This is a genomic window from Streptomyces sp. NPDC029151 (assembly GCF_055564315.1).
Map to the genome: position 1 here is coordinate 57,672 of NZ_JBVHWQ010000005.1, position 56,409 is coordinate 114,080.

Genomic DNA, 56,409 nt, shown 5'->3' on the forward strand with positions numbered 1-56,409 from the left:
GGGTCTGCTGTCGGCGACCAGGGGCCGCTGCGGACGGCTGTCCACGGGTACGGGCCGACGGCGGATACGCCGGCCATCTCGTCGACTGGAGTGCGGCGCAGCGCGGGATAGGTGTCGACGCCGACGGAACCGAGGCTCCACCGCCGGCAGCGGCCGGCCGGCGCCTCGGCTCAGCGGCCCTCCCTCCCACGGCGCCCAGCAGGGCCCACACCTCGTCCGGCACGCAGACCCCCTGCCGGGCCGGCGCCTCCACCTGCCGGTCGTCTTGGAAGTGGTCGGCCTTGCGTACGTAGCGGCGACGGAGGCGACGGCAGCCGGCGAGCCAGGACATGGTCCGTTCGATGGTCCAACGGTGTCGTCCGTGTCCCTGACCTGCGCCGCGGGAACCGGCCGGCCCACTGCGTCGTCGATTACCGACGTGACTGAAGTGACCCCCACTCTGCCCGACGACCACAGAGAACTGATCTCCGACCTCTGCGGAATCGTCAGCGACTACCCCTACGGCAGCCCGTCGGCGACCCTCGGCCTGCTCGCCGACGACGCGGCGGACGCGCTCGACCGCATCAGCACCCCGCAGGGACGCCGGGAACGGACCGGGTACACGATCCTCCTCCACACCACGTGCTGGTATGCCGCCGCGCGCGTCTACAGCAAGTCCCTCTTCGCGTCGTACACGCAAGCCCTGGAAGGGTTGCGGGCCACGCTCGACCCGGCCTCCTGCACCTGTCCGGCCGGAGCCCACCCCACGGACGTCGACGACGAGTACGGCGTCGAGGCCGGGGTGAGCATGCTGTCCGAGGCCGGCCGTGCCGTGTTCGCCGAGGAGTACGGGCTGGAGGACGAGGAGCTGACGGCGTTCGACTGCGAGGCGTTCCTCGCCGGCCTCGCCGACGAGGCCGCCGCCCGCATGCGCGGGGCCCACGAGGAGCTCTTCGGGAGTGTGGACGTCTCCCATCTCGACGCGCGGTTCCTCAAGGACGACGGCAGGATCGACATCGTCGCCCTGCAGGAGGCGATCCGGCGTTCCTGGGAGGACAACACCGGCCCCGTCGCGCTGTGGTCCGCCCGCCGCTGGCTGTCCGGGCAAGTGCGCGACGAGGAACGGATCGGCCTGTTCCTGTCCCTGTGGATGGGCATCGCCCAGACCTACGAAGGCCTGCCCCCCTCCTACGCCCGCGACCTGGTCGCGGCCCTGGACACCATCGACGCGGACGCCTCGTGCGAGCACGCCCAGCACCCCTGGTCCGCGACCACGCACGTGGACTCCCGGTATGAGGCGGTGGTGCATCTGTACGCGCCCGAGGACCACCCGAACACTCCCGTGCCCGTCGAGCTCTCGGCCCGCGAACTGTGGGAATGCCCGGCGCACTACGCCGAGCTGGCACGTGGCGCGCGGGAGGTCGTCCAGCAGTGGCGTCACATGCGCGGCGGCGAGGAGGAGGACTGGTAGGTCCTGGTGTGGGCCGCGCCGCGGTCGCCGGCACTCACCCGCGTCGTCCGCACGAGTCGTGGTGATGCCGGGAGTGACACATCATCCAACGAGCCGTTCTTCCAAGTGTGGTGGCACGTCAGCCTCCAGAATGGGCACTCAGGCGGACTGGCGGGTCAGGCGGGCGGTTCACGTGAAGGTGCGCACGGCGGTCAGGCCGCCGTCGACGGGCAGCGTCACGCCCGTCACGTACGAGGCGCGGTCGCTGAGCAGCCAGGCCGCCGCTTCGGCGAACTCCGCCGGCTCGGCGACCCGGCCGAGCGGGGTGGCGCGTGCGACGGCGGTCGCGAACTGCGGGCCCGCGGCGAAGAACGCCTCGGTGGCCGAGGTGCGCGCGACGCCCGGCGCGATGGCGTTGACCCGGATGCCGAGCGCCGCGTAGTCGGCGGTGGCCGCCTTCACCAGCCCGGTCATGCCGTGCTTGGCGGCCTGCTGCGTGCCGTCGCCGAAGCCGCCGACCAGCGCGCCGACCCCGGTGTTGAGGACGACGGAACCACCCCGGCCGCCCGCGGCCATCGCCCGCAACTGCGCCCGCAGACACAACCAGGTGCCACGCAGGTTGAGCGCGTGGACCTCGTCCCAGGTGTCCTCGTCCCGGTCGGCGAGCGGGGCGGGCACGGGCCCGGCACCGGCGTTGTCGAACGCCGCGTCCAACCGCCCGTACGCCTCGATCGCCGCCGTGACCGGGCGCTGCGCGCCCTCCGCCGTCGTCACGTCCGCCGTCACGGCCACCGCCTCGGCCCCGGCCGCGGTGAGCTCGGCGGCCAATGCCTCGACTTCCGCCCCGGTCCTGGCGGCCAGCACCAGCCGCGCGCCCTCCGCCGCGAACAACCGGGCCGCCGCGGCCCCTATCCCGCGCCCCGCGCCGGTGACCACGGTGACCTTGTCCCGAAGAATTCCCATGCCCGCACCCTGCCTGCAGCGCACGCCGCCCACCATCGGCCGGGCCGACCCAGGATCCCCGGCCCTGGCGGCCGTTACCGTAGGGGCCATGGCCGACACAGTGCTGGGAGCGTTCCTGCGGGCCCGCCGCGCCCGCCTCACCCCCGCCGACGTGGGACTGGCGGCGGGCGGACGGCGCAGGACGCCGGGGCTGCGCCGCGAGGAGGTGGCGGCCAGGGCGGGCATCTCGCCCGACTACTACACGCGGCTGGAGCAGGGCCGCCCCCGCGTGCCGACCCCGGCGGTGCTGGACGCCCTCGCACACGCCCTGCTGCTCGGCGATGCCGAGCGCGCGTACCTGCACACGATCGCCGTCCCCCGCCGGCCCCGCCTGGCCGGGGCGCCCGAACCCGTCACGCCGGCTTCCCGGGCGATGCTCAACGCGCTCACCGGTACCCCCGCCTTCGTCATTGGCCCGCGGTTCGACCTACTGGCCTGGAACCGGCTGGGTAGCGCGCTCATGGCGGGCCTGGCCGAACGCCCACCGCACCAGCGCAACCTGCTGTGGCAGGTCTTCTGCTGCCCGCACGGCGCCGCCACACCGGCCAACCGCGAGCCCGTCGGCTCGATCGGCGCCCAGATGGTGGCGGTCCTACGCGCCGAGCACGCCGTACGGCCCGCGGATCCCGGCCTGGGACGCCTGGTGGCCCGGCTGTCGGCGGCGAGCCCGGACTTCGCCGCGCTGTGGAACATGCACCGCGCGGGCGGGCCGGGCGAGGGCGAGCTGCGCGTGGCACACCCCCACCTCGCCACGGACACGCTCCCCTACACCCTGCTGACGCTCCCGACACCGGGCCACCGGCTCTTCGTCTGCCTGCCACCACCGGGCACCCCCGCCGCCTTCGACGCGCTGGCCGCATCCGCAACCTGACCACCCAGTAGTAGGCCTTGGTCAGGCTCGTATGGGTGTGGGTACGTCTTGGTGGCAGGTGGGCAGGCGCCGGTCGAGGTGGCGAGGAGAGTCCGCAGTCCCGGCACGTGTGTCACCAACCTACGGGGGCGGCACAGCCAAGGCCTTACCATCCCGGTCGTTGGCGGGTGTGGGCCAGCAGCCGGTGGAGGTCGCCTTGATCGGGTGAGGACGACCGACTTCCGCCCACGCAAGGTGGCCACGCACGCCCTGGTCGGAGGTCTCCTGAAGTGACTGGTTCCGGCGTGGGCGACCGAGCCGGCCGCAGTGGGACGTCGACGACGGCTACCAGCGCGACCCCTCCTCGCTGTCCGTCGACGCCGCAGGCGCGGCGGCGGGCACTGCGGGGGAGCAGGAGCCCGCGGTTGTCGGAGCATGGCGTGATCTTGGCCGGGGCCGGCCACAATGGGCTGGCGTGCGCCGCCTTCCTTGGACCCGCCGGACTTGAGGCCCTGGTGGTGGAGGCGAAGGAGTACGTCGGCGGCGGGGTGGTCACTCGCGAAGTCACCCTGCCGGGCTTCCGTCACGATCTGCACTCCACCGCGTACATCTTCATCCAGGCCAATCCGCTGCTCGTGCGCGACGAGCTCGGCTTGGAGTCCCGTTGCGGCCTGCGGTACGTCTACCGCGACCCTGTCATCGCGGTCGTTTGTCCCGACGGGCAGGCGGTCGTCTTCCACCGGGGCGTGGAGGCCACCCCTGCCGGCATCGCTCGCACTTGGTCACCGGGGCCGGCACAGCGCTGGGGCGGGAGATGCCGTCCGGGTGCCGTCGATGGGGGTTCCTGCGCCGGGCGCGGACCGGGTCGGCCGGTGTCGGCGGCGCGATCCGGTCCGCGACAAGGCGCGCGTCAGAACCGTGTCAGGGTCAGCCGGATTCCGGTGGGCGCGGTGTCCTGGATGTAGGAGGCGAAGTCGGCGACGTCGTCGAAGGCGAAGCCGTAGGCCCTGCCGTCCCGGGTCGCCGCGTGGATGGCTTTCGCGTAGTGGTTGGTGAGGTGGGTCCGGTAGAAGGCCGAGGCGTCGGTGACGGGCTGGTCGGGGTTGCTGAGGAGGGTGGAGCGGTTGAAGCCGGCGCCCAGGACGGCGGCGACGGGACCGGTGGTGCCGTCGTTCGGTGCGGCGAGGTTGCCGTCGCAGAAGAGGACGTCGCGGGTGGACGGCTTGCCGAAGGTGACCGGGGCCGGACCGTCGAACGTGAACCTGTCGGCGCGCACCCGGCCCGTGAAGGTGCCCGCGTTGGTGGTGATCTTGAGGTCCTTGCCGGTGTAGGTGCTCCACACCTGGTCGATGTACGAGGCGAAGTAGTCCTTGGCGAACAGGCCCGCGTCCAGGCCGTGTCCGGGAGCGATGACGCGCAGGTCGTCGACGACCAGCGGGGCGAACTCCGCGACCCGCTTGACGGCGCTGAACACCGAAGCCCGGCCGCCGTCGCGCAGGGTGCCCGTGGTCTGGTCCTTGGCTCCGGTCAGCCGGATGCTCATCGGCACGCTGAACATGTCGACCATGGTCGTGTTGCAGAACATACCCGCGGCGTTGTAGGTGAACTCGGCGCAGTCGTGCAGGACGCGGTAGTTGGGGTCGGAGGTCACCCAGCCGGCCGGGTACTGCAGTGCCGGGTTTCCGTTGCCGTCCTTGACGACCTTGAGCTTCAGCTTCTGCCCGAGCGACACGTATATGCGGCCCGACATATAGGGGAGCTTGAGGGTGGCCTCTCCGCTCGCGGGCAGGGAGAGGGCGTAGTCGGTGAAGCCGTCCGCGCCGTTGTCGGACAGGGCTATCGCGGCCAGGGTGCCGTCAGGGGTGACCCGTACCTGCTTCCCGTCCTGGTTGCCGACGATGTAGACGTGCACCGAGGCGTTGTTGAACGAGCCGCTGTCGTTGACGATCGTCAGTGGCAGCGCGCCCGTGGCGGCGGCCCTCGTGCCGTTGTCGGTCGTACCGGCGAGGGCGTAGGGACCGAGGGCTGCGACGGCGGGGGCGGCCACCGCCGCTCCGCCCAGGGCGACAAACAGCTTGCGGCGGGTGAGACTGCGCTGGTGACGTGCTGCCATGTGCCGTACCTTTCGTTGGTACATGTGCCTCTGGGAGGCGAGTGGGGGGTGGGTGGGGTTCGTGGGGTGGGGTGGGCCGTCCGCCCTGCGGGTCAGCCCACGGTCCACTTCTGGTTGGCGGTGCCGCCGCAGGTCCAGATCTGCAGCCGGGTTCCGTCGGCGGCCGAACCGCCGGTGGCGTCCAGGCACTTGTCCGCCCCGACATTGGTCAGGTCGTGGGCGGCGGTGTGGGTCCACTGCTGGGCCTTGCTGCCGTTGCAGGTGTGGAGCTGGACGGGGGTGCCGTCCCCGGTGGAACCGCCGTGCACGTCGAGGCACTTGCCCAGCGCGCGGACGGTGCCGTCACTGCCCAGCGTCCACTTCTGGGCGTCGGCACCGGTGCAGTCGTGCAGTTGGATCGGCGTCCCGTCCGCGGTGGATGCGCCGGCGACGTCGACACACATACCGCCGATGCCCTTGATGGCACCGCTCTTGCCCGTCGATCCGGTCGAGCCGCCCGTGTCGGAAGTCGAGACGCGGACGTAGTCGACGGTCATCGTCTGCGGGAAGGAGGTGGCCGAGTCGGGGCTGCCGGGCCAGTCGCCGCCGACGGCGAGGTTCAGGATGAGGAAGAACGGGTGGTCGTAGACCCACTTCTTGCCGCCGAGGTCGGCCGGCGTGCGCGTCTCGTAGACGTGGCCGTCCACCGACCAGGTGATCGCCGTCGGGCTCCAGTCGACGGCGAAGACGTGGAAGTCGTCGGCGAACGCCTTGCCGTCGGGCAGGGTGTAGGCGGCGCCGAGGCCGCCGGAGCCGGAATAGCCGGGGCCGTGGATGGTGCCGTGGACCACGCCGGGCTCGTGACCGACGTTCTCCATGATGTCGATCTCGCCGCTGTTGGGCCAGCCCGCGCTCCCGAGGTCGTTGCCGAGCATCCAGAAGGCCGGCCAGACTCCCCGGCCGCGCGGGATCTTGATGCGGGACTCGAAGTGGCCGTACGCCTGGCTGAAGGTGCGGGCCGTGTTGAGCCGGGCCGACGAGTACTGGCACGTCCCGTTCCAGCACTGCAGTCCGGAGTCGGTGTTCTTGCGCGCCGTGATCACCAGGTGGCCCTCGCCGTCCAGGGCGGCGTTCCGGTTGCCCGGCGTGTAGTACTGCAGCTCGTGGTTGCCGTTGCCCGAACCACCGGTCTCGAGCGTCCACTTGGCGGGGTCGGGGGCGCTTCCCGCACTGCCGTCGAAGTCGTCGGACCAGGTCACCGTGGTGGGTGCGGCGCTGGCCCGGTTCGCGCCGGAACCGGTCGTGGTGATGAGGACGGCGGTGACGAGAGCGACGGCGACCAGTGAGACCAGTCCGCCGAGCGTCCACCGCCGAGCGCGATGAGCTGCCATGGCTGGGATGACACCTTGTCTTGTGGGGGATTCAGGTGGTTCCGCCCGTACGGCGGGCCGCGGACGAGGAGACGGAGCGTTCCGCTTGAGAGCGCTCTCTCGGCTGCGGTGAGCCGCGGGTGGACTCCGATGGTACGCACGGCGGTTACCTCGTCCAACTTGCCTGTGGCGCGCTCAACGGCCTCTGAACTGCGGTTACTTGGGGGGCGAGTCGAGACTCAAGATCGCTTAAGGAGTGTTTAAGCCTCTCTTAAGCGAAGCGGCTCCGAGTCGGACGCCCATCGGAATGGTCAATTCCGGCGTTGTGGCCGCATTCGCACACAAGGGCCGTACTCGAACCCGCGCATGACATCGCCATTCAGATTCGGACAGAAGACCTGCATGCCGCGTGATCTCGGCGGGATCGCCCCGCCCGGCCCACCCGGCCGGGCAGCGGCGGGGGCGGGCGGTGTCGGCGGGGCGGGCAGTGTCGGTGGACTCCGTCAACTCCGGGGCGGCGAAGATGCCGGGGGGACAGTCGCGTGCAGGCGGTGGTACGCGCGGATCCGCTTCGCGTCGTCGAGGATCGCCCACATCCTGTCGCACCGGCCCCGCCATCCGGCGCGCCTCGTCCATGACGGCCAGGTCGAAGGGCGGGACCGCGTAACCCGTGTACCGGGATTCCTCGATCTTGTTCAGGGAGGGCGCAGATCACCGTCAACCCTGGATCCGGTCCGGTCGGGCCCCTCCCCCACCACCGACATCGCCGCCGCCGGCACGAGCGGGTCGCTGGCCGACAGGACCCGGGCGCCTACCTCCGGGGAGGAGACGATCACCATGTGCTCCTCATGACCGCCCCCGCGCCGACCGGCGCCGTCTGCGCGGCCCGTGCCCCATGAGCGAACCTTCACCCCGTCGGGGGGGGGAGCGTTCGGTTCGGATGCTGGTCCGGTGTGCGGCTGAGCGCTCACCGGACGCGTGTCCTTCCGGTTCCACATCCGTGTGCGAAATCCGTGTGCGGGCCGCCCGGAGCAGCCCTTACCCTCCGGGCATGGATCTTCGTGAAGAACTTCCGAGCGACAGGCAGGCCGTGCGGGACGTTCACCTGCAGGCGTTCGGTGACCATGGCCTTGTCGTGGCCGACCTGGTCGACACCCTGCGGGACACCATGACACCCGAGAACGGTCTCTCGCTGGTCGCCGAGCACGACAGGCAGGTCGTCGGCCATGTCATGTTCACCCGCAGTCTTCTCGACGCGCCTCGCCGACTGGTTGACGTCCAAGTCCTCAGTCCTGTGGCTGTGGTGCCTGAACTCCAGAAGCGGGGTATCGGTTCGGCCCTGGTTCGACACGGACTGGGGGTCCTCGCCGAGAGGGCTGTTCCGCTCGTCTTTCTGGAGGGTGATCCGGGCTATTACTCGCGTTTCGGCTTCGTGCCCGGTGGCGACCTGGGCTTCCGAAAGCCGTCGCTGCGCATCCCGGATGGTGCCTTTCAGGTCATTCGGTTCCCGGCCCATCAGCCATGGATGACGGGGACGCTCGTCTATGCGGAGCCGTTCTGGCGGCATGACGCAGTCGGCTTGCGCGACCCCGACGCCTAGCGCGTGTCTCTTTGATGGTTGGCCAGTTGATCGGATGTGTCCGTCCGATCAGTGATCACCGATGCGATATGGGACCGGATCCGGCCGCTGATACCAGCGGATCCGGACCGCGGACGGCGATGGGCCGACCACCGCCGCGCCCTGGATGCCACCGCGTGGAAGTACCGCACCAACTCGCCCTGGCGGGACTCTCCCGAGGAAGTCGGCTCGTTCCAGACCGCTCACAAGCGGCTGGTCAGACGGGGCCGTCGACGGCACCCGGGAAATGATCCTCGCCGCCGTTCTGGCGTCTGCAGACGCCCACGCCGACATCGACATCGACCGGACGTGCCGGTGGACTCCACGGTCGTCCGGACCCACCAGCACGCTGCCGGAGCCCTCAAAAAAGGGGGGCCCCACCCAGGCGAGCCCGCCGATCACGCGCTCGGACGCTCCCGCGGCGCGCTGAGCACCAAGGTTCACCTGGGGGCAGACTGCCGCGCACGGCCCCTTACTCCCACCGTTACCGCAGGCCAGGCAGGTGATGCACCCGCCTTCGAGACGGTGATGTCCCGCATCCGCGTGCCCCGCCCCGGCTCGGGCAGGCCCCGGACACGGCCTTCGGCCGTTCCGGCCGACCGCGCATACTCCTCACCTGCCATCCTCAGCCACCTGCGGCGCCGGGGCATCCGTGCGGTCATCCTCAGCCGTCCGACCAAGTCGGCCACCGCCAGCGGCGATGCCGAATCGATGGCCGTCCCCCCGCCTTCGACAGCGAGGCACACAAGCAGCGGAACACCGTCGAGCGGTGCATCAAGCGTCTCAAGCAGTGGCGCGGACTGGCCACACGAATCGACAAGCTCGCGATCGCCTACCAGGCGGCACTCCACCTCGCGGGCATCCTCATGTGCACCCGACGCTGACCAAAAGGACAGAACCTAGCGGCGGACAACAGGCTCCGGTGCAAGGCGTGGCCCCCATTCCGGCGGCAACAGAGCCCACGAACCGTGGTCCAACCACTCCCGGAACTGGACGGGCCGGGCCCCAGCGACGTGGTCCAAAGAGAGCGGGACGATCCGGTCGCAAGTAGCTCGTCCGTCCCACCACACCGTGCCGGCCAGCGGGCCGGTCAGCGCCAACAGAGTGGAGAAGCCGCAGCCGTGCTCTTGGATGACGACCGCACCGGCCGTCTTCAGGTCCTCGAACCTGTCGGCCTCGTCGGCCCAGGCACGCCAGGCTGTCCGATACGCGGCGTCGTCCTCGAACGCCTCAGCATGTGGCTCACGCGCCATCAGATCGTCGTCGCTCCCCGCGTGGGAGTCGGGATGCGGAAAGGGAATGGCCAGCAGCTCGCGCCGCCACTCTTCATTGCCGGCCCACCACCAGCCACGCCCGGTCCGCTCGAGCTGGAAGAGCGCCCCGCCCGCGCTTACCTCGCGCAGATACACCCGGTACTCGTCTGGAAAGGACACACCGAGTTCACGCTCGGCCTCGACGATCTCGGCTTCAGTGAGGGGGCTCTGTCATGGGGCGAGCTTAGTTGTTGCGAGCAGGGACGCTGGTGACGCAGGGATGGCCGTGAAAGCAAGATGCTTCGACGGGCATCCGTCGGGTAGCGTGCGGGGCATGTCGAGTCCTGAGTCAGACAAGGTAGGGGCTTTCGGTCACGCCGTCAGCCCCCTGCTCCACTGAGCTCCTAGCCTCGTCGTCGCGCCGCCTTCTGCGGTGAGACGAGTGTGCGCCCGGGGCTGGCCGCGGTGACGAGATGACCTTCTCGTGCCTCGCCTCACCTCGGAGCCACTCGATGCCCCTCCCCCTGTACCTGCTTGCCCTGGCGGTCTTCGCCATGGGCACCTCGGAGTTCATGCTCGCCGGCCTCCTGCCGGACATCGCCTCGGATCTCGACGTCACCGTCGGGACAGCGGGCATGCTCACCTCGGCCTTCGCGATCGGCATGACCGTCGGCGCCCCCCTGGTGGCCGCGCTTGCCCGCAACTGGCTCAGGCGCCCGGCCCTTCTCGGGTTCCTCCTGGCTTTCGCGGCAGCTCACGCCGTGGGCGCCGTCACCACGAGCTTCCCCGTCGTGTTCGCCACCCGAGTCGTCGCCGCGCTCGCCAACGCGGGGTTCCTCGCCGTCGCTCTGACGGCTGCGGCCGGGCTGGTCTCACCCGACAGGAAGGGACGCGCGTTGGCCGTGCTGCTGTCCGGCACGACCGTGGCCATGATCGCCGGTGTCCCCGGTGGGTCGGTGCTCGGCACGGCACTCGGCTGGCGGGCCACCTTCTGGGCCGTCGCCGCTCTCTGCCTGCCTGCCGCTCTCGGCATCCTGAACGGCATCCCCGCAGGACGTGGCGAGAATGAGGCCGCCGGCCGGCCGACGTTGCGGGGGGAGCTCGCCCAGCTCGTCCGGCCGCGGTTGATCCTGGTGATGCTGCTCGGCGCGCTGGTGAACGCGGCGACCTTCGCCAGCCTCACCTTCCTCGCTCCTGTGGTGACCGACATCGCCGGGCTGGGCGAGTTGTGGGTTCCTGCCGCGCTGGTGCTCTTCGGTGCCGGCTCCTTCGTCGGCGTCACCGTCGCCGGACGGCTGTCCGACCGAAGTCCCGGACTGGTCATCGCGGTCGGCGGTCCGTTGCTGCTCGTCGGCTGGCCGGCTCTGGCGGTGCTGGCCGACGAGCCGGTCGCCCTGCTCATCCTGGTGTTCGTGCAGGGCGCGCTGTCGTTCGCGCTGGGCAGCACGCTGATCACGCGGGTCCTCTACGAGGCCGCGGGAGCCCCCACAATGGCCGGCTCGTATGCGACCGCGGCGCTCAACGTGGGTGCCGCCGCCGGCCCCGCCGTCGCTGCGGCCACGCTCGGCACCAGAGCCGGGGTCCTCGGGCCGCTCTGGGCCAGTGGACTTCTCGTCGCGGTCGCGCTGCTCATCGCCTTCCCCCTCCTCACCGTCATCACGGCCGACCGGAGCACCGAGGTGCTGCGGTGACCCACGCGAACACCCCCTTGACCATCGAGGGACGCAGACGGCTCGTGGAGCGCTGCCGCACCCGTCCGATCGCGCACGTCGCCGCCTTGACCGGTGTCTCCCGCGCCTGCCTGTCCAAGTGAAGATCCGCTGCGACACGCACGGCGAACTCGGGCTGCGGGACCGCCCGAGCGTCCCGCGGTCTTCACCGACCCAGATCCCTTCCGGCGTCGTCGAACGGATCGAGCAACTACGGCGGGACAACAAGCGGTCCGCCCGCCGGTTCATCGTCGAGGAGGGCATGTCCTTCTCAACGCACAAAGGCCTGGGAGACCTCCCTCGACCCGGCTACGCCGCCAGGAAGGCCCGCGTCGAGCACCTCTGCGCGATCGCGGACGGCGAGGTCATACGCGAGGACGACGAGCCCGTAGTCGTCGTCCGCCTGGATGAGTTCGGCCCGCTCGACCTGATGCTCCACCCCGGGCGGCAGTGGGCCGAGCGTGGCGACGGCACAAGGACCCCGAGCGAGATTCGAGGCTCCGTCGGCGGACGACCTACAACCGTCCACACGGGGTCCGGCACCTGTTCGCCGCCTACGACCTGGGTAAGGACGAGCCCTACGGCCGCATCAAGCCCGCACCTGACCATAAGAAGGACTCCCGGGTCGGCGATCGGGCCGCAGCCGACAACTCGAGCTCGCCTTCACACCGACCAACAGCTCCCGCCTGAACCGCATCGCGGCCCAGTTCGCCTCCCGGCGCTACTTCGCCCTGGACGGCACCGACCACGCCGGCCGGAACGTTGGCGTGTCCGGCCAGCGCTTCCGGGGCGGCCTACCGGGGTCTGTCCTGGCGTTGCCTCGGGCGTGGGTCAGCAGGACGTCGTCCAGCGACTGGACGCTCCCCGACCGGCAGCCGAGCGGTTGTCGGAGACTTCCTGGCCGGGCCCGAGGCAGAGAGTGACGCTGCCTGTGTAGTTGCGCCCGCTGTAGACCGCGACGTGATCCTTGACTCCGGGGCTGGACTGGGCGTGGTTGGCCCAGGAGGCGTCCATCTGCGACACGTCGCTTTCCCACTCTTCATCGTCGCCGCTGAAGGTGACCCGTTGGCCGGTGAAGTTCGGTCCGGTCCACACGCAGAAGTTCCCAGCAGGGCAGATGGCGGCTGATGTGGCTGAGGCGGGGGCGAGGGCGGTGGCAATTGCTCCGGCGGCAAGCAGCGCAGTGGCCAGAACGGCGGTCGGACGCTTCACAGGAAAGATCCTTCAGTCGATGTCGAGATGAAGAGGAAAGGCTGCTGCGACGGAACGCTCTTACGCCGCCGCTCGGTGACCCGCCCGCCGCCTCGGCGCGGACGACCACCCGCGGGCGACAGATGCCCAGCCTTCCGTTGATTACTACGGCATCGTCAACCGGCTTCCACCCATCATCAGCGTGTCGCGCTGGGCAGTGACCGGAACGAGTGTCGGACCTCTCAGAGGGCTGACGATTCTCATCACGCGGGCGGTTCCATCTGGTGGGGCGGTGGACCAAGGCGATCTCGACGTCGAGATCGCGGACCTGGCGCATCCAGCGGTCGGCGTCGCCGAGGTTCGCCGCGGCGCAGACGGAAGAGGTGGAGACAGTAGGTGGCGTTGCCGGCGCCGGCGGGCCGGCGACCGGTGCCCGAGTACGGCCGGCCAGCCGGACAGGCGGGCGGCCCTCGAGCCCGCCAGTGCTCGCCTTCATCGTCACGGGTGGCAACACCAACGACTGCACCCCGTTCAGCGCCGTGACGGAGGCAATCCGGGTGCTCCGCACCGGCCCTACGGCCCCGGGTGCGGCCCTCGCGCGTCCTGGGTGGCAAGGGCGCTACCGGTCAGGCTCCAGGGCGGTAAGCACCTGGCTGCGTCGGCTCGGGATCAGCCACACCCTTCCCGAGCGAGCCGACCAGGTCCGCAACCGGTCGAAGCGCGGCAGTCGGGGGGCGGCCCCGGCTCCCGATCGCGATACCTACAAGCGGCGCAACGTGGTGGAACGGCGCTTCAACAAGCTGAAGCAGTGACGCGGCATCCCCACTCCGTACGACAAGATCAGCAAGTCCTACCAGGCAGCCTTCACCCTCGCAGCCCCCCGTTCGCTCGACGAGGTCTGCAAGGCTGCGCCGTCCGGCGTCGGACGAGATCCGTGACCTGCCGGCCCCCGCCGATGCCTCTGTGTCGTCAATGCCCGAGCGCTTGGCGCATCCGAGATCAGCGGTCTGCATCCTCAGCGCGGTGTCGGGGCGAAGCAGCTGTAGCACCGATGACTACAGAGGAGGGACCGTGATCGACACGGATGCCTGCCAGGAGCAGAGGCGGCGGACGTGCGTGATGCCGCCTCGGTCGGCCGGTGATCACCGATGACGAGATGGACGCCCCGGCCCGACGGTGGACGGCCGTCCGGGAAGCCTTGTTCCCACACCTGGACGCCCGACCCGACGCCGCTGACCGCGTCGTGCCCGGCCTGTGCGGCGCGCGGACGGGCGCCGGCCGATCTGCTGCTCTGCCTGACCTGCGGCTACGTGGGCTGCAACGACAGCTCTCCCGGAGCCCACGCCACGGCCCACTTCGAGGCCGACGGGCACCCGGTGGTCCGCAGCCTGGCACACGACTGGGCCTGGTGCTACGAGGACGAGGTGTACCTGGATCCGCTGGACGAGCCCGCGCCGCGGTCCGCTCCGCGCGCACCCGAGTCCGTCTGGGACTACCCGCGGCCTCCCGCCATGAGCCAGGACGACCGCGTCGTGGTCGTAGAGTGCGCCGGCCTGGTGCTGGTCGAGAGCCGCAGGACGATCCGGGTGCTGGAGACCAGCCATCCCCCCGTGTTCTACGTCCCCCCCGCAGGACGTCCGTACGGAGCTCCTGTTCCCGGCGGCCGCGGGGCGGACCTGGTGCGAGTGGAAGGGGGCGGCCCGGTACTGGGACGTCGTCGTGGGCGACGACGTGCGCGCTAGCGCCGCCTGGACGTATCCCCGTCCCGAGCCCGCGTACGCGGCCCTCGCCGACTTCTTCGCCTTCTACCCGAGCCGCGTGGACCGCTGCACGGTCGCCGGGGAAGTGGTCACGGCGCAGGAGGGCGACTTCTACGGCGGCTGGATCACCTCGGAGGTGCGGGGGCCGTTCAAGGGGGCGCCGGGCACACAGTTGTGGTGAGGAGTTCGCGGGGCCGCTCGAGCGCCCGCCGGGCCGGCCTCCGCCAGTTCGATCACCAGACGGGCGTCTCCACCGGCGCCGCCCTGCACGCGGCGATCGGCGTCGGCAGGAAGGCCGTCCGGTCCGGGAGGCCGTTTTGCCGGAACGGCAACAGGAGTGGCGTGACCGGGCCACGATGGGTGACGTTGGGGCCATGACCGACGACATCACAGTGGGATCGCCCGCGTCCGACACTTCCCTGCCTGGCGACGGATACGTCGGAGACCCTGCGGTGCGGGCGGAGTGGGACAACCGGTACGCCGACCGACAGCAGTTGTGGAGCGGCCGGCCCAACGGTGCGCTCGTGGCCGAGGTCGCCGGGCTCACGCCCGGGCGGGTGCTCGACGTCGGCTGCGGCGAGGGCGCGGACGCCGTCTGGCTCGCGCGCGGCGGCTGGGACGTGACCGCTCTCGACGTCTCGGGCGTGGCGCTGGAGCGGGCGGCCGGGCACGCGCGGGACGCAGGCGTCGCCATTCGCTGGGTACACGCCGCGCTGACGGAAGCAGCGCTCCCGCCGGCCTCCTTCGACCTCGTCTCCGCGCAGTATCCCGCCCTGCTGCGCACCCCCGACGCCGCAGCCGAGCGAGCGCTGCTCGCGGCCGTCGCGCCCGGCGGCGTGCTGCTGCTCGTACACCACGCGGGGATGGACACCCAGCAGGCGCACGACAGCGGCTTCGACCCGGCGGACTACGTCTGGCCCTCGATGGTCGCCGCCCTGCTCACCGACGACTGGGAGGTGGAGGTGAACGAGCAGCGACCACGCGTGGCACCCGACGGCGGCGCCGGCGCGCACCATACCGACGACCTGGTGCTGCGTGCGCGGCGGCTGCGCTGAGCCCCTCGGCTCGCAGGAGGCCCGGCATCTGGGCGGACTGGATGACCGAGCCACCGAGAACGGGTTGCGGCCTCTCATAGATCAAGGGTGTCTCCTCGCGCCAGTTGGCGAAGGGCCCGTGCAGGCAGGCCAGGCGGCACCGGCTCCACCGGTCAAGGTGGAGGTGGGTGACAGACGATCCGTACCCGGTGCCCGGGCCGCAACCGCGGCGACGACCGCACGGGCGGGAGGCTGTCGAAGGTGTCCAGGCGGTGATGTTCCCCTATACGCCGTGGGACACATGCTGGCTGTGGGACAGCTTCCTCGCCCACCGGTAGACCGACGGTAGCCTGCGCGTCTACACCGCCCTGCGCGCCTGTGAAGGCCGGCTGGACATCGTCGACTACGGCGCCGCGCCACCGCGAAGGCCGCAGTCCTCGCGCACTTCGCCGGCTGGGGCGAAAGTCTGCGCGGCCTCGTCGCCGACGTCGACGGCGCGCTCGTCCCGCGGCGCGCGCCACGCCTTGCCCGACGGGCACCGCTGGGGCCGTGTCCCCGGCATGACCCCGCTCGTCGACGCGGCCCACCCTATGCCCCCTCCGGCGGCGGGGCGTCCACCTGGCAATGCCGGACGGCGCCCAGCTCGCCGAGGCCGTCGCCGCCCGCGCCCGGGCGACCCGGAGGCGGCCCCCGCCGCATACGAGGAGGCACTCTTCCCGTGCAACGAGGCGTCCGCCGCCTAGTCCGCCGTCAGCCCGGAGACGATGGTCGGCGAGAGAGGGCTGGAGCCGGTGATCGAGTTCTTCACGTTCGTGGGGCGGCGGTGCGTGACGGCGGCTCCGCCCCCGGCCGGACGGCGACGGCGGCCTCACATGACCGCGTCGAGGCGGGTGATCTGCTCGGCCACAGCTCCTTCGATCGCGGCGGCGAGGTCCTTCGCCTGCTCGGCGCTCCCCGACGTGCGTTCGCTCGCACACAGCATGCGGACCTGCACGAGGTGGGCCCGCATGCTCTCGGTGAGGAGGCGGTCGAAGTTCTCCCCGGACACGGTCTTCGCCCTGCGCACCGTGTCGAGAGTGACCATGCCGGGCATGTTGTGGCCCTCGTGGGGGCGGGTGTCGGGCACGCCCGAGAGCCTCAGCAGCCGTCGCAGGCCGACGAGTTCGTCCTCGAGTCTCCTTCCCGTATCCTTCGCCCACCCGGCCAGGGCCGGGCGGGCGGCGTGTGCGGGCGCCAAGTCGGTGAGCAACCGGGCCCGTTCGTCCATGGGGATCATCAGCTGGATCCACGCGGTGTCGGTGTCGTTGAAGGCGGCGGGCGCGGGCCGGTCGGTCGCCGGCTGCGGGCTGCAGCCGGCGACCGCCAGGCCCAGGAGCAGGGCGGCCGCCGTCCGCCGGGTCAGAAGGTTCCGGCGGAGTTGCACTTGGCGCTCTGCACGATGCAGTCCTTCACGCGCTGTCCCAGGGCCGCGGTGTCCCAGGCGTTGAAGAAGTCGCCGTGGATGGACGAGGCCATGCCCGATGCCAGGGAGAACCCGTCGGCGCTCCCGCTGGTCGGATAGCTGATGACGAACGAGACCGACGGAATGGCGACCGGGTAGGCGCCGCTGCACTTGCCGTCGTAGGTGAAGGCGACGTGCGACTTGTGGTCCGGGCTGTCGAGGTGCTTGCCGTCCCAGCAGTCCGGGAACACCAGCTGGTACACCAGCTTGGCGGTCGGCGCGCACAGCGGCCAGTTGCCGTCGGTACTGCGGCCGGTCTCGCCGCCCGGTCCGGCGCACCAGAACTGGTTGGGCGAGCCGGCCGGGGTCGCCACCTGCAGCTTGGCGTTGCCCGCGATCATGCGGAAGCCCTGCGGGAACGGCACGGTCGCCGTGGGGTCGGGCAGCCGCGATCCGTAGTAGACGATCATCCCGTCGGGTTCGACCGCCTTGCCGCGCTCGTAGAGCGTGGGGATCCAGTAGGCGGAGAGGTCCTTGGCGGGTGTGCAGCTCGTGCCCGTGTTGCCCAGCAGGCTCTGGGTCGTGGTGAAGGCGTCGGTGCTCTTGTTGCCGAAGAAGCTGTGCATGTGGGACGCGCCCGGCAGACCGGGGGCGACGATCGGGTCGTCCGGCTTGGAGTGGCTGTAGGTGCAGGTGGCGTTGAACTCGGGGACGCGCACCGCGTTGGCGGGCACCGGCGCCGGGGTCATGGCCCGGAACTGGGTCAGCTGGGCCTGCCACTTGGCCTGGTCGACGTCGACCCAGCCGGGCGCGGGCTCGTCGCCACCGCTGACGAACGAGAACCAGTTGATGTTGACGAAGTCGCCGGGCGTGGTGCTGCGCAGCACCGCGAACACGGTCTGGGGTCCGGTCGGGTGGGTGGTGACGTCGGCGCTGCGGGTCGCCCAGGTCTGCCAGCCCCCGGTGGGGTCGACCTGGATCACGGCGAGCAGGGGCCCGGTCAGGGAACCGGTGCGCAGCTCGACGGAACCGCTGCCCGTGGCGGAGGCCAGGCGCGCCGACACCGTCAGACGGCCGGCGGCCCCGAGGTCGACCTGGTCGAACCGCATCCAGTCGCCGTCGGCCAGGTAGGCGGCGTTCTGCCCGCCGCCCATGTCGGCGGTCGTCTCCAGGGCCACGCCGGACTGTGCCGCGTAGGACTCGGCCTGGACGGTGATCGTGGCGGCCCGCGCGGCGGGGGCGCCGAGGGTGATGCCGAGGGCGGCGGCCAGGGCGATCGCCAGGGCACCGACCAACACGGGATGGAGGTGTAAGGAGTATCTGCGCATGTCGCTTCCTCATCGGAGGGGGTGGGGCGTGGTGTGGGTGCGGTCCGGCCCGCGACGCAGGGGTCCGGGCCGGACCTGACAGGAGTGCCGCTGCCGGCTGCGCTACTGGTACACGCGTACGTAGTCGACGAGCATCCGGGACGGGAACGGCGTCGACGCGTCGGTCGGGCCGGGCCAGTCGCCGCCGACCGCGAGGTTGAGGATCATGTAGTGCGGGTGATCGAAGATCCAGGGACCCCGGGTGCGCTCCACCTGGTCCTTGTCCAGGGTCAACACGGTGCGCCCGTCGAGACTGAAGACGATGCCCTTGCTGTTCCAGTCGGCGGCCCAGGTGTGGAAGTCGTCCGAGAGGTCGGCGCCCGACGGCAGCCGGTACGGCGAGCCGATCCCGCCGCCGCCGTTGTAGGCGGGGGCGTGCACGGTCGAGTAGGCCGTCTTCACGTCCTTGCCGAGGACCTCCATGATGTCGACCTCGCCGTTGTACGGCCACGGACGACCGGTGAGGAAGTCGGCGCCCATCATCCAGAACGCGGGCCACAGCCCGTTGCCCCTGGGCACCTTGATGCGGGCCTCGACACGTCCGTAGGTGAACTGGAAGGTGGCACCGGTGTTCATGCGGGCCGAGGTGTACTGGCAGGTGGTGCTGCCGGTCAGCGGGTCCGGCGGGCAGGCCCGGCCGGGGCTGGCCTCCTTCCGGGCCTCCATGACGAGGTGGCCGCCGCCGTCAAGGGCGGCGTTCTGGTGGTCGGTGTAGTACTGCAGTTCGCCGTTCTGCCCGGTGCCGGGGTCGGCCCGCCACTTCGCCGGGTCGGGCTTGCTGCCGGCGGCTCCGTCGAAGTCGTCGCTCCAGACCAGCCGCGGCGGCTGCGCCGGGTCCGGCGGCAGCGGCGGGGCCGGGACGGGGGCGCCTCCGGTGCCGTACACCTGGAACTCCCACAGGGAGTAGCCGTAGGGGGTGGCGCGTTCGGTGCCGTACATCCGTACGTAGCGTCCCGTGCCGGAGACCGCCAGGGTCTGTTTGAAGCCGGTGCCGGACGTGGTCGAGTAGACCGGCGTCCAGTCGGTGCCGTTGGGCGAGACCTGGATCTGGAAGGACTTGGCGTAGGCCGGGTCCCACTGCAGGACGACCTTGGAGATCTGCGCGGTCGCGCCGAGGTCGACGGAGATCCAGCCGGGGTCGGTCCAGCCGGTGGTGGGGCTGGTCGCCCAGCGGGAGGCGGGGTCGCGGTCGAAGGCCCGGGCGGGAGTGCACTCCCAGCAGTTCTGGTCGCTCTGCGAGGAGGAGGCCGCGCCCGTCTTCCCATACGACAGCAGCGTGTCGCCACCACCGCCGCCCGGGTCGCCGCCGGTGCCGCTGGTACCGAAGACCTGGAACTCCCAGAGGGAGAAGCCGTATCCGGTGCCGCGCTGGGTGCCGTACATGCGGACGTAGCGGCCGGTGGCCGTCAGGGTCAGGTTCTGGGTGCCGCCGGTGCCGTCCGTCGTCTCCTGGACGGTGGACCAGGTCTCGGCGTCGTCCGACACCTGGATGCGGAAGGCCTTGCCGTAGGCGGCCTCCCACTGGAGGGTCACGCGGCTGATGCGGGCCGGGGCCCCTAGGTCGACCCTGATCCACTGCGGGTCGGAGAAGGCGCTGGACCAGCGCGTCGCCGGGTTGCCGTCGACGGCTCCGGGCGCGCCGAACGGGTCTTCGGTGCTCGACGCGACGACGGGCCGGCCCTGCGACAGCAGGGTCTCGGCGGCATGGGCCCGGGACGCGGGCAGGCTGACGAGAGTGAGCAGGACGGCCGCGAGGACGGCGGGTAAGCCGATGCGGCGGAGCAGGGGATGCACGGGTGACTCCTCAGTGGGGGAAGGGTGAGGGAGCGCTCCCTGAGGGGTGAGAATGGGTCGGTCCCGATGGACTGTCAAGGCTTTGAGCAACAGGCCTGTAACACCCCTGACGCACAGCGCCGGTTCCGGGGAACGGTTTCTGAGATCCACTCCGGCGGTACGCACGAACCCGTCGACAGGCGGCCGGAAGTGATCAGTTGGAGGCGAGTTCCCCTACCAGGACGCTGGAGAAGCGCCGTTGACAGGCGGATCGGGCCGAGGCCATCCTGAGGGGAAAGCGCTCCCTGGACTCGAGGATCGGGGCACCGGTGATCGGAAGGCGATGAAACGACCCACGCTCGCGGTGGTCGCCGCCCGGGCCGGCGTGTCCAAGTCGAGCGTCTCCCGGGTCATCAACGGGGAGACCACCGTCGCGCCGGAGATCCGGGACGTCGTCATGCAGGCGGTGCGGGAACTCGGGTACGTGCCGAACGCCGCCGCCCGCAACCTGGTCACCCGCCGCACGGACGCCGTGGCCGTGGTCGTCTCCGACCCGCCCAAGGGCGTGGTGTCCGACGACCCGCTGTTCTCGACCGTGGTGCGCACCGTCAGCCGGGAGCTGGAGGCCGTCGGCAAACGCGTGGTGCTGATGCTCGCCGAGTCCGACGAGAGCCGCGCCCGGGTGGAGCGCTACGTGGCGGGGGGCCACGTGGACGGCGTGATGCTCGTGGCACTGCACGGCGCCGATCCCCTGCCGGCCGCGCTCGCCCGCATGGGCCTGCCCGTCGCGTCCTTCAACCGCACCGCCGCGACGGACGTCCCCTACGTGGCGCTGGACAACGCCGGCGGCGCGGAGCTGGCCGTACGGCACCTGCTCGACCGGGGCAGACGCCGCATCGCCACCATCACCGGGCCGCTGGACCTGTACGAGTCCCGTGAACGGCTGGAGGGATACCGGGCGACCCTGCGGGACACCGGGCGCCGTTCCATCGTCGCGCTGGGCGACTTCACCCGGATGTCGGGCGCGGAGGCCATGCGGCAGCTGCTCGAGGACGACCCGGACCTCGACGCGGTGTTCGCGGCCAACGACCTCATGGCCATCGGGGCGTTGCGCACCCTGCACCAGGCGGGCCGCCGGGCCCCCGACGACGTCGCCGTCGTCGGTTTCGACGACATCGAGGCCGCCTCCTACACCACGCCCGCGCTCACCTCGGTGCGCAGTTCCATGGCCGACCAGGCCACCGCGACGGTGCGTCTGCTGCTGGCGCTCATCGAGGGCGGCCCGAGGAAGCCGGTGATCATGCCGAACGACCTCGTGGTCCGCGAGTCGAGCTGAACGGACGGCGGACGTTCGCGTCACGGCGCAAGTGCCGGGGTGGCACCGGCACAGCGGAGGCACCCACATGCGGTGGACCGACTGAGCGGGCGGGAACTCATCGGGGGCGGCTGAAGCCAGTGCCGCGTCAGAGAAGGTTTTCCCCGCCAACTCGTCAGGCAGGGCCGGCTCCAGGGTGTGGGGCGGCGCGGCAGCGCAGAGGTCTCCGGGTGCGGCACTACCGTCATCAGGATGACGGGAATCAATGCCGACCAGCGGTGGTCCGAGTCCATGCCGGCGGCCTATGAACAGTACCTCGTGCCCGTGGTCTTCCGGCCCTTCGCCGAGGACCTGACCGCGAGGGCGGCAGCACTCCACCCGCGGCGCATCCTCGAACTGGCTGCAGGGACAGGTGTATTGACTTCGGACTTGCTCGCCGCGGTACCGTCGGCCGACGTGACGGCCACCGACCTGAGCGAGGCCATGGTCGCCTTCGGGTCGGCCCGGGCCCCGGGCGCGGAGTGGCGCCAGGCCGACGCGCAGCGGCTGCCTTTCCCGGACGGAGGCTTCGACCTGGTGGTCTGCCAGTTCGGCGTGATGTTCTTTCCCGACCGGGTCGCGACATTCACCGAGGTGAGGCGGGTGCTGGCCGCGGGCGGCCGGTTCTTGTTCAACACCTGGGGCCCACTCAGGACGCACGCCTTTGAAGTGGCGCTGCAGGCAGGGCTGGAACGGGCCTTCCCGGTCGACCCGCCACGGTTCTTCCCCACGGTTCCGCATGGCTACGCCGACCCTGCTGTCGTGGTCGCCGATCTGGCGGCCACCGGGTTCGCCGTCGAGGAGGAGCAGGAGCTGACGCTTGAAGGCCGGGCCGAGTCGACCGCCGACCTTGCCACCGGCTACCTCACCGGAACACCGGTGCGCGCGGCAGTCGAGGAGCGCGGCGACGGACCAGCCGTCCGGGCCACCGTCATCGAGGAGATGACGACCCGTCTGGGCCCGGGGCCGGTCACCGCCCCGATGACGGCGTACGTCTTCCGCGCCGCGGCCTGAACGCAGGACACGCCCGCCCCGAGGACGAGCACGAGCCGATGTCGACGGGGCGCGTCGCGGTGCGCCCTGGCGCTCATTGCGCAACCTCCGTACCGGGACCCCTCGTAGTCGTGGGCTGGTGGATGTGTCGGGCCTGCCAGAATCGGCGGATGCTGAGCATCGGAACGCTTGTGATGGGGGGCCGCCGGTGAGCGGGGGGCCGACCGGGAGCCCCGGCCCCGCCGCCGGGCGACCTACACGCGCCCCCACGGGATCAGATTGTGGCGCTTGATGCATCGCTCGACGGTGTTCCGCTGCTGCAGACCTCGCTGTCGAAGCGGGGCGGCCGGCCACCGAGTCGGCCTCGCCGCCGACGGTGACCGACTTGGTCGGACGGCTGCGGGATGACTGCGCGAATACCCCCCGCGCCGCAGGTGGCTGCGGATGGCGCGTGAGGAGTACGCGCGGTCCGCCAGAACGGTCAGGGGCCGGGTCCGAGGCCTGCCCGGGCCATTGCGCGGGACGCGGATGCGAGACATCACCGCCTCGAAGGCGGGTGCGTCGCCCGCTTGGCCTGCGGCGACGGTGACGGCGAGGGACCGTGCTCGGCCGCCTGCGGCCAGGTGGACCTTGGTGCTCAGTCCGCCGCGGGAGCGTCCGAGTGCGTGATCGGCGGGTTCACCGGAGCGGGCCGCCCCGCTTTGAGCACCCCGGCAGCGTACTGGTGACCTTGAACGACCGTGGAGTCCATTACACCGTCCAGTCGATGTCGTCGTCGGCGTTCGCCGCCGCCAGGACGGCGGCGAGGATCATCTCCCAGTGGCCGTCGACGGCCCATCTGATCGGCCGCTTGTGAGCGATCTTGAACGAGCCGAGTTCGTCGGGAAGGTCGCCCCAGGGCGAGTTGGTGCGGTACTTCCACGCGATGGCCTCGAGCGTGCGCCGGTGGTCGGCCCACCGCCGTCCGCGAACCGGATCGGGCGGCATCAGCGGCTCGATCCGGTCCCACACCGCATCGGTGATCACTAATCGGACAGACACATCCGATCAACCGAACAACCCATCAAAGAGACACGCGGTAGGCTGCCAGGGCGAGCAACCCGGCCGTCAGGGTCAACCGGCCGCCGAGCACCGGCATAGTCCGCGTGTGCCGAGTACCAGGACAACAGGTGTCCGGATGGGCGACGATGGTGGCGTCCGAGGCCAGCCAGCGCGGATACCACCGGCCACAGGCCGCGCCGCCAGGAGCGGTTCCCCGAGCTTCGGCCGCTCCTCGTACCTCTGCCGCACCAGCGGTTCCCTGCGGGACAGAGTCGGTCGTTCTGCAGTCCCCGGCTTGGGCGTGTCTCCGGTCGGCGAGGCGAGTCGCCCCGCAGCGGCGAGGAGGGTGATGCGCTATCCGGCACCCGGCGCAGGCGAAACCCTTGCCGGTGCCGACGGCCGCCTGAACGTGCCGACCCGGCTGCTCGCCCTCGCCGTCAGACGGCTCAAGATGCGGGCCGTGACCGACCTCCAGGTGGCGGCCCGTATTGCCCCCGGATCGGACCGGTGCCCGTACTGTCGACGCGGCCCTCGACGAATCATCCAACGTGGCGGGCCAATGCGCGCCCGAGCAGTGGACGGCGTGGGGCAGCCTTCGCGAGCCAGATGTGTGAACCGGGGCCGAGATCTATCAGCTGCGGCGTGCCGCAATGGCATTCAGGAGCGGCTTCGCTCTTAGCTGGAGTCGTCTCGCGGCTCAGCACCTTCTACGCCTACCTGATCGACGCGACCGGAGGAGAAGACATTGGGCGCACAACGGTCCACTGTGATGTCCCGTGCTGCGACTATGCGCCGTATCGACGCACTGTTCCAGGCTATGGAGACCGACTTCCTCCTGCGGGAGCAGTTCATCACCGGTCCGTCCCAGGTCCTGAGCGAGTACCTTGGGGGCCCATCTATTTCGCGGGAGCAAGCGGCACTTGCCGACCGGCTCATCTACTCGGTATTCGCCAACCCCGAGCTCCTGCAGTGGTTCCAGGAGTACCTGCACCGTCACACGGACAACGTGCCCAGTGGGAGGCAGTTCATGGCCGACTTCTGCGAGGCGACTGTCAGCCATGGCGGCCGGGACGTCGTGGCAGCCTTGCTGGAAGGGTGTGTGGCAGAAACCGGAATCCACGGGTTCACCGATGAGCTGCTGCACTACTTCGTCAACCTTCACGTCGCCCAGACACTCTGCGGTGACGGGGACGGCAAACGGGACGGGGAGCCGGGGGCGGAGCAGGAGGACGTCGGCATGCAGGCCCGGGGCAACACTCCGTTCGTGACCAGCATGACGTGGGAAACTTGGACCAAGATCCAGTCGTCGGAAGACGGCCAGGCGATCAGCGCACACTTCGTTCCCCCGTACGCCGCAGTGACCCTCAATGGTCTGGCCCGCTACGCAGTGGAGCTCCAGGCACACGACGCCTTCCGGCTCGTGTGATCCACGTGGGCACGCCGTGGGACCCCAGATCGGCGGTCGCCCGCGCGAGGGCGACTGTCAGCGTCGGCCGTGCGGAGGAGGAGGTGCGCGCTCTCAGCAACTTCCTCCACGCCGCCCCCCAAGACCGTCCGGTCCGACGCGAGTTGGTGCTCTTGCTGGCTGCCTCGGAGCGCTGGGACGAGGTGCTGCCATTGTTGCGCGATGACATGCGCACGGGGGCCGATGGCTTGGCGTGGGCGCCGGACGTGCTCAATGCGGCTTTGGAGCACGGCGACTTCCCCCTCGCCGGGGGGTGGGCCTCGCTCTTCGCCCAGCTGCGCTGGGGCGCTTCCTCTGATCCGGCCGAGCGCGCGGCCATCGCACTGAGTGCTCCCAAGTTGCAGCACGACATCGACCAGATGCATTACCTTCAACGCTTGGGCGTGTTGGGGACGGGATACAGCCGGGTCATCGATGCCTACCAAGTCGTACACGACCGGTTGGTGGCCCAGGGCCCCGAAGCTCGGGAGCCCTTGGACTCCGATGCCAACCGGTGCGTCGCCGAGACCTACAACCGTCTGCTGCATGTACGCAACACACCGCGCGTGGCGCGTGCCCTGTCCCGTCGCTGGGATCCCTTAACCGTTGAGGAGCAGTACCTGGCGAACGCACCCGGCGTGGTGTACGTCGATGACTTTCTCACCGAGGAGGCGCTGGACGAGCTGTATCGGTTCTGTTTGGAGTCGACGGTGTGGTTCGGTAATCGCTACGCCCACGGCCGGCTCGGCGCGCTCATGCAGAACGGGTTTGTCTGCCCCCTGCTCATGCAGATCGCCGAAGAACTGCGTGACGCCCTGCCTCGGCTCATCGGCAACCGATACCCGCTGCGCCAGATGTGGGGCTTCAAGTGCGGCCCCCAGGTACCCGCTGACGTCACCACGCATGCTGACTTCGCCGCCGTCAACGTCAACTTCTGGGTCACTCCGGACAGCGCTAACACCGACGATCACTCAGGCGGCCTGGTGGTGCACAACGTCGATGCCCCCTTGTCCTGGGGCTTCGAGACCTACAACGGTCGCCAAGACCTGATCCGGCCGTTCCTTCAACGCCGACGGGCCCGCAGCATGACGATCCCCTACCGTCAGAACCGAGCCGTCATCTTCAACTCCGACCTCTTCCACGCCTCAGATGCCATCCGTTTCAGGCCCGGCTACGAAAACCTGCGCATCAACGTCACGATGCTCTACGGCGACCGTGAGGAGGAAGCACACCATCCACGGCTGTCCGGCTCTGAGGCGGTAGTTGGCACGCCCGCCTGGAGGTCGGCGGCCTTCAGACGGGCGAAGGCGAGAAGTTGACCGGAGGACATTTACGCGCCCGCTCCAGCCGGGGCGTGCTTGTACATCCATAGACAGACACGGCCTCGCTCGGCACGGAAATCGCAACGGCGCAGATGGGCCGTTGAGCGATGCACACGTGGAGGCGGGCGATGCGTCGGGGGCTGTCACTGCCTACCCCGAGTTGCTCGGGAACTGGATCCAGGTGGTGGGGCGCGGTCGGCAGCCGCAGTCTCACCTGGACCGATTGGCCGCTACACCCTCGCCCCCGCCTGCGCTCCCCTGCCCTCGCCTTCCGGCGTGGGCGGCGGCTGCTGCGGTCGCACCCCCCGCTTTTCCCCGCCAGTAGGGGGCCACACCTCGTGGTCGACGTGCCACTTGGGCCGGTAGATCAGGCGCGAGCGTTCGCCGTGCTTGTGGGAGGCCAGAGCGGTCGATCGGCCAGCGGCGACGCTGGTGGTCCGGTCCCCCTACGAAGACGGTCGCAGGCGCCGCGCCGTCCTGACAGGCGACAAAGCGGCCGTCGCTGCTGATGACGGCCGGCACAAGAGGGTGTGGCCGAAGATGGCGTCGGCCTCCTTGACGCCGGTCTGCCAGTCCGCGACCTCGATAACGCTTCACCCTCACCGCGGGCACCATCAACGACTGCACCCAGTTCGAGCCGGTCATGGCCCGCATCAGCATCAAGCGGTGCGGGCCAGGCCGCTCGCGGACCCGTCCCGCACCGGTCGCCGCCGACAAGAGCTACTCGTCTACGAAGAACCGCTCCTACCTGCGCAGGCGCGGCATCACAGCGGCGATCCCGGAGCGGATCGACAAGATCAACGGCCGTCTGCCGCAGGGGAGAGAGAGCAGATGCCGGCTCGACCGCGTGGCCTATCGCCGCTGCGGATCAGGCGAGGTATTAGCCAACCTGGCCGATGAGGGCCAAAGGTTGTAGGGCGTGCGGATCTGCGCTCCACCGAACGTGTATCGCTACGCCTTCGTCTTCGCCGGTTCGTAGGTGACCAGCAGCTCCATCCAATCCCTGATCAATACAGGCCTCGTATCCGCCGGGAGGTCGACGGATGGGGCGACCACCGCCGTCCGGCCGCCGATCGGCGCAGCACCGGTTGCGGCCCGGCACCGCCTGGGCTCTGCTGAGTCTTACCACCTTCACAGGGAGAGAGCATGGCAACAACGAACAGAACCGAGCATTGGACGAAGATCGACGATGTCTCGAAGGAAATCCGCGACGAGCCGTGGAGCATGTACTGGCGCGAGTGGAAGACCGGCAGTGAGCCGTTCGAGAGGTTTCTGCACGATCCGGTACGGGTCCTCGCGGACGAGCTCAGCGAAGTCGAGCAGGACTGGTCTGTCACGTCGACGGTGGCCAATCACCAGGTGGGCCTGACTGCCAGTCCGATCTGCATCGTGGCGATGGTGGTACCGGAGGAACGCCGCGCCTACCTCTGGCTGTACAAGCACGCGCCCGAGGACTCCTAGCCCGGCACAGGGAGGCCGCCGGGGGGAGGAACCCTCGCGCGGTCGCCGTAGAGCCTCGTCACGCTGATGCGGAGGTCTCATAGCCAGGTCGGAGAGCGGACCGCATCCGCCGCATGGAAGATGTCTGTATAAAAGAACACCGCCCGGTTCTGTCGGCAGGGGATGGTGAAGCTGCGAGCCCGCCGGCTGCGCAGGAACAGCGGATCGGATTGACGTCGGCCGATATCCCGGAGCCACACTTCAAGCCCCAGCCCTGGCGCAGCGGGTATCTGTCACCGATGCGCCAGGGCTGGGCGTCTCGCACTTCCTCGGCGATCCCGCTTGTAGGTTGGGGACAATGCACCGGTTGGCCTCCGTGTCGAGAGGTTTCCGGGCATCGAGCCGCGTCGTAGGTAACGCATGTGAGCGATGGCATGCCGCAGTTTGGGAGTGCTCCTTCGCGATGTCCCTCAGCGTATCGGCGGTCTCGATGACCCAGTCCAAGTAGCCGGCGAAAGAGAGGGAGCCGCCGCGGGCAAGATTCTGGAAGACGTCGTCCGGGGCGCCGGTGACCTCCCGGACCGGCACATGGCGATCGCCGACCACCGATCTGAGGTACTCCGGGCTCCACAGCCAGGGCGCCGTCCGGCCCGACGCGCAGGCGGTCACCCGTGGCTCGCCGCCCAAGCGTGAGGGGCTGAAGTCATCGGCCGCGACGCGCGCAACCGGATTCAGGCGCATCGCCGCCGTCTTCCTCGTGGGCGGTCTCGTCGCAGGTCCACAGGCTGTGCCCCTGCGTGGTCAGCATGCGGTCCGTCAGGCTGCCCAGGTCCTCCGGTTGCAGGTCGAGCTGCTTGACTGTCCGATCCGGTAGTCGAGGATGATGCCCTGCTCCTTGGCGGCCTGCATCAGTGGCTTCCACTCGTCGCGCAGGCATGCGAGATACGGCCGCGTCTGCCCCGGCTTCGCCCGCACAAGTTGCACGGACCACACCGATCCCTCCATATAGGGAGGCTGTTGCACGAGGCTGGACTGGAGCGGCTCATGTGACGACATATCTCTTCTCCCACCGGTGACGGAGGCACCCCCAGGCAGTCCGTATCGGGATCGGCCGCCCTCTCCCCAGCTGCAAATCGAGCGACACCGCGCTGGGGCCCACTCCCCCAGGGCGGGGGCGACCGATCCCGCCGACCCTCCGCGCCGAGGAACTCCGCGACCTTGCGGGGGCATCAAAGCCGCAGGATGTGCACGAAGAAGGTGCCCTGTTGGTCCTCGATTATGTGGATGGGCACACAGCCAGCCTCCTCGTAGACCTCCGTCCAGCCACTGCGGTCGCCTGGAGGCACTCCCTGGCCGGAGATCACCTGGACGACATCGTGAAGGGCGTGCATGCGCGGCCACGGCGGCTCGCGGCGGCCAACCTGACCGTAGTAGTCCGCCACGATGAGCGCCCGGCCCGGGAACAGCTCCCGCAACTGACGGAGCCAGGCGACGGCGCCGGCACAGCCGGCCGCGAAAAATTCATTGAGCAGGCTGGTGGCGGAGATGGCCTCGACCCGGCCCCTGACCTCGGCTGCGAGCGCACTCTCCAGGCGGGTGCAGTTACCGTGGACGACCGACACTCGATCGGCCAGGCCCGCTTCGGTGAGGCTGCGGCGGGCGTGCTCGCACATGGCCGCGTTGGCGTCGACACCCCAGCCGGTGAAGTCCGGGCTGCGCTCGGCCAGCTCCAGCAGCAGCGATCCGTCCCCGCAGCCCAGGTCGAGCAGTCGGCCGAGTCCGAGTTGGGCGATCACTTCGGCCATCAGCCCCAGCGCCGGTGAGCGGTCGAGCGCGGCGAAGGCGGCGGCATGCCGGGCGCGGTCGACGGTGGCGGCGGCGTTGAGAGGCGCGCGCAGCAATGCGCGCAGCTGCCGGGCGTTCGGACCGTAGGCACCGATGTACTGGTCGAGCAGGCCGCGTGCCTGCGCATTGTAGTGCCCCGTGGTCCGGTAACCGTCAGGGGTGAATTCCAGGAGTTCGGTGCGGGCGGCCGTGTAGTCGAGCAGCGTCCGCAGCCACGTCGCGTCGAGCCCGTTCCTTTCTGCGAGTTGCTCGGCAGTACCGGGCCGGTCCAACGCTGCAAGGAGGCCCTCCTCATGCAGGGCGGCCACAGCGTGGGCCAGGTGGAAGCCCTCAACCAGGTCGAGGGCCGTCCAGTGCTCAGTCATGGACGCCCATTTCCGCCTGACGGCCGGCGGGGACGATGAGTCCGGTGGAGGCGAGCTGCCGCAGGTGGTCGGCGCAGGGCTCCCAGCCATCGGTGAGCGAGCCGATCGCGGTGCGGATCTCGTTCATCGTCCGAGGGGTTCGGAACAAGCTTAGGATGGCGTGGGTCGCCGGGTCGATCGCGTAGTCGCGGAAGCCGGCGTCTGAGCCGAGCACCACGCGGCAGCCGACGTCGCCGGCCTCCTGCTCGGTGATGGGTGGGCCACCGGCTGGCCGGGCGGTGATGCGATCGATCAGGGCGGGGCAGTCGTGGATGCCGTCGAAGAGCACGGCGCGGGAGTTCAGCTCATACTGCGAACGGCCCTCCTCCGTCCTGGACGGCTGCGGCAGCCGCAAGGCAGCACGGAGGTGGTGGACGTACCGGACGAGCGAGTGCGCATGGTGTTCCGCACCGAGCGTGTGAGCCACGAAGGCGCGAACGAACTCGGTGTCCACGGGGTCGTCCCATCCGGTGAGCTCGCGCCATTCGCGGGCCTTGGCGGCGAACCTGCTCAGCCGGCCGTCGAAATGGCACAGCAGGTAGGTGGCGATGGTGTGACCGAGCTCGCCGAGGGCGCGGTGCAGGTCGACGGCGAATACGTGGTGCTCGCGCGGCATCTCGCCCGGGTAGTAGTGGTAGGTGGGGAACAGGCCCGGATGCTCCAGGACCAAGGTCTGGTCGGTCTCGTCCAGGAGCCAGCCGTTGAACTCGGTGCGGTAGCCGTCGTAGCGCAACTGGTCGCCCAGGGTCGTGAATTGGGCGGTACCGGGTTCGGGCAGCAGGACATGCAGTTGGGTGGTGCAGTGCTGTTGCCGCCGCGCGAGGCAGTCACCGAGGAGGTCGAGGGTGGCGTCATGGTCGGCGGGCCGCTCCTCAGGGTGGCCTGTGATGAAGGAGACCGTGCTCGCGATGCCGAGGCGTTCGGTGTGGTCGAGCGCCGCTTCGAGGACTCCGAGGTCCAGCCGTTTCTTGATGACCCGCTGAAGGCGCGGGGACCCGGTTTCGATTCCGAAGTAGAGTGCGACGCACCCCGCCTCAGCCATCCGTTCCAGCAGTTCGGGGTCTACGCAGTCGACCCGCGCGGAGACCCGCCAGGTGTAGCCGCGGTCGCGAACGGCGTCGCAGAAGTCCAGCACCTTGCGGCGGTTGACCGTGAAGAGATCGTGTTCGAGCTTGAAGTCTCGTGCGCCGTAGCGGAGGTGGAGCCGGTCGAGGTCTCCGACGAGACGGGCTGATGACTTCAGTCGGTATGAGCGCTGGAAGAAGGTCGCAGTCGAGCAGAAAGTGCAGCTGAACGGGCATCCACGGCCCGCCTCCACCCGTAGGAAGTCCAGGGGGAGTTCTTCGACCGGGTACAGGTCGTAGGCTGCATCCGGGAGGGTGTCCAGGTCGGTGACGAGGGGACGCCCGTCGGTGCACTCGAGGTCGTCGGCGAAGGGCGCGGTCCGCCAGGAGACTCCGGGGATGTGGCTGAACCGGCGGTGCTCCAGGGACTCCAGTACGGCCGGAAGGGTCTCCTCGGCCTCGTGGCGCACCACGACATCGAAGCACCCGAAGCCTTCCAGGATCTCGCGGTGCAGCATAGTCGCGTGCGGCCCACCCAGCAGGATGGCAAGGTCCGGCGCATTGCGCTTGAGGTGCTCGGCGACCCGCAGTGCGAAGATGAAGCTGCAGCCGAGCGTGGTGAAGCCGACCGCGTCCGGTTGTTCGGCGAGCAGGTCCTCGGCCGCCCGGCGGTACAGAGTGGCGTCGTAGTCGAGCCGCCCGGAGCGGACCAGTCGTTTGGGGTCGTACACGCTGACCTCGTGGCCGGCGCGTCGGGCGACCGCGGCGAGGGAGATGAGCCCGAGATGAGGGTGGACGTCGAGGGCACCGAGGTCGTGGTGGCCAGGCAGGACCATGTTGTCGACGAGGATCAGGCGCACCGGTTCTCTCCGATCGAGAAGGGGGCAGCGCCGGTGAAGGTCAGCAGGCGCAGTTCGGTAAAGCGCTGGAGGGCAGTGAGTAGACCGCCTGGCTCGCAGTCCTCGCCGGTGGTCGAGGCCAGCCGATGGGCGAGCTCCTGGACGGTGGCATGACCATCGACCAGAGCGAGCAGGTAGCCGGCGAGCGGTGTGACCTCGGTGACGTGCACGCGCTGGCTGTGCTCGTCACGCCAGTACAGCAGGGTGAGGCCCTCATCGTCGGGGGGGACGGCGGACGTGAAGGTGCCAGATTCGATCAATCGGGCGAGCGTGCGTGGATGGCAGCGCGCTTCCCGGATGGCGAGTGCGCCCACCACGTGGGGCACGGAGTGGGGTCCTGGGGACGAGAGGGTGGTAAAGGGCATGCTGTCGGCATGGCGGAGCCGCTCTACGGTGAGCTCGTGCCCGAGAGCGTCTCGCACCATGTAGTGCACCGGATCGTCCCCAGCAAGCCAGCTGCCCATGAAGTCGGCGAAGGCAGTCAGCCGTCGGCGCAGGTCCAGCCCGCCGTCCTGCGAAAGCCGGGAGAAGTGGGGCGCGTAGTCGGTGAATGCCTCGATCTCCAGGTCGGCTTCAGCGAGGGCGCGGAGTGTGAGGGGCAGGACGCGGCGCAGCGGGTTCTGGCGCACCATCGTGACGAAGCCGGCGAATCTGCGCAGGCCGTCCAAGTCCATGGCGCGGATGACCGCCGCGTCGTCTTCCCCTCCGCTTCCTTCCCCTTCCAGCTCCTCTCGCCCGGCCGGCCACGTACCGATGATGCTGGGGTTCGCGAGCCCGGCGGCCATGTATGCGTGGACGCGGCGTGCGGGCAGTGCGAGGCCGTCCTGCGCCGACCCCCTCACGGCGCCACCAGGTCGCGCACTCGCTGCAACTGCCCTTGGAGTGAGTCGAGTTCGGGAAGTACCGGGGCCCAGTTGTACTCGAAGGTGACCGCTCGGGGCCGGGCCCGGCGCAGAGCCTGGGCCAGCAGTTCGAAGACCGGTTCGGGGGCTGGCTGCGCGTGGTCGTCCCATGCCGTCCCGGATTGCGTCTTCAGTCCTGAGAGGTGGATTTCCACCACACGCTCCAGTGGAAGTCGTTCCAATTCGCGGCCGGCGTCGAACCCGATGTTGATGGCTGAGATCAGGAAGTGCGTGAGGTCCAGCAGCAGGTTCAGCCGATCGTTGCGCTCGCACAGGCGGCGGGTGAAGTCAACCAGCGACATGGTGCTGCCCGGCACGTGGAAGTACTGGGGCGGGTTCTCGAGGATGATCGGCACGGGAAAGCGGTCCTGGAGCGGCTTGAGGTTGTCGAGAACCTGCTCCAGGTTCTGCTCGCTCAGCTGCGGGCAGACCGTGTAGTTGAGCGAAGTGGGGCCGGCGCCCTCGTCGTCCTCGGTTCCCGGTGCGGTCGCCTCGGCCCGGATGTACGAGAGGTGTTCGCCGATCCAAGGGGTGCGCGTGCGCTGTCGCCACTGCTCTACGGCCTCCAGCGTGCTCTCCTCCGGCAGGACGAAGCCACCGACCGACATGCTCGCGCAGTGCAGGACCAGCGGGATCTGCTGCTGGATCTCCACGGCGGCGGGGGCATGCTGCAACTGCTCGAACGGGATCTCCACATAGTCGAGGGCGCCGGGCAGACGCTCGATGAGCTCCGCGACGTACGGGCTGTGGGCCAGCCCGACGGCGGTGTCGGCGCGGTCCGGGTCAAAGTACTCCACTCGTTTCCTGCTCTCCCGGTGTGGCCGGTGGCCTCCCCCGACTGCGCGCGAGGAGACCACCGGCGTGACGGTCAGTCCCAGAGGTAGCCGTCCTCGCAGCGGATGGCGCCGTCGAGGATGTCGATGCTGGCGCTGCTCGTAGTCACCCGAAGGGTGTTGTTGCGCAGGCAGGCCGTGATGGCCTCTCTCCGCTCCTCGGTGAGCTCGAAACCAAGCTCCATCTTCGGGGCGCGCAGCTCGATGCTGGGCTCCACGGCACGTCCGTTCACTGTCGGACCGCGCGCCGCGGACTCATCGCCAGAATTCTGCGAATGTGTCATATACATCACCTTCTTCCATGGAAAATCGGACTACTCTCCCCATCTGCCTGAATTATTGAGTAATGTCAAGCATTGGAGATTTTGACTTGGTTCGCGTCGCCGAGCGTCCTTTCGGTGTTCGACTCAGGGCAGGTGCACCAGATCACGCAAGGGGCCTCCGGCCCGGCCTCCCGCGGCTGGACGCCGGCCAGGCTCCTGGACCAGCAGGCGCACCTCGCCGGCCGGTACGAGCGTCGCTCGCAGACGCCAGTCGATCTCCTGGTCCTCAGCCAGGCTCAGGTCCCACCGGCGCAGCACTACGGTCAGGGCTCCCGTCAGGGCGGTCCTGGCCAGATGACGGCCGAGGCAGTAGCGGGCCCCGGCTCCGAATGGCAGGTAGTCGAAGGCCAAGGGCTGTGCCGAGCGCCACCGGCCCGGATCAAACCTCGCCGCCCGCCCGTCGCCGACAGATACCCGGTGGGCGACGAACGGGGAGACCAGCAGCTCACAGCGGGGCGGAATTCGGTGTCCGCCGAGGAAGGCCTCCCGGGTGGTCACCCGCACCATCACGGCGTTCGGCGGCAGCACCCGCAAGCTCTCACGCACCACGGAGTCGAGCAGCACGGCCCCTCGGCCGGCTATTACACCGGCCGAGCGCAGCTGCGTGCACAACTGGTCCCTCAGTCCTTCCAGTTGAGTGAGCAAGAGGATCGTCCAGGTGAGCACGGCGGCCAGCGGCTCACTCCCCGCAAGGAAGAGTGCGTTGGTATGGGCCACGAGTTCGTCCTCGGACAGCGGTCGCCCGCTCTCATCACGAACGTGGCACAGACGGGCCAGCAGGCAATCGTCCTGGCTGACCGGCCCGCCAAGCGCGCGATGGTGGCGGATCTGGGCACGAAGTACAGCGTGCAGGTTGCCACCGACAGTGGCGAGCTCGGTACGCAGTCCGCGGCGAAGTCCGCCGTCACTCGGCCCCGCTGCGGCGTACCGGCGACGCAGCTCCAGCAGGTGGCGGCAGCTGTCGCCGAGTCCGAAGGCATCGGCGGTGGTCCCGAACAGCAGCTGCCCGAGAATCGCCCGGGCGAGCTGGTTCATCTGCGAGCAGAGCCCCACGACTGCCCCCGGTTGCCAACTCCCCGCCATGGCTTCTGCTTCGCGGGCGACCAGGCCGGCGCACTGTTCAGCGAGTTGCCGGCTGAATACGGCCCCGAAAGCACGCCGACGCTGACGGTGGACGGCACCGCTCATACTGAACAGCCCCGAGCTCAGGGCATTGATCACTGCCGGCAAACCGTCCCGCTCGGCCATGGTGGCCGGACGCCCGAACGTCTCGGCATCCGACAGGACGTCTCGCACGTTGGCAGCGCCGAAGGCCGCGATGCACCCCGCTGTGCCCAGCGCGCGCGAGAACACCGGCACACCGTCCGTCAACACCGCAAGGTCGCCGTGGCGGCCTTGGACCGCCAGCAGCGTCGCCAGCGGATCAGTAAGCAGTGACGTATGCCAGTCCGGTGCGGCGGGCAGGCCGGTGTGGTGAGCGGACATGGGCCTAGCTTCACATCCTCTCACCTCCCCGCCGGATCAACGCGCCCAGAGGGCTCGGCCGGACATTCGCAGCAAGCTCACACACTGAGTATTTGGTCCATGGCCAGTGCTTGCTCCCTCACAAGGCGGACCGAGGCTTCGGAGCGGTGGGGTGCCTCTTGCGGTCGCTGGTGAGGCGGCGCCGGACAGCAGGTGGGCGCCTGCCGCGATGTCGGACACGCGGGCTGCGGTAACCAGGACGGTCAGGAACAGGCAAAGGAAGTCGAGACTGAGGAGGCGCTTGCGCCCGAATATTCGCTTGGCGGCGGCGGTGCCCTGGTCGGTGAGGCGTCCGTCGGCTGGAGTCTCGATGGTCTGAGAGTCCGAAACGCAGGCTGAGAGGTCGCTGCTGCGCCTTTCGGTCTCGCGGACCAAGCGCCGCAGCAGCCCGATGTGCGGCTCCACTGAGATGGGTCAGCTCCTCGATCCAGATGTGCGCCGGAACGAGGCGATGGCCCCGGCGCTGTCTCCCTGCTCGGCCAGTTCCACACCCTGGTTGCATACGGCGTCGGCCGCATCCTGCGTCGTCGCCTTCCGCCGCTCCGGTTCCCTGCGTGTCCTCCGCCACCGCATGTCTTCCATGCTTCACCGGTTGCGGACCGATGGCGACATTTCGGGCCCGGCCTGCGCCATCCCCGGGGGTGCTGAGCGGGTTCCCGCTGATCGGGGTGGGCTATGTGCTCGGGCTGCGCGGGAGGCTCGGCGTGCAGGTCGGCGCTGCTCGCCTTCGCCCTGGCCGTCCCGCGCTGCTCTCCTTCCGACCCTCACCCGTGCTGGCCCGTACCACCACCCTCGCCTGAGCGGCATGTGCCGCGGCCGTCGGCCTGCTCACTTCCGTATCTGGATGTCGCGCGTCCGTATCTGGATGCCGCGCGCCGGACCGGATGCACCCACGACACCAGCGCCGCCCGCCGCGACCACAGTCTGGCCCATCTGCACCCCACCGGGTCGGCGCCTTCGCCGACCTGGGCTTTGTCGGACCGGTCGACAACGCGGACGCCCCCGTGGTCATCACCGGATTCAAGGCCACCCGGCCCCCGAGAAGGACGCCAACCACGCCCTCGCCGCCGGGCGCGCCTCGGTGGAAGTACGGCTTGGCCCACCCTCACCGAACTCCACGCCGACCCCGCCCGCGCCACCTCCCGCGCGCCCTCATGCTGACGAACTCGACGCCGCCACTGCCGGACGGACTGCACGGCAGAAGAGGACCTCCGCGCACCCCGTCATGGCTACTCGCCCAGCAGGAGAATCTCCAAGAACTCCTGCGGAGCATCCCTCGCGACGTCGTGGCCGCTGTCCAGGGCGTGGACTCGCCAGGCTGGGTCGCTGGCCAGCCGGTCACGGACGGCGGTGAAGGGCGTGCCGTCCCACCCGGACAGATACACGTAGTCCCGGGTCTTGACGTCACGCAGGCCGGCCCCGTCCAGCCGGATCCGCTGGAGGAAAGAGGCCAGTGGATGTGCGGTCACGCGCGGGTCCTTGCCGGACGGCGGCTGAACCGCGTATCCGTCCGCCGCCGCGCCCTCCAGGAACAGGCTGCGGTAGGCGTCGGTGGTCAGGTCCCAACAGGACTGGCCGTCGTCGGGCACATAGGCGTCGGCGTAGACCAGGCGGCGCACCACGCCGGAAGGGACTCGGTCGGCGGCACCGGTGATCACCATGCCGCCGTAGCTGTGCCCGACGAGAACGGCATCGCTGACCGCCTCGGTAGCGAGTACGGCGAGTACGTCGTCGATGTGGGTGTCGAGATTGACGTTGGCAGAGTTCAAGTGGGCGCGGTCACCGACACCGGTGGGGGTAACGGTCAACGCCCGGTGTCCGGCCGTGCGCAGCCCGTCGGCCAAACCGGAGAAGTACCAGCCGCCGCGCCAGCCGCCGGGAACGAGAACGAAGGTCGTCATGCAGGGATGAACGATGCCCCACACGATGCTGATTCCTCTACGGGCACGGGGAATTACGACGAGTTGCCTATAGGTGGACTTCGCTGGCATGGGGTCGAGCTCGCGGCCGCCGCGGGCCGGAGTCATGCCGCCGTACCAGCCGCCCTTGTCGGCGCAGCCGTCCGGTGCCAGGGCCAAGGGGTCGCTCGTGGTGGCCCAACGGGTCGTGGCCGATGTAGCGGACGATTTCCAAGTCGTAGTGGCGCGGGTAGTTGTAGGGGAATCCGGTCTCGGAGTCGGCGTACTGGTCGGCGCAGCGCAGTGGGGTGGGCGGTGGTTTTCGAGGCGTCACGGTGGTCCCCCAGGTGGTGGTGCGGCTGCGCCTGGCGATGGCGCCGTCTTCGACGAGTTCGCCGGAGGTGCCGACAACGTCGGTGACGACGGCGAAGAAGCGGGCGTCCCACCTCACCACGTGGCAGCCGTCGGCACATCCTGCGCGGCATGTCGCCGGGCAGAGGGAAACGTCGCCCCTCGATCAGGGTCCAGGGTGCTGGTAAGTCCGCTGCGCCTGCCCGTACGCATCACCGCCAGGAGCGCTTGCGGCTTGTGCTTGCGACTGCTCGGCCCACTCCTTGGACACCGCCTGCTCCATGCCGCAGAAGGCGCACTGGATCGCGAATGTCGTCGAGACGGGAAAGATCGGCACGAAGAACAGTGTGAACTTGGTGACGCGCTTCCTGACCGTCTGCGCGGCAGGATTGCCGCGGTGACGACAGCGCAGCATGAGTATCGCGATCTGGTACAGGTATACGCGAGTGCCGAAGATGATCATTGCTGGTCCTTGAATATGGTCGAAGGAGGCTGGGGCGAGGCGGCGGGCGTCCGCTCCGCGTGCCGTGTGCCGTGTGCCGATTCCATTACGCCCCGGATGGGGGTCTGGGTCATGGCCCGGAATCTCGTGCCTTGACAAAACCGTGACGAGGACCGACGCAAGCCGTTCGCCACAGTCCTCGGCCGGTAGCGGCGGATGCCGGACACGTCACTGTCTGTATTCACGCACCCTGATCCGTGCCGATGAGCCTTAGCCGCGAGTTCGCCATCGGACTGTGATCGTGCCTGGTCAGAGGGTGGGTAGGGAGTACGCGACGCCCCAGGCGACGGCTCGTCGGCGGGAGCGCTGCCCCTCGCACCGGTCGTCCTGGCCCTCGGTGATGACCGGCGTCACCGCGAGAGTCTTCACTCATCGGGGAGCCGTGGCGTGCCAGGGGCCCACCGATCTCTGACTTCTGCCGGTGACGGCGGCGAGTGCTGCCGGTGACGGCGGCCGAGATCGAGTGCCGGCCGCCGCACGCACAGTCACGAAGGCTGTGAACGTCTCTTCGACAGGTACGCGATCGTCCCGGCCGACCCGCGGCGGCCGTCCGTCACCTGAACCTCGCGGGCATGGGCACGGGCACGACACCGGCGACAGGCGGAGCCCGCTGCGCGGTCGACGGCATGGAGGTGCCGTTACCGCGCACGGCGATCTCCGTCCACCCGCGGAGCGGCGTCGCGGCGTCGCCCGCCGGCCCCTCCGAGAGGCGGAGCAGGAAGAGGACGGGATGGGGATGTCCTCATACGGGGTAGGCGAGCGGGACGACGCGGGGTGGCCCGGCGCGCTGCTTGAAAAGGAGGGTCAAGGTATGCAATTCGACGACGATGCCGCTCTGGACACGTCCGAGGTCACGGACGGGCGGGGAGGTGTGCTGGGCGGGATCCCGGGCGGCGGGAAGACCATCGGCGGAGGACTGGTCGGGCTCGTGGTACTGATCGCCTCCGTGCTTCTGGGTGTCGACCCCGGCATGTTCGGCGCGGGAAGCAGCGACACGTCCTCGTCCGGCAAGCCGACCTCGGACCTCAAGGCGGAGTGCCGGACCGGTGCCGACGCCAACCGCAAGGAGGAGTGCCGGATCGTCGCCGTGGTCGACAGCGTGCAGGCATTCTGGAAGCAGACGGAGACAGCCGCCGGCAAGTCCTATCAGCAGGCCCCGACGTTCCTGTTCACCGGCAGGGTGAACACCGGCTGCGGGAGCGCGACGTCCGACGTCGGCCCCTTCTACTGCTCAGCCGATGACAAGGTCTATCTGGACCTCGGCTTCTTCGAAGACCTGAGCAGCAAGTTCGGCGCCAAGGGCGGCCCGTTCGCCGAGGCCTACGTCATCGCGCACGAATACGGCCATCACTTCCAGGACCTCAGCGGAACGATCTCCCGCGGCAGCGGAAAGGGCCAGAGCAGCGGCTCGGTGAAACTCGAGTTGCAGGCGGACTGCTACGCCGGAGTGTGGGCCCACCACGCCACCACCACCCCCGACCCCAAGAGCGGTAAGCCACTGATCACCGACTTGACGAAGGACGACATCGACCGCGGGCTGGACGCGGCCGCCGCTGTCGGAGACGACCGTATCCAGCAGCGCTACCAGGGCAAGGTCACACCCGATACCTGGACCCACGGCTCCGCGAGCCAGCGCCAGCAGTGGTTCTCCACCGGCTACCGCTCCGGTCGCGTCGCCAGCTGCAACACGTTCAGCTGACCACCGCACGTCGCCCGGCTGCCGGGGACCGTGGGACCGGGCGTTCGGTCCGCCATGTCGATGGTCCATGTCGATGGTCTTGTGAGCTGCTGTTGGGCGCCTGGGCGATGGTCCGCCTCCCGGCTTAGGACCTGCGCCCCATGCGCACGGTGAACCTGCTGGCTAAGGTCGGCCCCCATGCAACCTACGGAGATCATTCGCCGCACCACGGCGGAGCGCAGGCGGGACACCCTGAAGCGGCTCAGCTCGGAGCGCGACATATGGGTGTCGACATCCCACCCCGACCACGGCCCGCATCAGGTGCCCCTGTGGTTTCTGTGGGACGGGCAGGCAGTGTGGATGTGTACCGGCGCGAACTCCGCGACCGCGCGCAATGTGCGGAGGGAACCGCGCGTACGGCTTGCTCTGCCGGATGCCTTCGACGTGGTGCTGCTGCAAGGGGAGGCGAAGTGCTGTCCCGTGCGGGAGGTGCCACATGATGCCGCAGAGGGGTTCGCGGGTAAGTTCGGCTGGGATCCGCGTACGGAAGAGACCCCCTTGCTGTACCTGTGCGTGGCGCCGCAGGTAGTACGCGCCTGGCGCGGAGTACCGGAACTCCGCGGCAGGGTCGTGATGCGCGACGGGGTGTGGTTGGGGTAGCACGGCCGCCGTGTGAACCCGCGGGTCACAGCCGCTCGTTGAGGGCTGCTACGAGGACGGTCGCCTCGTAGCGGACCGCCAGTTCGTCGTGTTGCGTCGCACGGCACGGTTCCTCTTGAGGCGGTTGATCTCGCACTCGACCGCGTGGCGCTCGCGGTAGACGGCTGTGTCGAAATGCGGCGGCCGGCCGCCGGGAGCCGAACTTCCTGGGACCACGGGCCTGGTCGCCCCTGTCGGTGACGGTGCAACGGATCCTGCGGCGGCGCAGGTACGCGCGATGCCGGTATCCGCATCCATCACCGCACCTATGACGCCGACGTCCCCTCCCCCTACCGCGGCCAGGCCTCCCCCGTCACCCGCCGGGACCGGAAGCGGGAACTCACAAGCCGTGACCGAACTGGAGTACCGGCCCATCGTCCCGCACACCGCCGGACTGGCCGCCGTGAAGGAAGCACTCGCCTTCGACATCGCGTGACGGCCTGACGGGGTCACACCTGACGTTGGTGTCCGCCCTGCTCGGGGCCGGGGAAGCACCGGTCGAGGCCGTGGATCGTCTCGGATCAACTGAGGTCGCTGATCGGGCGGTTGCTGCCTGAGCCAGGCCCGGAGCTGGTCTCGGACCGTCCGCCGGATTCGGATCGGCGAGCGCTGTGCGGGATGTCGTTGTCCGTGCTTCACACCGGGATCCCCCAGTCGCAGTCCCGTCATGCCGTTCGCCGACCGTGGCGACGACCACGACGAGTGCCGGCGACTGCCCTGGCAAAGCGGCCTTCGCCCTGTCATCGCCGAACGCGGCCGGCCACACGGCACGGGCCTGGGCACCTTCCGCGGGGTCGCAAGGTCTTCCTTGGACTCGCCCCGTCTGCCTGATCACCCACCGACACCAGATGCTTTGTCGGGGCAGGCGCGGGGCGTTGGCGGGGTCAGCCGTCTCTGGCCTTGTCCCGGAGGAAGGACGCCGAGCGCCGGCAGGTGCAGGGACTCGGCACGCGGGGCCCTGCTCTTCTCGCTGCTCGGCCCGGAACGCCTGAGTACCCGTACTCAGGCCTTGCGGCCCAGGTTCGGGAAGGCTGGAGGAATGACCTCCCGAGACACCGAACCGCACCCCGTGCTCCCGCGCGTGGTGGGCGCGGTTCTCACGGGTGCGGCTCTGGCCCTCGGCGCCCGGAGCTACCACTCGTGGATCGAACACCGCAACAACCGAGGCTGTCAGCGTGACGAGCTCCTCTGCCTCACCTGGCCGGGCGTGACGGCCGTGCCTGTCGTCCTGGCGGTCTCCGCGATCGTGCTGGCCGTCGTCTACAAGCGGCTGGGCATCCGGCCCCGCGCCGTCATCGTCCCGCCGACGGTCCTCCTGGCCCCCGTTCCCCTCGCCGCGGCGGACACGGCCGGCGGCTGGTGGGCGCTCGCCCTCATGGGCGGGCTGTGGGCCGGTTCTCTGGCCCTCGGCGCGTGGAGCCGCCACCGCATCCCGGCGCTCACCGCCTCAACGGCGATCCTCCTCGGCGCCATGGTCTCCTACTACGGCTGACGCACGCACGCCAACGCCTTCCCTCCCAGGGCGATTACCGCGCCGAGCGCGGCGGTAAGAGCGACGACGGCACGTGGGCGGTGATGACAACCGCAAGGCCGGAAATGGCCGCCTGCGCTCGCAGCGACGGTGCAGGCGCCGGCACTCGGCGGGCCAGGCGATGGTGCGTTCCACATCCGGGCGGTGTGGGTCCAGGTGTGCGGAGTGGTGGCGGTGCTGGAGCCCGGGGCACATCGACCCTGGTGTCAGGACGGGTTGGCGGCCTGCATGACCGCGTGCCAGGGGGTGGCGTCGAAGATCAGCCGGATGGTGTCGATCCGACCGTTGGTGAGGTGGAAGTGTTCGGCTGTGCGTTGAGTGCCGATGGCCGGGACCGAGGTATGGACGTCGTAGATCAAGGTCGCTTCGGTCTCGCCGTACAGTTCGCTGATCACATCGACGCCGGTCACGATTCCCAGGAACGCGTCCAGGCCTCCCAGGTGCTGGTGCGTGCTGTCGGAGGTCAGCAAGGGGCTTTGGAAGTGGAAGGGGTCGCCCAAGGTTCGGGCAGCGGCAGGGATGTCGCCCTGGAACCGGGCTTCGTGGTAGGCGCGGACGGTGGTGCGTGTCGTGGCGGTCGTCATGAGGGGTCGTTCCCTTCGGCGGTTGCGAGGTGGGCGGCGATGCGCTGCTGGTTCTGAACAAGCCGCAGGCACAGGTGACGGAGCTGGTGCAGTTCGGCGTCGGTGAATCCGTGGAACAGCGCGGCCATCGCCCGCTGTGTCGGTGTCCGGAACTCCTCCAGCCATGTCAGGCCGGCCGGGGTGATGCGCACGAGGATGGACCGCCGGTCACCTGGGTCGGGATCGCGTCGGACGAGCCCTTCGCGTTCCAGTGTGTCGACCAGGCCGGTGGCATTGCGGGGGGTCATGCCCGCGGAACGGGCGAGGTCACCGAGATTCGCACCGGCTTCGCCGAGTGTGCGCAGCCGGATCAGGACATCGCTGGCTCCTGCGCTGAGACCACGGCCTTCCGATCCATGGGAGCGAAGCCGCTCAACGGACCTGTGCGCGGCGCGCGCCGCGGCTGCCGCCTCCAGGCGCAGGGTGTCGGTGTCGCCCCCTGCCAGGAACTCTTCCATGGCCTCACGTACTTGAGGGTCATAGAGCATCCCGCCCGGGTCCTGGGCCAGCAGTCCGGAATTAATTACGTCCTTCATAATGAAGGAATACCCGACTTGATCGAGTGCCGTCAAGGCGCCGAAGGAGCGGGACCCCGACTGCGGCCCTCAGGGGCGGCAGCTGCGTCTTTACGTGCTGCAGCTGCGCACAACAAGCGGTCATCCCTTGCCCCGTGAACCAACGCCCCCCTCCGAGCGTCGGCCTCCTCCGCGCCCGGGGCACCGCCCTGAGCGCGGAGGTCTACGGCCCGCGTACCGTCCCCGACGCCGTGTCATCGACGCCGGTTCGTCCTTCCGCCCGGCATCGCTCGGTCAGGAGCCGGCCTTCATCGGCGGGGCCTGCTCCTGGCGCAGGTAGCGTTCGACCGAGCGGGTCAGCACCTCGTTGCCGCCGGTGGTGACCACGCGGTCCCACCAGGCGCCGTAGATGCGGTCGAAGCGGTAGCCGGCGAGCAGTTCGCCGGCGGCTCGGACGGCGTCGGGGCGCTCGGGGACGTGATTGGCGTAGCTGTACATGATGCTGACCCACCGGGGGTCGGGGCCGACGTTGACGATGTCGCCGGTGAAGAGGGCGCCGCCGCCGGCGTTCCAGTGCATGACCGCGCTGCCCGGAAAGTGGACGCCCGGGTTGATCAGCGTCAGTTCCTCGGTCAGCCGGTGAGTCCGCCCGCTCCAGAAGTGCAGGGCGGGGTCGGGGCGGCCGACCCACTGCCGGTCGGCCTCGTGCAGGTACACGGGCGCGTCGAAGGCGTGCGCCCAGTCGACCATGGCGGAGTAGAAGTGCGGGTGGCTGATGGCGATCGCGGTGATGCCGCCGAGTTCCCCCACTTCGCGGATCACGGCGTCGTCGAGGTAGGGCACGCAGTCCCAGAGCACGTTGCCGGCGGCCGTGCGCAGCAGCAGCGCACGCTGGCCGATGGCGAACTCGGGGGTGCTCCCGATGCCGAGGACGTCCGGGCCCTGTTCCTCGAAGCGGCCCCGGTGGCCTTCGGCGCGCAGCTCGGCCAGGGTGGTCCACTGCTGGCCGCCGTGTCCGACGTACTGACGCTCGTCCAGGCAGACCGGGCAGTCGGGGCGGGGGACGGCGTACTGGGTGCCGCAGGTGCGGCAGACGGGCAGCGTCGTGCCGGTGAGTTCAGCCACGGTCGCCTCCGGTCAGCTCGGTGAGTACGTACGGTCGGCTGGGCCGCCAGCCGAGTTCGGCGACGGCCCGCTGCCCGGACACCACCTGGTTCAGACCCAGGGCTTCGGCGAACGGGCCGCCCAGGGCCTGGGCGGCCTGCTCCGGCGGCCAGGGCTCGGCCCGGCCGGTGCCGCCCGCGGCGAGGTCGGCGGCCGCGGCGAGCGCCGCGACCGGCACCGCTTCGTGTGCCACACCGTGCAGCACGCCGGCCGCGTCGGCCTTGGTCACCGCCAGCACGAAGAGTTCTGCGAGGTCGTCCACGTGCACCATCGGCCAGCGGGTCGCCGCCGAGCCGACGTACCGGCCGGTGCCGTGCTCACGCGCCCAGCCGGTCATCAGGCCGGGAATGCCGCCGCCGTGGCCGTACACGATGCCGGGCCGCACGACGACGGCCCGCACGTCGTCCCGGCCGGCGTCCAGCACGCGCTGCTCGATCCGCGGGCGGTAGCCGACGATGGCGATGGCGTCGGTCGGCGCGTCCTCGTCGAGGGCCGCGTCGCCGGTGGCTCCGAGCACCCAGACACCGCTGGTGTACACGAAGGCGCGTCCGGTTCCGCGCAGCCGCTCGGTCAGCGCGTCCACGGCGGCCGCGTCCACCGTCTCGTCGCCGGTCGGCGTGGCGAGGTTGACCACGGCGTCGATGTCGTCGGTGACGGCCGCCCGCAGCGCGGCCGAGTCGGCCAGGTCGCCCTTGAGTGCCGTCGCCCCGGCGGGCAGCCGGCTCGGGTCCTTCACGAGGTGGACCACCTGGTGGCCCTCCGCCTCGAGCCGCCGTACCACGGCCGATCCGATGTAGCCGGTCGATCCCAGCACGAGTGTCTTCATACGTGGTCTCCGTTCGTCGATGGGTGAGTTGGGGTTGGTTGTGCCCGCCTCACGGGCGTGCACGGAATTCGGGCGACGGGGCGCCGCCCGTGGTCTTGCCGTAGCCGAGGGACTCGACGATCCGGCCGTCGCGCACCAGCACGAGGTTCACGCCGCGGACGGAGTCGGCCGGTCCGTCACCGAAGTGGTACCGCCAGCGGACCATGGCCCGTTCACCGGTGATGACGACGGCCTCCGGCTCGAACCGGCCCGCGCGGTCCTCGGCGAGGGCCCGGCAGAACTCCAGGCACGCGGCGAACCCTTCGTAACGGGCCCCTTCGGGTGCCGGGCCCCTCGCCTCCATCACGCAGTCCTCGGCGATCAGTTCGGCGAGCGATGAGGTGTCACGGTCGAGGAAGGCCCGGTTGAAGCGGTGGACGACCTCGGACGTGGTACGGAACGACATGCCGCACCCCCTCAGCAGCACCCCGGCAGGTCGGTCACGGGTTCCCCCGGCCAGGCACGGCCACCGCGTCCTCCACCGCGGTGGCCGGACCGGGGATCGCGTGTTCGGCGGCGCGGCTGACCTGCTCCCACGCCTCCCAGGTGGCCATGCGGCTACGGGCGATGTCGAACGCGAGGTCGTAGACCATGCTCCCCAGGAGGAGACGCAGTGGCGGCTCGTCGCTGTCGACCAGGGTGAGCAGCGCGGACGCGGCGAGTTTCGGGTCGCTGTCGACCGAGCCTTCGGCGAACTGCTCGGCCAGCTTCTCCCGCAGCGGCGCGTACGCCTCCAAGGGGGTGGTGCTGTGCATGGCGCTGTACAGGTCCGTCCAGTAGCCGCCGGGCTGAAGGATGCTCACCTTGGCGCCGAAAGCGGCCGCTTCCATCGCGAGGGCCTCGCTGAGGCCTTCCAGGGCGAACTTGCTGGCGCTGTAGAGACCGGTGCTGGGGAAACCGCCCAGGGCGGCGATGCTGGACACCTGCACGAGGTGGCCGGAGCCTTGCGAGCGCAGGACGGGCGTGACCGCCTGACAGACCCACAAGGCACCGAAGAAGTTGACGTCCAGTTGGGCGCGGGCCTCGGCCTCGGTGAACTCCTCGACCATGCCCATCGACAGCATGCCCGCGTTGTTGACGACGACGTCGAGCCGGCCGAAGCGGCCGGCCGCCTCGTCGACGGCGGCGAACACCGATTCGCGGTCGGTCACGTCCACCACGAGGGGCAGCACCCGCCCCGGGTGGGCGGCCGCCAACTCCTCCAGCGGGGCCACGGTGCGGGCGGCGCCGGCGACCCGGTCGCCGACGCTCAGCGCGGCCTCGGCGAAGGCGCGGCCGAGGCCCCGACTGGCGCCGGTGATGAACCAGACGCGGCCGGTGCTGTCGGCTGAGGTGTGCATGTGCGGTACTCCTGTCCGAGAAATGAGGCACCCGGGCTCGATTCGCAGGGGTCCCGGGTGCGGATGCTCCGGTGGGCGCGTGCGTGGGCGTGCCCGGCCGCCCGCCGGTCGGTTCCGGCGCGTGCTCCGGACGGCCGGCGCCTCACGGCCGCCACCCGCAGCTGCCACGGACGGCCGTCGAGGGGAGGCGTCTGCTCCGCCGGTCCGGGCCGTCGTGACCGCGCAGCGCCTCGGCGCGGAGCTGCCCGTCACGGGTGATCGGCCTCTGACGGATCCTGGCCGCCCCGACACCGGGCGGAGGAAGGAGATCGAAGAAGGCGTTGCCCGTCTCCGAACCAGCCAGCGGGTCGCCGTGCGGAACGGTTCACATGGTCTCCTGGCGGAACAGCTCCCTGAACGCGTTCGTTTGCCGGTTCCGCTGAGCGTGCCCGATCGGGGTGACGAGCCCGACAACGGCCTCCATGTGCTCCAGCGGAACGGTGACGCCGGCGACGAGCCGCTTCACGAGAGGTCTCCCTTCTGGGTGCGTGGGCGTGCCACGCCTTGCGCGACGGGCTCGTCTTCTCTGCGGCACGCTCCGGCGGTCGCAGGAAGTCCGCTGGGCGGTGTCGTGTCGCCGGTACGGCGCCGCACCGCTCAAAGATCGCTGAGCAGCGGTTCCGGCCTGCTGTCGATCTTCCAGCGTCCTCCCATGCCCATCAACATCCAAGATCAGTAGGATCCGATAACTCAGGCTTATGACGGGGGTCGGCAGCACGTGGAAGTTCGCGACATCGAGATCTTTTTGACGCTGGCCGAGGAACTGCACTTCGGTAGGGCCGCCGCCCGGCTGCACCTCACGCAGGCGCGCGTCAGCCAGGTGATAGGGCGTCAGGAACGCCACCTCGGCGGCCTGCTGTTCGACCGCTCCAACCGCCGTCGGATCCGCCTGACCCCGCTCGGCCAGCAGCTGCGTTCCGACCTGCGGCCGGTCTACGCGAGCCTGCGCGAGAGCCTCGAACGCGCCCGGATGGCCACCCGCGGCAAGACCGCACGTCTGCGCGTCGGCATGATGCCGTTCAACGTGCCTGACATGTACCGCTACTGGGAGACCTTCCGCTCGCGTCACCCCCAGTGGGAACTGCAGCTGCGCCGGGCGCCCTATGTCGACCCGTTCGCCAGACTGCGCGAGGGCGACATGGATGTCTTCCTCACCTGGCTACCGGTGGACGAACCCGATCTGACCGTCGGCCCGGTCCTCTTCCGCGACCCCCGCGTCCTGGCCGTCGCCGCCGACCACGAGCTCGCCGAACGGCTCGTCGTCCCGTTCGAGGCGCTGGCGGACTTCGGCCACGCCATGGCACCCGACATGCCCGACTACTGGGAGGACGGCTACCTGTCGTTCCACACATCCCGGGGGAAGCCGATCGAACGCGTCGAGCAGGTCACCAACGCCGACGAGCTGATCCACCTCGTGGGCACCGGCGAGATCGTCCACCCCTTCCCCTCCCACGTCACCCGCTACTGGTCCATGTCCTGCGTCCGCTTCATCCCCGTCCCCGACATGGGGACGATTCCCTACGCCCTGGTGTGGCGCAGGGACGCCGAGAACGACCTCATCCGGGCCCTCGCCCAGACCGTCCGCGACATCGGAGTCCTGCACTTCTGAGGGCCCCGCGCAAGCGGCCCGGAAGCAGAGGCGGCTCCCCCAGGGCGGGGGGAACCGTCGGCTGCCGCGGCCGCCTTGGCCAACGTCGGCCCCGCCCGGCGGCCCGGCAACACCGGCCGTACCGCCCTGCTCATGACGGCCCTATGACCGGAGGAGCGCGCGTCCGTCCGTCAGGTGTCGCCGTGAGCGGCACGACCATCGGGCGTACCGCTCTTTGCCCTCCTTGGAGTTACGCCAGCGGTCCTCAGCGGCCACCGGGTCTGCTCACCTGCTGCCCATCCGTTGCGGGCCGGGCCGTGCCTCCGTGAAGGAGCGGTGCGAGAGGCTCAGCCTGTGCCGTCGGCGCGGCTGCACGCGGGCGAGTCGAGCCGATCGGCGGGGTCAGCCGCGCGGCAGAAGGAGGCGCGCGAGGGCGGAGGTGGCAAGGAGGAGGGCAGCGACGGCGAGGAGGCCGATGCGCATGCCCGGGAGGGAGAAGCTGCCGCCGGGGCCGGAGAGCAGGCTTCCGAAGAGGGCGACCGCGAGCGCACCGCCGGTCTGGCGGAGGGAGTTGAGCAGCCCCGACGCGGCCCCCGCGCGCTCCTGCGGGACGGCGTCCATCAGCATCGCGGTCATCGCGGGCACCGCGAGCGCCCCACCGACGCTCAGCGGCAGCAGCAGGACGAGCACCAGCCATACGGGGGTGTGGGGAGCCAGTGGCAGCATGGCCAGCATCGCTACGGCGAACACCAGCAGCCCGGCGACGATCACCGGCCGCCGCCCGATCCGCTCCGCCAGCCGCGGTGACACCAGGTTGGTCGCCGTCACCACCGCCGACATCGGGACGAACATCAGTCCGGCCGCGATTCCCGTCATCCCGCGCAGCTGTTGGTAGTACAGCCCGAGAAGGAATATCCCGCCGTAGAAGGCGGCGTTGACGGCGAAACCGACCGCGAGCGGGACGGCCACCCGACGGTTCGTCAGCATGCCGAGAGGCACCATGGGCTGGCGGTGCCGGGCCTCCACCACACGGAAGGCGTACCCGGAGGCGAGGGCGAGCGCCGCGGCTGCCAGCACGGGGCCGCTGGTCCAGCCCAGGTGGCCGCCCTCGATCACCGCGAAGGCCAGTCCGGCCAGGGCCACCACGGCGGTGAGCTGGCCGCCGCCGTCCAGCGCGGCGGGCCGGCGCGGGGAGCGCGGCACCCGGAGCAGCAGGCCCAGGACGACCGCGCCCACGGGGAGGTTGAGCAGGAAGACAGCCCGCCAGCCGGCCGAGTCGGTGAGCAGCCCGCCCAGCACGGGACCCGCGGCCATCGCCACCGAACCGCCGACCGTCCACAGCGCGATGGCGCGGGCGCGCGCCCGCGCGTCCTCGTAGGCCTGCCGGATCAGCGCCAGCGAGGCCGGCATCACGACCGCGGCGGCGGCGCCCTGCGCGACGCGTGCGCCGACCAGCACGCCGATGCCGGGCGCCAGCGCGCAGCCCAGGGAGGCGAGGGTGAACAGGGTGACGCCCCACGCGTAGGCGCGGCGGGCACCGGCCCGGTCGGCGAGGGCGCCCGCGGAGAGCATCAGGGCCGCGAACATCAGGGTGTACGCGTCCACCACCCACTGCAGCCCGGCCATCCCGCCGCTGAGGGAGTCCCGGATCGCGGGCAACGCGATGTTCACGGCCGAGACGTCGATGGTGATCACTGTGAACCCCAGCAGTGAAGCGACCAGCGCGACGCCGCTCCGCCGCGGTACGGCGGGGGGTTCGGGGGGCGGCGTGGTTGCCCGGGTCCCATCCGCCTGCCGCCGACGGAGCTCGGGCACCGACGGCTCGTCGTCGTTCCCGTGGGCAGGGGCGGGCGCGGGGGCGGTGGAACGAGACGGGGACGGGATGGCAGGCATGGTGAACTCCTGGACAAGTGCAGGGGACGGCTCATCGGAGATGAACGGGCGGGCGGTCGCAGCGCGCCGGGGCCGCGGTCCGGTGTCACGCACCCCCTGGGCTCCGGCGGCCGGGCCGCCCGCTCCGCGATCAACTCTCCACCCGCGCCCGCCCGCCCGCCAGACCGCGTGGTGCCGGGGGTATGGCGTTCCGGGCCCTGACACGGCCCCCCACGCTCCTTGAACGCCTGCGATAATGACCGGATGGCAACAGCAGCGGATACGAGGGGCACGGAGCTCGGCCGGTACCTGAAGGCTCGCAGGGCGCAGGTACGCCCGGAGGATGTCGGTCTCCCGGCCGGCGGGGGGCTGCGCCGCACTCCCGGACTGCGCCGTGAGGAACTGGCCGCGCTCGCCGGGGTGAGCGTCGACTACTACATCCGTCTGGAACGCGGCCGGGAGACCAACCCCTCCCCCGCCGTCGTGGACGCCCTCGGCCGCGCCCTGCGGCTGCGTGGCGACGGTTACGAACGCCTGCACGAACTCGCGGAGCTGGCCTCGGGCCGGGTCTCGGAGCTGCCGGCGTCCTCGGACCACACCGTCCGCGACTCGGTGGTGCGCATGCTGGAGTCGGTGCGCCCGCTGCCCGCCTATGTGGTGAGCCGCTACAACCGCGTCCTGGCCGCGAACCCGCCCGCGCGGCGACTGATGCCCGGGCTCTGGGACTGGCCGGAGAGCCAGCGCAACCTGACCCGCTACGTCTTCCTCCACCCGGTCGGCCGGACGCTCTACGAGCCCTGGGAGGAAACGGTCGCGCTCTCGGTGGCGCATCTGCGCGCCGTCGCCGGGGCCGACCCGGACGACCCCGAGCTGACGGCGCTCGTCGGCGAACTGGTGCTGAAGTCGCCGGATTTCGCGCGGCTCTGGGAGCGGTACGACGTCTGCGAGCGCGGCGGCGGACAGAAGTCCTTCCGGCATCCGAAGGTCGGTCCGATGACCCTGACCTATGAGGTGATGCGGCTGGCCCGGACGGGCGGCCAGCGGATGGTGGTCTACCAGGCCGCCCCCGGCACCCCGGACGAGCAGGCCATGCTCCGTCTGGAATCCACGGACGCCCGACCGGAGCCGGCGCCCTCGGATCGTCTGGAGCCGGCCGTCGATCCCCGCCCCGTCGGCGCGCCCTCCCCGGCCCACGCCTCCGTCGGCTGAGCGACTGATCACACGGCCTCCCGACCACGGTCGCGAATCGCCAAGTGAGGTGCCGCGGAATGCTGATCGGATGGGTGGCGGCCGGCGTGGTGGGAGCCGTACCGGGAGTGATCAGCGTCGTTCTCACGCAGCGCAAGCGCTGAACCGCGCCATGGTGCTCGACATCGCTGCGCACAGCGACACGGTTGACGCATTGGGCCAGTGTTTCCGCGGTCTGCCCGGAGCGGAGCGGGCGCCCTGTCGTCCCTTGTGTCCTGACCAGGGCAACAGGGGCTACGTAGTGTCCGTACGGCGGTTCGCGACGCACGGACATCCGGCGGGGCCGCATGAATCGCCGCGCGCGGGACACTCCCTTTTCCAAGCGCACGCCTGTTGAGGAAAGTCGGTGGAGTGTCATGCGGTTGATCTCGTCGCGCGAGGTGCTGGCCGTCACCGCCGCGGCGGCCGTCGGAGCGGCCTGTGCCGTGCACTGGTGGGCCAACCGTGGCGTGCCGTGGGAGTCGCACGCCGCCGACGGAGTGCAGGACCGTGTCGAGGAACTGCATCTGGCCTTCCTCGACCGCACGGAGTCGTCCGCCGGGGACCCGGAGGAGAAGCTGCGCCAGTACTGGGATCAGCTGCACCCGCTGGAGCTCGAACCCGCGGACGAGGCTTGGCCGGTAGCTCCGACCGCCTGAATCGCGCACCTGGGCAGGGCCGTGGCCCCCTCAGCTCACTCCGTGAGCACCGATGCCGCCTCGCGGTGTCCTGCTGCACGGTGCCGCGTACTCATCGATCCGCCCCAACGCGGCCCGACCCCCTCGGCTCGACGCGCCCTTGACTTGGTACTCGTCGGAGGGCATCGAGTCCCATTCGGTATGCGCACCGTCGCGCGTCACCATGAACAGCGGACGCGAGCGGAGAACTCGTCCGACGAGTTGTCCGCGTATGAGGACCCCGGGATCATCCGGTCCTGCGTAGCCCTCGGGCGTGTAGCGAAGGTGCACGTCCATCGCCTCGGCATACGCGATTACATCGCTCTCCAGCTCGGACAGATCTCTCCCGACCAGCGGGAGTCCGCCCAACGCGACCTTGGGGCCCTGCACGGCGTCGGCAGCGATGCAGAACAGCCCCGCTGCTTGGCTCGCATAGGCCGTGACAGCGGGCGGAGAAGAAGCCATCGCGCGACGGTGGACTTCGATCTTCCACGTCGGCGAGAAGATCGCGTGGTCCCGTGCGCAGTCGCTGACCTTCGTCTGGCCCAGCATCTCAGCCGCCTCGACCACTTCGTCGACGGGCATACCGAACCGGAGCGGTCCGACGCCGACAGCCGGCGAATAGGACCACTCGTCCCAACCGGCGACTCCCGAGTCTGCTTCGGTCTCGAACGCCACGGTCGCTCCTCTGGAAACACCCGAGAGTATGCCGTCGCACATCATGCCAATCCCCTGCCAACAGGCTGCGGGTGCCGGGTGCCGCCCGGCTCGCAGAGATCACTCAGACAAGGTACGGCTACGCGAGGGCCTGGCCGGGGCCCGTGACCGGATCGTCTTCCTGCTGAACCGGCCGCGGGAGAACCCTCGGCACGGAGCAGGCTCAGGAGTTCGTCGAGAAGGCGCGGCCGGTGGTCGCCTCAGTCGTCGGCGGCGACGATGAGCGTGATCCGCCCAGCCGAGCGGTCGATGAGCACGAACTCGTGGAAGTGGTCGTGCACGCGTCCCCAGTCATGAATCGCCTCATCACCGAGCTCCCTCAGGTGGTAGATGCCATCGGCCGCGGCCAGGCGGGCGAACACCTCCTGCTGCAGCTCCGCCTCCAGCTCGGTGGGCACGTCCCAGAGCGGATCCACCCACTCCCGTAGGATCCGCACGGCCTTCTCCTGGCTGACGGACTCGTAGAGGTCGGGAGTGATCAACCGCTGCCAATACGGACCGTGCCGGGCCCCGTCCGGCAGCACTCCACCACCCGCATAGTCGTCCCGGAACTGCTCATGCTCAATCAGTGCGGCAAGCAGCCCGCTATCGGCCGCTGACTCCGCTGACTCCGCTGAGAAGCGGAGCTGCTTGATGTCGACCCAGCGGAACCCGTGCTCCTTCGGATCCGGGACGTAGCGTCGAAAGTTGATGAAGACGCTTTCCTCGTGAGCGAGCCCGTTGTCCATGGCGCCAGCCTAGGATGCGGGGACCCCGCCGACTCGCCGGGCAGCGCCAGGAAGGCTCTCCAGTAGCTTCCGCACCGGCGATACGGCGGGCTTCGCGCACCGTCTGCCGCGGACCGCTGCGCGCATCGTGCATGAATGGAACACCGTCTCTTCGCCAGTGGACCGGGGAGACCGAGGACGCCAGAGTCGGCGTGTTCACCGGCTCCCCGGCGGCGCCCCGCACACTGCTGCTGGGCCGGTACGACGCCGACGGACGCCTGCGGTGCACGGGTGCAGCACGAGGCTTCCCAGGCCGCCGGCCGGGCGGTCGGCGCGCTTCTCACGGCAGCCGCGGACCACCCCTGGGCGGATGGACGTTCAGCGCGGGGTGGAGCTCGCGCGAGCCCTCGCACGTCGCTCGCCCCCAGACGCCCCGCACTTCACGGAGAGGTGAAGGAAGGCACCGTGGTTCCTCCCGGCTGCACGCCACTACGGCTGAGGGAGGTGCTGGTGTCAGGCGGGAGTGGCTGCCAAGACTTGTGGATCGGCCGGGGTGAGGCAGCCGATCATGCCAGTCGAGGGCGTGTGCGACGCCGGTAGTAGTGCGTGGTGACGACAGCCAGCAGCGGCCCCCACGCCACTATCGGCACATAGCAGACGGTCATCAGCCACTCCCCCCACGGTGTGATCGCCATGTCGGCGTGCAGCGTCGTCCACACGAAGAGCACGCCGTAGACCGTGCAGGCGAGTGCGCCCAGCGCCGCGGGTACGGCCGCGGCGAGTACGGGGATGCGGCGCCCGCGCAGGCGCGGGACCCACCGGGGCCATACCTCGCCCCACGGTCGCACCAGTCCCAACGTCAGGAAAGCGGCCGTCTCCTGCAGCACGGACAGCAACGGCACGATGAGACAACCCCAGCCGGGAACGAGCATCGCGTCGTACTCGGACTCGGCGAGCCCCAGCGGGACACCGAGCACCACGGCGCACCGCCACAGCGCCGACGGCACGGATGTCCACAAGACCGCGGCCGCTGCGCGCCGGGCCCACGGGGGGACGGGCGCAGTGGTCACAAGTGGTGCAGAGGTTGGTGGCAGCGCGCTGCTGGTCATGAGGCCGGCTCCCTGGTTGTGGACTGGTTGCGACATCCCGGAGGCTGTCACGCACCCTCGCGCGGACACATCCGTCCCCGGGGCGGGAGCACGTACGCCTCCGGGCGCATGCGCCCGAAAGGGAGTCAGACCATGGAGTTGCAGGGCAGCCATACGCGAGTCGGAGCACTCAAGCCACGCTGATCTCGGACGTTCGACGAGCCGACCGCGTTGGAAGCGGGCGCCGGCCCGGACGAGAGCGACCGGTGGGGCGCGTTCACATCGCGCCGGCGGGCCTGGGCGGACTCGACGAGCGCGAGGACCATCGAGAGGGCGGCGGTGCGGGACCCGGCGCCGCGGGTGACCTTGGTCCGCAGCCGAACGGTGGCGAAGGTCGACTCGATCGGCGTGGTCCACAGGTGGATCCTGTGCTCGGCCGACAAGCCTAAGAACGCCGGCAGCTGCTCCTGGTCGTCACGCGAGGCTCAAGCCCCTTGTCCTCGGTCACCACTCCCGGCGTGCGGGGAACGCGGCTCGGAGCCGGGACGACGTGCAGCTGTCGGTGTCACCGTAGCCGCCCGCACCGACAAGTAGCAGCAGTGCATGGGCACGACCCGCCGGCCGTGAGGGTGGCGGGCCGTCGGAGTGGACCTCGTCGTGGTCGTGCCGGCGCCGACGTCCGTGGACGAAGACCGCTCAAGCGGCGAGCGTGCGCCGCCGTTCCGTGGCGGCCAGGGCGGGCCTGCGGTAGTCGACGTCCGAGGGATTGAGAGTGACACCAGGCGGGACGATCGTGTCGATGCGGTCGAGGATCTCGCTGTCGAGGTGGACCTCGGCAGCAGCGAGCTGGTCGGTCAGCTGGTCGATCGTGCGGGGGCCGAGGATCACCGAGGTGACGGCTCGATGGTTCGCCGCGAACGCCAGCGCCAGATGCGTCAGTGAGATGCCCGCGTCCTGCGCCAGGGCGAGCAGTTCTTCGACGGCGTCGAGCTTGCGCCGATTGCCGGGTAGTTCGAGGTCGAACTTGTGGGAGACCACCCGGCGGAAGGCGTCGAGTTCGATCTTCTCGCCGCGGCGAATGCGACCGGTCAGCCAGCCGCTGTTGAGCGGGCTCCAGGTCAGCACACCCAGACCGTACTTGCGTGCGGTGGGCAGTACGTCTGCCTCGATGCCGCGTACGAACAGCGAGTACGGCGGCTGCTCGGTGCGAAAGGGGATGTGGTGGCGCCGGTCGGCGACCCACTGGGCCTCGACCATCTGCTCTGCCGGGAAGTCCGAGGTTCCGATGGCCATGATCTTTCCCGCGCGCACCAGGTCGGACAGCACCGACAACGTCTCGTCGATGTCGGTGGCCGGGTCGGGGCGGTGCACCTGGTAGAGGTCGATCCGGTCGGTGTCCAGGCGCCGGAGGCTGTCCTCGACAGCCCGGGTCAGCCAACGCCGGGAGTTTCCGCGCCGGTTCGGATCGCGGTCCCCCATCCGGACCGGGAAGTGGCCCTTGGTTGCGAGCACGACATCGTCGCGGCGGCCACGCAGGGCCTTACCGATGATCTCTTCCGCCTCGCCGCCGGAGTACTGGTCGGCGGTGTCGATGAGGTTGATGCCGCCGTCCAGCGCGGTGTGGATCAGCCGTATCGCCTCATCATGATCGCTGTTGCCCCAGGCGCCCAGATGCAGGGTGCCCAGGGCGAACTTGCTGACGGAGATACCGGTGCGGCCGAGAATCCGCTGCTGCATGACTGCCTCCCTGATGTCTTGCCCACGGGAACGAGACGCGAAGTCGCTACCTATCTGACGCCGTTGAAGCTAGTACTTGCAACATCAGTGACGCAAGTAGATCTGCTGAGGGACTACTGATGTAGCGTGTTGATGTGACGGTGCAGAAGCAGCAGACGAAACGGCCCCGCCGGGCCGACAGCGAGCGGACCGTGAGGACCATCCTGGAAGCGGCCGAGCGAGTCCTGGCCGCCAACCCGACGGCGACGATGGAGGATTTCGCCCGGGCAGCCGGCGTGGCCCGGACCACCGTCCACCGTCGGTTCGCCACCCGT

The 56,409-nt window shown here is 70.0% G+C and carries 53 protein-coding genes and 4 pseudogenes (1 of these 57 cut by a window edge); 24 read left to right on the forward strand and 33 right to left on the reverse strand.

From position 1 onward, the window contains the following. Positions 1-418 precede the first annotated feature (418 nt). A complete protein-coding gene (locus ACZ4VF_RS20130; protein WP_467927448.1) occupies positions 419-1,450 on the forward strand; it encodes a hypothetical protein in 1,032 nt (343 codons plus the stop codon). Positions 1,451-1,618: 168 nt separating this feature from the next. Here the strand turns inward: ACZ4VF_RS20130 and ACZ4VF_RS20135 are convergent, their stop codons facing one another. Next, positions 1,619-2,392, reverse strand: coding sequence for an SDR family NAD(P)-dependent oxidoreductase (locus ACZ4VF_RS20135; protein ID WP_467927449.1), 774 nt, complete (start codon positions 2,390-2,392; stop codon positions 1,619-1,621). 88 nt (positions 2,393-2,480) lie between these two features. On the opposite strand from ACZ4VF_RS20135, the gene ACZ4VF_RS20140 reads away from it, so the two are divergent. Beyond that, positions 2,481-3,302 (forward strand): helix-turn-helix domain-containing protein, encoded by an 822-nt coding sequence (locus tag ACZ4VF_RS20140; protein WP_467927451.1) that lies wholly within the window; start codon positions 2,481-2,483, stop codon positions 3,300-3,302. Between the two features lie 404 nt (positions 3,303-3,706). Then, positions 3,707-4,246, forward strand: coding sequence for an NAD(P)-binding protein (locus ACZ4VF_RS20145; RefSeq protein WP_467927452.1), 540 nt, complete (start codon positions 3,707-3,709; stop codon positions 4,244-4,246). Here the strand turns inward: ACZ4VF_RS20145 and ACZ4VF_RS20150 are convergent. Continuing rightward, positions 4,192-5,394, reverse strand: a complete 1,203-nt coding sequence (locus ACZ4VF_RS20150; protein ID WP_467927454.1) for a glycoside hydrolase family 64 protein — start codon at positions 5,392-5,394, stop codon at positions 4,192-4,194. The two genes, ACZ4VF_RS20145 and ACZ4VF_RS20150, sit on opposite strands and share 55 nt — an antisense overlap. 92 nt (positions 5,395-5,486) lie before the next feature. Then, on the reverse strand, positions 5,487-6,764 hold the full coding sequence (locus ACZ4VF_RS20155; protein WP_467927455.1) for a ricin-type beta-trefoil lectin domain protein: 1,278 nt from the start codon (positions 6,762-6,764) through the stop codon (positions 5,487-5,489). 1,030 nt (positions 6,765-7,794) lie between these two features. Between ACZ4VF_RS20155 and ACZ4VF_RS20160 the strand changes: the two genes are divergently transcribed. Next, on the forward strand, positions 7,795-8,343 hold the full coding sequence (locus tag ACZ4VF_RS20160) for a GNAT family N-acetyltransferase (protein ID WP_467927456.1): 549 nt from the start codon (positions 7,795-7,797) through the stop codon (positions 8,341-8,343). A 36-nt stretch (positions 8,344-8,379) separates the two neighbouring features. Further along, positions 8,380-9,245, forward strand: a protein-coding gene (locus ACZ4VF_RS20165; RefSeq protein ID WP_467927457.1) for an IS5 family transposase whose coding sequence is annotated in 2 segments (ribosomal slippage) — positions 8,380-9,022 and positions 9,022-9,245 — 867 coding nt in all. Because the reading frame shifts where the segments join, the coding sequence is not laid out codon by codon here. A gap of 15 nt (positions 9,246-9,260) precedes the next feature. Here ACZ4VF_RS20165 and ACZ4VF_RS20170 read toward each other — a convergent pair. Beyond that, positions 9,261-9,827, reverse strand: a pseudogene (locus ACZ4VF_RS20170) (SMI1/KNR4 family protein); the annotation flags it as partial. Positions 9,828-10,126: 299 nt separating this feature from the next. Between ACZ4VF_RS20170 and ACZ4VF_RS20175 the strand changes: the two are divergent. Both ACZ4VF_RS20175 and ACZ4VF_RS20180 read left to right on the forward strand, forming a co-directional pair. Further along, positions 10,127-11,305 carry a Cmx/CmrA family chloramphenicol efflux MFS transporter gene (locus tag ACZ4VF_RS20175; protein WP_467927459.1) on the forward strand — a complete coding sequence of 393 codons (1,179 nt, stop codon included), beginning with the start codon at positions 10,127-10,129 and terminating at the stop codon, positions 11,303-11,305. After that, positions 11,302-11,427 carry a hypothetical protein gene (locus ACZ4VF_RS20180; protein WP_467927460.1) on the forward strand — a complete coding sequence of 42 codons (126 nt, stop codon included), beginning with the start codon at positions 11,302-11,304 and terminating at the stop codon, positions 11,425-11,427. The genes ACZ4VF_RS20175 and ACZ4VF_RS20180 overlap by 4 nt, the downstream gene beginning before the upstream one ends. 167 nt (positions 11,428-11,594) lie before the next feature. Here the strand turns inward: ACZ4VF_RS20180 and ACZ4VF_RS20185 are convergent, their stop codons facing one another. Next, the gene (locus ACZ4VF_RS20185) at positions 11,595-11,762 is read right to left on the reverse strand and encodes a hypothetical protein (protein WP_467927462.1); all 168 of its coding nucleotides are present in this window, start codon (positions 11,760-11,762) and stop codon (positions 11,595-11,597) included. Between the two features lie 392 nt (positions 11,763-12,154). Next, the gene (locus ACZ4VF_RS20190; RefSeq protein ID WP_467927463.1) at positions 12,155-12,535 is read right to left on the reverse strand and encodes a peptidase inhibitor family I36 protein; all 381 of its coding nucleotides are present in this window, start codon (positions 12,533-12,535) and stop codon (positions 12,155-12,157) included. A 1,127-nt stretch (positions 12,536-13,662) separates the two neighbouring features. On the opposite strand from ACZ4VF_RS20190, the gene ACZ4VF_RS20195 reads away from it, so the two are divergent. From ACZ4VF_RS20195 to ACZ4VF_RS20210, 4 genes and pseudogenes are all read left to right on the forward strand, one after another. Then, positions 13,663-14,256: a UBP-type zinc finger domain-containing protein gene (locus ACZ4VF_RS20195; protein WP_467927464.1), complete on the forward strand. Its 594-nt coding sequence runs from the start codon at positions 13,663-13,665 to the stop codon at positions 14,254-14,256. Next, complete coding sequence (locus ACZ4VF_RS20200; RefSeq protein WP_467927978.1) at positions 14,165-14,455, forward strand: DUF427 domain-containing protein; 291 nt, start codon at positions 14,165-14,167, stop codon at positions 14,453-14,455. Before ACZ4VF_RS20195 ends, ACZ4VF_RS20200 begins: the two co-directional genes overlap by 92 nt. A gap of 193 nt (positions 14,456-14,648) precedes the next feature. Beyond that, complete coding sequence (locus tag ACZ4VF_RS20205) at positions 14,649-15,329, forward strand: class I SAM-dependent methyltransferase (protein ID WP_467927465.1); 681 nt, start codon at positions 14,649-14,651, stop codon at positions 15,327-15,329. Positions 15,330-15,628: 299 nt separating this feature from the next. After that, positions 15,629-16,117, forward strand: a pseudogene (locus ACZ4VF_RS20210) (FAD-dependent monooxygenase); the annotation flags it as partial. Between the two features lie 59 nt (positions 16,118-16,176). Here the strand turns inward: ACZ4VF_RS20210 and ACZ4VF_RS20215 are convergent. The 3 genes from ACZ4VF_RS20215 to ACZ4VF_RS20225 form a co-directional block, all read right to left on the reverse strand. Beyond that, positions 16,177-16,731: a DUF305 domain-containing protein gene (locus tag ACZ4VF_RS20215; RefSeq protein ID WP_467927467.1), complete on the reverse strand. Its 555-nt coding sequence runs from the start codon at positions 16,729-16,731 to the stop codon at positions 16,177-16,179. Beyond that, on the reverse strand, positions 16,707-18,077 hold the full coding sequence (locus ACZ4VF_RS20220) for a DUF1996 domain-containing protein (RefSeq protein ID WP_467927469.1): 1,371 nt from the start codon (positions 18,075-18,077) through the stop codon (positions 16,707-16,709). The genes ACZ4VF_RS20215 and ACZ4VF_RS20220 overlap by 25 nt, the downstream gene beginning before the upstream one ends. Before the next feature lie 102 nt (positions 18,078-18,179). After that, entirely contained in the window at positions 18,180-19,910 is a 1,731-nt protein-coding gene (locus tag ACZ4VF_RS20225) for a discoidin domain-containing protein (protein ID WP_467927470.1), read from the reverse strand. A gap of 322 nt (positions 19,911-20,232) precedes the next feature. Here ACZ4VF_RS20225 and ACZ4VF_RS20230 point away from each other — a divergent pair, with 322 nt between their 5' ends. Next, positions 20,233-21,225, forward strand: coding sequence for a LacI family DNA-binding transcriptional regulator (locus tag ACZ4VF_RS20230; RefSeq protein WP_467927471.1), 993 nt, complete (start codon positions 20,233-20,235; stop codon positions 21,223-21,225). Positions 21,226-21,495: 270 nt separating this feature from the next. Beyond that, entirely contained in the window at positions 21,496-22,257 is a 762-nt protein-coding gene (locus ACZ4VF_RS20235; RefSeq protein WP_467927979.1) for a class I SAM-dependent methyltransferase, read from the forward strand. A 233-nt stretch (positions 22,258-22,490) separates the two neighbouring features. Here ACZ4VF_RS20235 and ACZ4VF_RS20240 read toward each other — a convergent pair whose 3' ends face one another. Together ACZ4VF_RS20240 and ACZ4VF_RS20245 are read right to left on the reverse strand one after the other, a co-directional pair. After that, on the reverse strand, positions 22,491-22,877 hold the full coding sequence (locus ACZ4VF_RS20240) for a transposase (RefSeq protein WP_467927980.1): 387 nt from the start codon (positions 22,875-22,877) through the stop codon (positions 22,491-22,493). Between the two features lie 109 nt (positions 22,878-22,986). Next, positions 22,987-23,262 carry a transposase gene (locus ACZ4VF_RS20245; RefSeq protein ID WP_467927473.1) on the reverse strand — a complete coding sequence of 92 codons (276 nt, stop codon included), beginning with the start codon at positions 23,260-23,262 and terminating at the stop codon, positions 22,987-22,989. Positions 23,263-24,064: 802 nt separating this feature from the next. On the opposite strand from ACZ4VF_RS20245, the gene ACZ4VF_RS20250 reads away from it, so the two are divergent. The 4 genes and pseudogenes from ACZ4VF_RS20250 to ACZ4VF_RS20265 all read left to right on the forward strand — a co-directional run bounded on the left by ACZ4VF_RS20250 (position 24,065) and on the right by ACZ4VF_RS20265 (position 27,504). Beyond that, complete coding sequence (locus ACZ4VF_RS20250; RefSeq protein WP_467927474.1) at positions 24,065-24,703, forward strand: hypothetical protein; 639 nt, start codon at positions 24,065-24,067, stop codon at positions 24,701-24,703. A gap of 83 nt (positions 24,704-24,786) precedes the next feature. Next, positions 24,787-26,040 (forward strand): hypothetical protein, encoded by a 1,254-nt coding sequence (locus ACZ4VF_RS20255; RefSeq protein WP_467927475.1) that lies wholly within the window; start codon positions 24,787-24,789, stop codon positions 26,038-26,040. Between the two features lie 595 nt (positions 26,041-26,635). Continuing rightward, positions 26,636-26,905: pseudogene (locus ACZ4VF_RS20260) on the forward strand (IS5 family transposase); the annotation flags it as partial. A gap of 284 nt (positions 26,906-27,189) precedes the next feature. Then, complete coding sequence (locus tag ACZ4VF_RS20265; protein ID WP_467927477.1) at positions 27,190-27,504, forward strand: hypothetical protein; 315 nt, start codon at positions 27,190-27,192, stop codon at positions 27,502-27,504. A gap of 795 nt (positions 27,505-28,299) precedes the next feature. Here the strand turns inward: ACZ4VF_RS20265 and ACZ4VF_RS20270 are convergent. The 9 genes from ACZ4VF_RS20270 to ACZ4VF_RS20310 all read right to left on the reverse strand — a co-directional run bounded on the left by ACZ4VF_RS20270 (position 28,300) and on the right by ACZ4VF_RS20310 (position 37,989). Then, positions 28,300-28,488 (reverse strand): hypothetical protein, encoded by a 189-nt coding sequence (locus ACZ4VF_RS20270; protein ID WP_467927478.1) that lies wholly within the window; start codon positions 28,486-28,488, stop codon positions 28,300-28,302. Between the two features lie 224 nt (positions 28,489-28,712). Continuing rightward, positions 28,713-29,693 carry a RiPP biosynthesis methyltransferase ApyS gene (apyS, locus tag ACZ4VF_RS20275; RefSeq protein ID WP_467927479.1) on the reverse strand — a complete coding sequence of 327 codons (981 nt, stop codon included), beginning with the start codon at positions 29,691-29,693 and terminating at the stop codon, positions 28,713-28,715. Further along, positions 29,686-31,656 (reverse strand): RiPP biosynthesis radical SAM protein ApyD, encoded by a 1,971-nt coding sequence (apyD, locus tag ACZ4VF_RS20280; protein ID WP_467927481.1) that lies wholly within the window; start codon positions 31,654-31,656, stop codon positions 29,686-29,688. The genes apyS and apyD overlap by 8 nt, the downstream gene beginning before the upstream one ends. Then, positions 31,647-32,537 carry a RiPP maturation protein ApyI gene (apyI, locus tag ACZ4VF_RS20285; RefSeq protein ID WP_467927482.1) on the reverse strand — a complete coding sequence of 297 codons (891 nt, stop codon included), beginning with the start codon at positions 32,535-32,537 and terminating at the stop codon, positions 31,647-31,649. Before apyI ends, apyD begins: the two co-directional genes overlap by 10 nt. Next, positions 32,534-33,394 (reverse strand): multinuclear non-heme iron-dependent oxidative enzyme ApyH, encoded by an 861-nt coding sequence (apyH, locus tag ACZ4VF_RS20290; protein WP_467927484.1) that lies wholly within the window; start codon positions 33,392-33,394, stop codon positions 32,534-32,536. Before apyH ends, apyI begins: the two co-directional genes overlap by 4 nt. A 71-nt stretch (positions 33,395-33,465) precedes the next feature. After that, on the reverse strand, positions 33,466-33,648 hold the full coding sequence (gene apyA / locus ACZ4VF_RS20295; protein ID WP_467927485.1) for an aminopyruvatide family RiPP: 183 nt from the start codon (positions 33,646-33,648) through the stop codon (positions 33,466-33,468). Positions 33,649-33,837: 189 nt separating this feature from the next. Next, positions 33,838-35,238 carry a cytochrome P450 gene (locus ACZ4VF_RS20300; protein ID WP_467927486.1) on the reverse strand — a complete coding sequence of 467 codons (1,401 nt, stop codon included), beginning with the start codon at positions 35,236-35,238 and terminating at the stop codon, positions 33,838-33,840. 1,268 nt (positions 35,239-36,506) lie between these two features. Then, on the reverse strand, positions 36,507-37,178 hold the full coding sequence (locus ACZ4VF_RS20305) for an alpha/beta fold hydrolase (protein WP_467927487.1): 672 nt from the start codon (positions 37,176-37,178) through the stop codon (positions 36,507-36,509). A 514-nt stretch (positions 37,179-37,692) separates the two neighbouring features. Beyond that, positions 37,693-37,989, reverse strand: a complete 297-nt coding sequence (locus ACZ4VF_RS20310; RefSeq protein ID WP_467927489.1) for a zinc ribbon domain-containing protein — start codon at positions 37,987-37,989, stop codon at positions 37,693-37,695. Positions 37,990-38,839: 850 nt separating this feature from the next. Between ACZ4VF_RS20310 and ypfJ the strand changes: the two genes are divergently transcribed. The 3 genes from ypfJ (at position 38,840) to ACZ4VF_RS20325 (ending at position 41,897) form a co-directional block, all read left to right on the forward strand. Beyond that, on the forward strand, positions 38,840-39,727 hold the full coding sequence (ypfJ, locus tag ACZ4VF_RS20315; RefSeq protein ID WP_467927491.1) for a KPN_02809 family neutral zinc metallopeptidase: 888 nt from the start codon (positions 38,840-38,842) through the stop codon (positions 39,725-39,727). Positions 39,728-39,904: 177 nt separating this feature from the next. Continuing rightward, on the forward strand, positions 39,905-40,366 hold the full coding sequence (locus ACZ4VF_RS20320; RefSeq protein WP_467927492.1) for a pyridoxamine 5'-phosphate oxidase family protein: 462 nt from the start codon (positions 39,905-39,907) through the stop codon (positions 40,364-40,366). 1,078 nt (positions 40,367-41,444) lie between these two features. Then, positions 41,445-41,897, forward strand: coding sequence for a hypothetical protein (locus ACZ4VF_RS20325; RefSeq protein ID WP_467927494.1), 453 nt, complete (start codon positions 41,445-41,447; stop codon positions 41,895-41,897). A gap of 245 nt (positions 41,898-42,142) precedes the next feature. Here ACZ4VF_RS20325 and ACZ4VF_RS20330 read toward each other — a convergent pair whose 3' ends face one another. The 7 genes from ACZ4VF_RS20330 to ACZ4VF_RS20360 form a co-directional block, all read right to left on the reverse strand. After that, positions 42,143-42,520: a hypothetical protein gene (locus tag ACZ4VF_RS20330; protein ID WP_467927495.1), complete on the reverse strand. Its 378-nt coding sequence runs from the start codon at positions 42,518-42,520 to the stop codon at positions 42,143-42,145. Beyond that, on the reverse strand, positions 42,517-43,131 hold the full coding sequence (locus ACZ4VF_RS20335; protein ID WP_467927497.1) for a MarR family winged helix-turn-helix transcriptional regulator: 615 nt from the start codon (positions 43,129-43,131) through the stop codon (positions 42,517-42,519). The genes ACZ4VF_RS20330 and ACZ4VF_RS20335 overlap by 4 nt, the downstream gene beginning before the upstream one ends. 237 nt (positions 43,132-43,368) lie before the next feature. Beyond that, positions 43,369-44,199 (reverse strand): MBL fold metallo-hydrolase, encoded by an 831-nt coding sequence (locus ACZ4VF_RS20340; RefSeq protein WP_467927498.1) that lies wholly within the window; start codon positions 44,197-44,199, stop codon positions 43,369-43,371. Further along, positions 44,192-45,064: an NAD-dependent epimerase/dehydratase family protein gene (locus tag ACZ4VF_RS20345; RefSeq protein ID WP_467927500.1), complete on the reverse strand. Its 873-nt coding sequence runs from the start codon at positions 45,062-45,064 to the stop codon at positions 44,192-44,194. Before ACZ4VF_RS20345 ends, ACZ4VF_RS20340 begins: the two co-directional genes overlap by 8 nt. Before the next feature lie 49 nt (positions 45,065-45,113). Beyond that, complete coding sequence (locus ACZ4VF_RS20350; RefSeq protein WP_467927501.1) at positions 45,114-45,509, reverse strand: nuclear transport factor 2 family protein; 396 nt, start codon at positions 45,507-45,509, stop codon at positions 45,114-45,116. A gap of 34 nt (positions 45,510-45,543) precedes the next feature. Continuing rightward, positions 45,544-46,443 (reverse strand): SDR family oxidoreductase, encoded by a 900-nt coding sequence (locus ACZ4VF_RS20355; protein ID WP_467927503.1) that lies wholly within the window; start codon positions 46,441-46,443, stop codon positions 45,544-45,546. Between the two features lie 364 nt (positions 46,444-46,807). Next, entirely contained in the window at positions 46,808-46,948 is a 141-nt protein-coding gene (locus ACZ4VF_RS20360) for a hypothetical protein (RefSeq protein ID WP_467927504.1), read from the reverse strand. A gap of 252 nt (positions 46,949-47,200) precedes the next feature. Between ACZ4VF_RS20360 and ACZ4VF_RS20365 the strand changes: the two genes are divergently transcribed. After that, positions 47,201-48,091, forward strand: a complete 891-nt coding sequence (locus tag ACZ4VF_RS20365; RefSeq protein WP_467927506.1) for a LysR family transcriptional regulator — start codon at positions 47,201-47,203, stop codon at positions 48,089-48,091. A 381-nt stretch (positions 48,092-48,472) separates the two neighbouring features. Here the strand turns inward: ACZ4VF_RS20365 and ACZ4VF_RS20370 are convergent, their stop codons facing one another. Then, complete coding sequence (locus tag ACZ4VF_RS20370) at positions 48,473-49,765, reverse strand: MFS transporter (RefSeq protein ID WP_467927507.1); 1,293 nt, start codon at positions 49,763-49,765, stop codon at positions 48,473-48,475. 441 nt (positions 49,766-50,206) lie between these two features. On the opposite strand from ACZ4VF_RS20370, the gene ACZ4VF_RS20375 reads away from it, so the two are divergent. Together ACZ4VF_RS20375 and ACZ4VF_RS20380 are read left to right on the forward strand one after the other, a co-directional pair. Beyond that, a complete protein-coding gene (locus tag ACZ4VF_RS20375; protein WP_467927508.1) occupies positions 50,207-51,151 on the forward strand; it encodes a helix-turn-helix domain-containing protein in 945 nt (314 codons plus the stop codon). 395 nt (positions 51,152-51,546) lie between these two features. Then, complete coding sequence (locus ACZ4VF_RS20380; RefSeq protein ID WP_467927510.1) at positions 51,547-51,828, forward strand: hypothetical protein; 282 nt, start codon at positions 51,547-51,549, stop codon at positions 51,826-51,828. Positions 51,829-51,858: 30 nt separating this feature from the next. Here the strand turns inward: ACZ4VF_RS20380 and ACZ4VF_RS20385 are convergent, their stop codons facing one another. From ACZ4VF_RS20385 to ACZ4VF_RS20405, 5 genes and pseudogenes are all read right to left on the reverse strand, one after another. Then, positions 51,859-52,524: a hypothetical protein gene (locus ACZ4VF_RS20385; RefSeq protein ID WP_467927512.1), complete on the reverse strand. Its 666-nt coding sequence runs from the start codon at positions 52,522-52,524 to the stop codon at positions 51,859-51,861. Between the two features lie 239 nt (positions 52,525-52,763). Further along, entirely contained in the window at positions 52,764-53,291 is a 528-nt protein-coding gene (locus tag ACZ4VF_RS20390; RefSeq protein ID WP_467927513.1) for a hypothetical protein, read from the reverse strand. Positions 53,292-53,836: 545 nt separating this feature from the next. Continuing rightward, on the reverse strand, positions 53,837-54,277 hold the full coding sequence (locus ACZ4VF_RS20395; protein ID WP_467927515.1) for a hypothetical protein: 441 nt from the start codon (positions 54,275-54,277) through the stop codon (positions 53,837-53,839). Positions 54,278-54,565: 288 nt separating this feature from the next. Then, a pseudogene (locus ACZ4VF_RS20400) lies at positions 54,566-54,834 on the reverse strand (IS256 family transposase); the annotation flags it as partial. 220 nt (positions 54,835-55,054) lie between these two features. Further along, positions 55,055-56,095 (reverse strand): aldo/keto reductase, encoded by a 1,041-nt coding sequence (locus ACZ4VF_RS20405; protein WP_467927516.1) that lies wholly within the window; start codon positions 56,093-56,095, stop codon positions 55,055-55,057. A 140-nt stretch (positions 56,096-56,235) separates the two neighbouring features. Here ACZ4VF_RS20405 and ACZ4VF_RS20410 point away from each other — a divergent pair, with 140 nt between their 5' ends. After that, on the forward strand, positions 56,236-56,409 hold the start of the coding sequence (locus ACZ4VF_RS20410) for a TetR/AcrR family transcriptional regulator (RefSeq protein ID WP_467927982.1). It continues 423 nt past the right edge of the window; the window shows 174 of its 597 coding nt (coding positions 1-174); it begins with the start codon at positions 56,236-56,238; its stop codon lies beyond the right edge, outside the window.

Coding starts and splice junctions, on each gene's coding strand:
- ACZ4VF_RS20345 (WP_467927500.1), bottom strand. CDS start 45,064: ATGAAGACACTCGTGCTGGGATCGACCGGCTACATCGGATCGGCCGTG.
- ACZ4VF_RS20135 (WP_467927449.1), bottom strand. CDS start 2,392: ATGGGAATTCTTCGGGACAAGGTCACCGTGGTCACCGGCGCGGGGCGC.
- ACZ4VF_RS20205 (WP_467927465.1), top strand. CDS start 14,649: ATGACCGACGACATCACAGTGGGATCGCCCGCGTCCGACACTTCCCTG.
- ACZ4VF_RS20380 (WP_467927510.1), top strand. CDS start 51,547: ATGCGGTTGATCTCGTCGCGCGAGGTGCTGGCCGTCACCGCCGCGGCG.
- ACZ4VF_RS20235 (WP_467927979.1), top strand. CDS start 21,496: ATGCCGGCGGCCTATGAACAGTACCTCGTGCCCGTGGTCTTCCGGCCC.
- ACZ4VF_RS20320 (WP_467927492.1), top strand. CDS start 39,905: ATGCAACCTACGGAGATCATTCGCCGCACCACGGCGGAGCGCAGGCGG.
- ACZ4VF_RS20175 (WP_467927459.1), top strand. CDS start 10,127: ATGCCCCTCCCCCTGTACCTGCTTGCCCTGGCGGTCTTCGCCATGGGC.
- ACZ4VF_RS20250 (WP_467927474.1), top strand. CDS start 24,065: ATGCGCCGTATCGACGCACTGTTCCAGGCTATGGAGACCGACTTCCTC.
- ACZ4VF_RS20350 (WP_467927501.1), bottom strand. CDS start 45,509: ATGTCGTTCCGTACCACGTCCGAGGTCGTCCACCGCTTCAACCGGGCC.
- ACZ4VF_RS20150 (WP_467927454.1), bottom strand. CDS start 5,394: ATGGCAGCACGTCACCAGCGCAGTCTCACCCGCCGCAAGCTGTTTGTC.
- ACZ4VF_RS20355 (WP_467927503.1), bottom strand. CDS start 46,443: ATGCACACCTCAGCCGACAGCACCGGCCGCGTCTGGTTCATCACCGGC.
- ACZ4VF_RS20330 (WP_467927495.1), bottom strand. CDS start 42,520: ATGACGACCGCCACGACACGCACCACCGTCCGCGCCTACCACGAAGCC.
- ACZ4VF_RS20220 (WP_467927469.1), bottom strand. CDS start 18,077: ATGCGCAGATACTCCTTACACCTCCATCCCGTGTTGGTCGGTGCCCTG.
- ACZ4VF_RS20390 (WP_467927513.1), bottom strand. CDS start 53,291: ATGGACAACGGGCTCGCTCACGAGGAAAGCGTCTTCATCAACTTTCGA.
- ACZ4VF_RS20305 (WP_467927487.1), bottom strand. CDS start 37,178: ATGACGACCTTCGTTCTCGTTCCCGGCGGCTGGCGCGGCGGCTGGTAC.
- ACZ4VF_RS20270 (WP_467927478.1), bottom strand. CDS start 28,488: ATGGAGGGATCGGTGTGGTCCGTGCAACTTGTGCGGGCGAAGCCGGGG.
- ACZ4VF_RS20310 (WP_467927489.1), bottom strand. CDS start 37,989: ATGATCATCTTCGGCACTCGCGTATACCTGTACCAGATCGCGATACTC.
- ACZ4VF_RS20325 (WP_467927494.1), top strand. CDS start 41,445: ATGACCTCCCGAGACACCGAACCGCACCCCGTGCTCCCGCGCGTGGTG.
- ACZ4VF_RS20230 (WP_467927471.1), top strand. CDS start 20,233: ATGAAACGACCCACGCTCGCGGTGGTCGCCGCCCGGGCCGGCGTGTCC.
- ACZ4VF_RS20375 (WP_467927508.1), top strand. CDS start 50,207: ATGGCAACAGCAGCGGATACGAGGGGCACGGAGCTCGGCCGGTACCTG.
- ACZ4VF_RS20155 (WP_467927455.1), bottom strand. CDS start 6,764: ATGGCAGCTCATCGCGCTCGGCGGTGGACGCTCGGCGGACTGGTCTCA.
- ACZ4VF_RS20160 (WP_467927456.1), top strand. CDS start 7,795: ATGGATCTTCGTGAAGAACTTCCGAGCGACAGGCAGGCCGTGCGGGAC.
- ypfJ (WP_467927491.1), top strand. CDS start 38,840: ATGCAATTCGACGACGATGCCGCTCTGGACACGTCCGAGGTCACGGAC.
- ACZ4VF_RS20265 (WP_467927477.1), top strand. CDS start 27,190: ATGGCAACAACGAACAGAACCGAGCATTGGACGAAGATCGACGATGTC.
- ACZ4VF_RS20140 (WP_467927451.1), top strand. CDS start 2,481: ATGGCCGACACAGTGCTGGGAGCGTTCCTGCGGGCCCGCCGCGCCCGC.
- apyS (WP_467927479.1), bottom strand. CDS start 29,693: ATGACTGAGCACTGGACGGCCCTCGACCTGGTTGAGGGCTTCCACCTG.
- ACZ4VF_RS20300 (WP_467927486.1), bottom strand. CDS start 35,238: ATGTCCGCTCACCACACCGGCCTGCCCGCCGCACCGGACTGGCATACG.
- ACZ4VF_RS20405 (WP_467927516.1), bottom strand. CDS start 56,095: ATGCAGCAGCGGATTCTCGGCCGCACCGGTATCTCCGTCAGCAAGTTC.
- ACZ4VF_RS20195 (WP_467927464.1), top strand. CDS start 13,663: ATGACGAGATGGACGCCCCGGCCCGACGGTGGACGGCCGTCCGGGAAG.